A 56046-nucleotide genomic window follows, 5' to 3' on the forward strand; every position below is an offset into this window, starting at 1 on the left:
ATAACTGCACGGGCACCGTGGTGGCCGCTGTGGTCAACAGTGGCAGATCTCGTTGCAGGAGAGTGCCCTTGGTGAGGATCGAGATCGGAGATCCAGCGCCCGCGAGGGCGCCGATGATTCCGGGCATGAGCCGGTAGCGCCCCTCAGCGCGCTGATACGGGTCGGTGTTGGTGCCCAGCGCCACGGCCTCACCGCGCCAGGAGGCGCGCCGCAGTTCCTTCTTGAGCACCGAGACCAGATTCGTCTTGACCACGATCTGGGTGTCGAAGTCTGCCCCGGCGTCGAATTCCAGGTACTCGTGACTCGACCGGGCGAAGCAGTAGGTGCACGCGTGCGTGCACCCCCGATACGGATTGATGGTCCACTCGAAGGGCAGCGCCGCCGACTCGGGTACGCGGTTCAGCGCGCTCTTGCACAGCACTTCATGGAAGGTGATGCCCTCGAATTCCGGCGTGGAGACGGCGCGACCGATCCCCTCCAGCCCGGGTAGAGCCCGAACGCCGGATCCGGCGTCCTCCGTCAACAACTGCCCTTCCCATCGCACCCACCCAGTCGAACACTTTGTTCGATTCGAGTCAAGCATTCGAACGGCGCGTCGTCGTCACCAGGGCGGGCGATTGAGTTCGTCGACCTCGTCGGCGGTGAAGACCAGTTCCTCGTTCCCACCCACCTCGCGGGCGATACCGGCCGCGCGATAGAGGGGCCGGTCGCGGATCGGCACCGAGGTCGCCTGCGCGCGGGACTGTTCGCCGAGCACTCGCCCGATCTCGCGGACGTGCGGATCGGCGTGGCGGCTCAGCGACTCGGACAGTCGGCGGGTGGCCAGCATCGGAAGCTCGCGCCCGCGCACCCGCCCGCGGCCGGCGCTGCCGTACAGCGCGACGGGAACCCGCATCGTGGTGCGGCCCTGACTGATCCGCAGAGACACCTGCGCCAGCCTGGCCACCTCCGCGACCAGGTCCACCTCCTCGGCGGCGATCAGGTTCACCCGCCGCGTCAGCAGTGCTCGCCGCGTGATCACCCGGTGGTCGAGAACGACCCGCCGCCGCATCACCCCGAGGTAGCCGCCGATCCCCGGCGCGGCGCCCGCGACGAGCACCGCTGCGCCCCAGACCGGCGAAACGAGCAACGCCACCAGGACGGCGGCCACCACCGTGATCGCGACACCCGCGAACACCGCGCGGCGGACCTTGGGCAGCACCAGCCGCGGCGGAATCAGGTCGACATCGACCGCGTCCTCCGCGCTCAGCTCCCGCGGGTCACGGGCGCCGGGCTCGACGGGACTCGCCGACACGCGATTACCGCGCGCTCGCGCCGTCGGAGGGGCTCACATCGTTCGCGGAGGCGATCACGTCCGCCACGGTATCGAGCGGTACCGGGCGCTGCTCGCCGTTCGCCAGATCCTTGAGCATCACCACACCGTCGGCGAGCTCGGATTCGCCCAGGATCAGGGCGAATCGGGCACCGGAACGGTCGGCCGCCTTCATCGCGCCCTTCATGGCGCGGTTGCCGTACGCCATGTCCGAGGCCACACCCCGCGCGCGGAGCCGGCCGAGGAGCGGCACCATCGCATCGCGCGCATCCTCACCGAGCGGCACACCGAAGGCCACCACGCGAGGGGCCGACGGGGCGCGCTTGCCCTCGGCGGACAGCGCGAGCAGGGTGCGGTCCACGCCCAGGCCGAAGCCGACACCGGTGACGCCCTCGCGCCCACCCAGCTGCTCGACCAGGCCGTCGTAGCGCCCACCGCCGCCGATCCCGGACTGCGCGCCGAGGCCGTCGTGGACGAACTCGAAACACGTCTTGGTGTAGTAGTCGAGCCCGCGGACCAGGCGCGGGTTCACCACGTACGCAACGCCGAGGGCATCGAGATAGCCGAGCACCTTCTCGAAGTGCTCCTTCGGCTCCGGCGTCAGGTTGTCGATCATGAGCGGGGCGTCGGCGGTCATCGCGCGCACCTCGGGCCGCTTGTCGTCCAGCACGCGCAGCGGGTTGATCTCCGCCCGGCGCCGGGTCTCCTCGTCCAGGTCCAGCGCGAACAGGAACTGCTGCAACTTCTCGCGGTACTGCGGCCGGCAGGTCTCGTCGCCCAGGCTCGAGACCTCGAGCCGGAATCCGTCGAGACCCACACTGCGATAGGCGCGGTCGGCCACGGCGATGACCTCGGCGTCGAGGGCGGGATCGTCGACCCCGATCGCCTCGATGCCCACCTGCTGCAGCTGCCGGTAGCGACCCTCCTGCGGGCGCTCGTACCGGAAGAAGGGGCCCGCGTAGGCGGCCTTCACCGGGAGCTGGCCGCGATCGAGGCCGTGCTGCAGGACCGCGCGCACCACGCCCGCCGTCCCCTCGGGACGCAGCGTCACCGAGCGATCGCCGCGGTCGGCGAAGGTGTACATCTCCTTCGCCACCACATCGGTCGATTCACCGACACCGCGGGCGAACAACGAGGTGTCCTCGAAGATCGGCAGCTCGATGTAGCCGTACCCCGCGTCCGCGGTCGCGCGCAGCAGTGCGGTGCGCACCGCGAGGAAGTCGGCGGAGCTGTTCTTCTCCCCCGACGGCACCGGGATGTAGTCGGGGATGCCCTTGGGTGCCTGGAAACTACCGGCGCTCACAGTCCGTATCGTCCTTTCCGCTCCGCGGGCGTCTGCGTGCCCGTGAGCCCCTGCAGGAACGGGTTCGACGCCCGTTCCGCTCCGATGGTGGTGGCCGGACCGTGGCCCGGGAGCACGACGGTGTCGTCGGGCAGCGGCAGCAGTTTCTCCGCGATCGACTCCAGCAGCTGCTCGTGGCTGCCGCCCGGCAGATCGGTCCGCCCGATCGAGCCCTGGAACAGGACGTCGCCGGAGAAGGCGATGGTGACCGGATCGGCGTCCACGGGATCACCGGCATCGTCGACCTGCGGGACGTCGGTGGTGAAGACGATCGAGCCCCGGGTGTGGCCGGGCGCGAGGTCCACGCCGAAGGTGATCCCCGCGAGCGTGACCGGTTCGCCGTCTTCGAGCTCGATGACCTTCTCCGGCTCTGTGAAGATTTGACCACCGATCATCGCGCCCAGAGCGGGGCCGATCCCCACCGCCGGATCGGCCAGCATGGGACGGTCGTCGGCGTGGATGTACACCGGGATGCCGAACTCGTCGGCGAGCGGCTGCGCCGTCCACGTGTGGTCCAGGTGACCGTGCGTGAGCAGCACCGCAACCGGATTCAGGCGATGCTCGGCGAGCAGCGCCTTCACGGATTCGACAGCGTCCTGGCCTGGGTCGACGATGACGGCGTCCGCCCCTGGACCATCCGCGAGCACGTAGCAGTTGGTCTGGAACACCCCCGCCGGGAATCCGGTGATCAGCATCCGACCATTGTGTCACCAGACCCGGTGGCGGCGTCTATCAGGTTTAACTGGCAGACTTGCCTGGGCGGCGGCGCTGCCGGTGTCACCGCGGAGGTGCCGTCTGTGTCACTGCGGCGGCTGCCCGAATGTCACTGCGTCGTGCCCGCCGGACTATCGGTTACTAGGAGGTCGTCACACCGTGCCGAGCAATGAGGAGCGCCGTCAGGCTGCCCGCGAGAAACTCGCGCGCCAGAACGAGCGGCGTGAGGCCGAGGCCCGCAAGCGCAAGATCACGGCCATCGGCATCAGTGCCGCCGTGGTCGTGGCGCTCGTCGCGGCCGGCTGCTACATCTGGCTTCCCCAGGGCCCCCGCGCCCCGCTCCGGGTTGGCGCGGAGAACCGCTACAAGTCGCTGCACACCCAGTGCGACTACCCGGACCGTCCCGATCAGGTGGCGGCCGCGCGCAAGGGTGTCCAGTCCATGAAGGACAACATCGCGCAGGCGAAGGGACAGCTCGCCACCATGCCGCCGGAGCAGCGCTCGGCGGTGGAGGACCAGATCAAGGACGCCGAGGCGCAGAACGCCGAGACGGAGAAGGGCATCCCCCAGCTCGAGAAGATGGGCGCCAAGAACAACGGCATCCAGAAGCCGAGCGGCAAGGACGTCCCGAACACCGGCATCCTCCCCGGCTCCATCGAGACCAACCAGGGACCGATCGGATTCGAGTTCGACCGTTCGAAGGCACCCTGCAACGTCGAGACCTTCGTGACGCTGATCAACGCGAAGTACTTCGACAACACGATCTGCCACCGGGAGACCGCGAACCAGGGAGCGGACAAGAAGAGCGGCCTGTACGTGCTGCAGTGCGGCGATCCGTCCGGCACCGGACTGGGCGGACCCAACTGGACCTCGCCCGACGAGACGCCCACCTTCCTGCAGGGTGCGGCCGCGCCCACGCAGCCCGGTTCGCCGCCCACCGTGATCTACCCGGCGGGCACGATCGCGGTGGCTAACGCCAACTCGCCGCAGTCCGGCCAGAGCAACACCGGTTCGAGCCAGTTCTTCCTCGTGTACCAGGACACCACCCTGCCCGCGAGCTACTCGGTGATCGGCAACACCACCCCCGAGGGGCTGAAGGTGCTGCAGGCCATCGCCAAGAAGGGCATCAAGGCCAAGCCCGGTTCCCCCGCGCCGAAGCCCGGACAGCCCATCACCGACGGAGCACCGATGGAACCCGTCAACATCAACACCATGACGCTGGCCTCCTAGCCGGCATCACGACGAGGGCCCCGCGGCGATTCGCCGCGGGGCCCCTGTCGTTTCGGGTTCCGGATGCGCCCCCAGCTCGGGTGCGGACGAGACGCTACTGCGCCGAGGTCACCCGGTAGACGTCGTAGACGCCCTCCACATTGCGGACCACGTTCAGCACGTGCCCGAGGTGCTTCGGATCGCCCATCTCGAAGGTGAAGCGCGACACCGCGACCCGGTCCCGCGAGGTGGTCACGGACGCGGAGAGGATGTTCACCTTCTCGTCCGCGAGCACCTTCGTGACATCGGACAACAGCCGGTGCCGATCGAGGGCCTCCACCTGGATGGCGACCAGGAACACCGACGAGGGCGACGGCGCCCACTTCACGTCCAGGAAGCGCTCGGGCTCCTTGCGCAACTCCGCGACGTTGGTGCAGTCCGTGCGGTGCACGCTGACACCGCCGCCGCGGGTCACGAAGCCCACGATCTCGTCGCCGGGCACCGGGGTGCAGCACTTGGCCAGCTTGGCCAGCACGCCGGGCTGGTCCGTGACCAGGACCCCGACATCGGTGGACGCCGTGGACGGGCCGGAGATCGTCGACGGGGTGCTGCGCTCGGCGAGCTCCTCCGTGGCCTCCTCGATACCGCCGAGCTGCTCCAGCATCCGCTGCACCACGGTGTGCGCCGACACCTGGTGCTCACCGACCGCGGTGTAGAGCGCGGAGACGTCGGCGTACCGCAGCTCCTTGGCGATCCCGGCCATCGACTCGGCGTTGGTGAGCCGCTGCAGAGGCAGGCCGGAACGGCGCACCTCCTTGGCGATGGCGTCACGGCCGTTCTCGAGGGCCTCCTCGCGGCGCTCCTTGGCAAACCACTGCCGGATCTTGGCCTTGGCGCGCGGGGACACCACGAAGGACTGCCAATCGCGCGACGGGCCGGCGTTCTCGGCCTTGGAGGTGAAGACCTCCACCACCTCGCCGTTCTCCAGTTTGCGTTCCAGTGCCACGAGACGGCCGTTGACGCGCGCGCCGATGCAGCGGTGCCCCACCTCGGTGTGCACGGCGTAGGCGAAGTCGACCGGGGTGCTGCCCGCGGGCAGATTGATCACATCGCCCTTCGGGGTGAAGACGAAGATCTCCTTGACCGCCAGGTCGTAGCGCAGCGATTCGAGGAACTCCCCCGGGTCCGCGGCTTCCCGCTGCCAGTCGAGCAGTTGCCGCATCCAGGCCATGTCGTCGACCTCGGACAGATCGGAACCGCCCTTGCCGCCCTTGCCCTTGGTCTCCTTGTACCGCCAGTGCGCGGCGATCCCGAACTCGGCGGTGCGATGCATGTCGCGGGTGCGGATCTGCACCTCCAGCGGCTTGCCCTCGGGCCCGATCACGGTGGTGTGCAGCGACTGGTACACGCCGTACCGCGGCTGCGCGATGTAGTCCTTGAACCGGCCGGCCATCGGCTGCCACAGCGAGTGCACCACGCCGACGGCGGCGTAGCAGTCGCGCACCTCGTCGCACAGGATCCGCACGCCCACCAGGTCGTGGATGTCGTCGAAGTCCCGGCCCTTGACGATCATCTTCTGATAGATCGACCAGTAGTGCTTGGGGCGGCCCTGCACGTCCGCCACGATCCGCGAGGCCGTGAGCGCCCCGTTGATCTCGGCGCGCACGCTGGCCAGATAGGTATCGCGCGACGGTGCGCGGTCGGCCACCAGCCGCACGATCTCGTCGTACTTCTTCGGGTGCAGAATCGCGAAGGACAGGTCCTCGAGTTCCCACTTGACCGTGGCCATACCGAGCCGGTGCGCCAGCGGTGCAATGACTTCCAGCGTCTCCTTGGCCTTACGGGCCTGCTTCTCCGGCGGCAGGAAGCGCATCGTCCGCATGTTGTGCAAGCGGTCGGCCACCTTGATCACCAGGACCCGCGGATCGCGGGCCATCGCGATGATCATCTTGCGGATGGTCTCTGCCTCGGCGGCGGTGCCCAGGGCCACCTTGTCGAGCTTGGTGACACCGTCCACCAGGTGCGCCACCTCGGAGCCGAACTCCGCGGTCAGCGCGTCCAGGCTGTACCCGGTGTCCTCGACGGTGTCGTGCAGGAGTGCGGCCACCAGTGTGGTGGTGTCCATGCCCAGCTCGGCGAGGATCGTGGCGACGGCGAGCGGGTGCGTGATGTACGGGTCGCCGGACTTGCGCATCTGGGAGGCGTGCCGCTGCTCCGCGACGTCGTAGGCGCGCTCGATGAGCGCGACATCGGCCTTCGGATACACCTCACGATGCAGCGCGACCAGCGGCTCCAGGACGGGCCGCACGTGGTTGCGGGTGCCCGTCATGCGGCGCGCGAGGCGGGCGCGGACGCGGCGGGTGGTGGACCCCGTCGTCTCCAGGTTCGGCGGCTGCGGGGCGGCCTCGGCCGTGGCGGTGCGCGCGGAGTCGGGTCCCTGTGGTGGCAGCGACATGGTGCCTCCCCGTCCTCGTGTGGTGGCTGGGCTAGGGAATCAGCCTACCGAGATGGCCGACACTTCGACGGGACCACCCGGCATTTCCGCCAGCCGCGAACGCCCGCCCAGGGCCTCCAGCTCGAGCACCACGGACACGCGGTGCACCTCGGCGCCGGCCCGGCGCAGCAGCGCGACGGCGCCGGAGACGGTGCCGCCGGTCGCGAGCACGTCGTCGACCACCAGGATCCGGCGGCCGTGCAGCGCGATGCCCTCGGCGGGGATCTCCAGTGCCGCGGAACCGTACTCGAGGGTGTACTCCTCGCGGAGCACCGGCGGCGGCAGCTTGCCCGACTTGCGGACCGCGAGCACGCCCACGCCGAGCCGCAGGGCCACACCGGAGCCCAGGAGGAAGCCGCGGGCGTCCAGGCCCGCCACCAGATCGACCGCGGCCGCACCGGAGGCGTCCCGGCCCGATTCGGCGAGTCCGTCGATGACGGCGGCGAGGGCGGCACCGTCGGCGAAGACCGGCGTGAGGTCGGCGAAGACCACACCGGGCTCGGGGAAATCGGGAACGTGCCGGGTGTGCGCGGCCACCGCCGCGCGGGCCTCGTCAGCCACGGTGACGGTCGCGCTTGCGCACGGGCGGGCGGGACAGCCGGTGCGCGGTCTGCACCACGGCGGCCTCCGCCTCGACGCCCACCGAGCGGCGCTTGTTGAGCACCTTCTGCGTGTGCGCCTTGTACTCCGGCTTCATCTCCTTGAGCGTCACCAGCAGCGGCGCCGCGAAGAAGACCGAGGAGTACGTGCCCACGACGACGCCGACGAGCTGCACCAGGCCGAGGTCCATCAGCGTGCCGACGCCGAGGATCCACGCGGCCACCACCATGAGCGCGATGATCGGCAGCACCGAGATCACCGTGGTGTTGATCGAGCGCATCAGGGTCTGGTTGACCGCGAGGTTCGCCTGTTCGGCGAAGGTCCGGCGGTTGGTGTGGAGCACGCCGCGCACGTTCTCCTCGACCTTGTCGAAGACGACGACGGTGTCGTACAGGGAGAAGCCGAGGATGGTGAGCAGGCCGATCACCGTGGCGGGGCTGACCTCGAAGCCGGACCAGGCGTACACGCCCGCGGTCACGACCACGTCGAAGAACAGCGAGGCCAGCGCGGCGAGCGCCATCTCCATCTCGCGGAACCGGACCGCGATGTAGATGGTCACCAGCACCAGGAAGACCACGAGCGCGATGAGGGCGCTGCGGGTGATCTGCCCGCCCCAGGTGGAACTCACGGCGGAGAAGCTGATCGTGTTCGCGGACGGCTTGCCGTCCCGGCCGGGCGGCTGGAACTCCTGGAACAGGGCGGCCCGGGCCTTGGTGATCTGGTCGGCGCTCAGCTCCGAGGTGGCGATCTGGTAGGTCTGCGAGGCGCCGGAGCCGGCGGTCTGCACCGCGGACGGTGCCACACCGGTGGCCGACTGCACGACCTCGCGGGCCTTGGCGGTATCGGCCTGCGAGTTCCCGACGGGGAAGGACACCTGGGTGCCGCCCTCGAAGTCGATGCTGAGCTTGAAGCCCGGGATCAGGATGCCGAGGATCGCGACCACCACGATGATGCCGGTGGCGATGTAGTAGCCGGTGCGGCGGCCGATGATGTCGAAGGCGCCCGTGCCGGTGTACAGCTTGGTGAAGAAGCTGGCCTTCTTCTCCTTGTCGGAGACCTGAGTGGTGGTGTCGCTCATGCCTTCGCCTCCTCGGTGTCGGCCCCGGTCGTGGTGGCCCCATCGGTGGTGGTCGCGTCGGTGTTGGCCACGGCACGGCGGCGCTCGCGGCCGATGGCGGCGACCGCCCCGAGACCGTTCATCGACGGCTTGGCGAAGAAATCGGTGCGGGAGGCGAGGACCACCAGCGGGTGCGTCACCAGGAAGACGATGACCACGTCGAGGATGGTCGACAAGCCGAGGGTGAAGGCGAAGCCGCGCACCTCACCGACCGCGAGGACGTACAGCACCACCGCGGACAGCAGCGAGACGGCGTTGCCCGTCCAGATCGTGCGGCGGGCGCTCGCCCAACCGCGGGGAACGGCGGACCGGAAACTTCGGCCCTCACGGATCTCGTCCTTGATGCGTTCGAAGTAGACGACGAACGAGTCCGCGGTCATACCGATACCGATGATGATGCCGGCGATGCCGGACAGGTCGAGCGAGTAGCCGATCCACCGGCCCAGCAGCACCAGCAGGCCGTACAGCATGGCCACGGAGAGCACCAGGGACAGCGCCACCAGGACGCCGAGGGCGCGGTAGTACGCGAGGGCGTAGATCAGCACCAGGACCAGGCCGATCAGACCGGCGATCACGCCGGCGCGCAGCGAGTCGAAGCCGAGCGTGGCGCTCACGGTCTGCGCGGTGCCGGCCTTGAAGGACAGCGGGAGCGAGCCGTACTTGAGGACGTTCGCGAGTTCGGCCGCCGAGCTCTGGTCGAAGTTGCCGGAGATCTGCGTCTGGCCGCCGGTGATCGGCTCGTTGATCTGGGGCGCGGTGATCACCTGCGAGTCGAGCACGAAGGCGGCCTGCTTGCCGCGGTTCTTCGTGGTGAAATCGGCCCACTCCTTGGCGGCGTCACCGGTGAACTCCAGGGTGACCACGTACTGGGCCTGGTTCTGCGGGATGCCCGAGCTGGCGTTCTTGATCGACTGGCCGTCGATGATCGACGGGGCCAGCGTGTAGACCATCCGCGGCTGCGGGTTGTTCGCATCGTTCTCGAGCTTGCCGCAGGTCACCAGGGGCAGCTTGGGGTCGTCGTTGCCGGCGAGCGGATCCGCGGCGTCGCAGTTGATCTGCGACGCGGCCTTCTGCTGGGCCGCGGCGTCGGTCGACTGCCGCACCGCCTTGGCGTCGAGGAGCGCCTTCTTCGCCACATCGGGGTCCGTGAGGTCGGGTGCCGGAGCGCCGGGCTGCGCCTGCGCGGGAACCGAGCTGATCACGGGGCGCACCAGGAGGCGCGCGGTCTGGCCCAGGGTCCGGGCCTGATCGCCGTCCTCGCCGGGCACGGTGATCTCGAGGTTGCTGCCGTTGATCTTCACCTCGGAACCCGAGACGCCGAGCCCGTTCACACGCTGGTTGATGATGTCGCGCGCCTGCTCCAGCTCCGGGGAGTCGGAGCTGGGCCGGGTGCCGTCGGGCTTGGTGGCCTGCAGCGTGACGGACGTGCCGCCCTGCAGGTCGATGCCCAGTTTCGGCTCCGGTTTGCGATCGCCGGTGAAGAAGATCAACCCGAAAACGGTGATGAGTAGAACACCGAAGAACGCGAGTGGCTTCCACGGATTACCGTTTCCGTCACGGCTCGATGAGATCTTGGCCACGGGTAGTTACTACTCCTCGGCGTGGGTGAAGGGCCCGGCGGTCACCGGGCGTCGACGGTCGATGCGGGTCAGCGGTCCTCGGGACGCTTCTCGGTCTCGACCTCGGGGGTGGTGTCGGCCTCGGGGATCGACTCGATGTCGGGGGCGTTCAGCTCCTCCGGGGTCAGCACCTTCGCGACGGCGCGGCGCACCCAGGTGGTGGTGATGCCGGGGGCGATCTCCAGTTCGACGGTGTCCTCGCCGAGGCCCACGACGGTGCCGTAGAGGCCGGTGCTCGTCATGACCTTGGTGCCGACACCCAGGTTCTCCTGCATCTGCAGGGTCTCGTTCATCTGCTTCTTCTGCTTGCGGAAGCTGAAGAACATGAAGCCGAGCATCATCACCAGCAGCAGGGGCAGCACGAGTTCCATCGTCGATCTCCTCAATTCTCGGGGCGCGGGGTCGCTCCGCGGGGGCAGCCGCCCGGGTCACGGGCAGCACTCGACCGTCCAGTCTTCCACAACTCCGTGACGCCGGTCCGTTCCCCCTGGCCGCAGGGGGTGCGGGTCACGCCGGACGGTGCAGGACCAGCGGCAGTACGTAGGCGGCGCCCGCCTCGCGGAGCCGCGCCGCAGCCACCGTGACCGGCCACCCCGTGCTGGTGGTGTCGACCACCAGCAGCACGGAACGGCCGCGGACCGCGGTCGCGACGGTGTCGTCGACGGTGATCGCGTCCAGCCAGTGCGCGGCCTCCTGGGCTCCCGAGGCGTCGCGGCCGGGCGCCGGCCCGCGGGGCACGGGGAGCGACACCCGATCGAGCCTGCCGACCTCGGCGATCCGATCGGCGACCGGCTCGACGGGCTCGGCACGGTCGGTGAGTTGCAGCGATGCGACCACCTCGGGACGGGACGGCCATTGCTGCCGCCACCGGGACAGGGCGGCGATCGACGCCTCCGCGAGGTCGGCGGTCGCCTGGTGGTCGCCGGTCGCGGCGGCGCTGATGGTGCCGGTCCACTCCGGAGCGTCGGCGAAGACGATCACCCGGCCGGGCTCCGCGGCGACATCGGGCGCGATGCGCCCCTTGCGACCGGAGGAGCCGCCGGGCCACATCTTGCGAGGTTCGAGAACCTGGCTCTGTGCCCGGAGTGTGCCGGCGACGGCGCGGGCCGTTTCGGCGGGCGGCGCCTCCCCCAGGCCGTCCGGGACGTGTCCCAGGCACACCGAGCAGCGCCCGCAGGCGGCCGCCTCGGGATCGTCGAGCGATTCGGTGAGTAGCTGCATGAGGCAGCGCTCGCCCCGGGTGTACGCGCGCATGATGTCGGCCTCGCGCCGGCGGGTGGCCACGATGCCGTCGTAGTGGGCTCCGTCGTAGTGCCAGTCCGCCCCGGTCAACCGGTAGCCGCCCTCGACCCGCTCGACCGCGCCGTCGACGGCGAGCTGCTTGAGCATGAGGTCGATCCGGGTGCGCCGCAGCCCCGTGCCCGCCTCGAGGGCGATGGCCGAGAGCCCCTCCCCCGTCTCGTCGTCGCCGAGGGCGGTGAGCACCTTCGTCATCTGCTCGGGATCCGGGATGGTGGCGGTGGCGAAGTAGTCCCACACGCCCGCATCCGATTCCGACGGCAGCAGTGCGACGACGGCGTGATCGATCGCGCGGCCGGCACGACCGACCTGCTGGTAGTAGGACACCGGCGACGGTGGTGAACCGACGTGCACCACGAAGCCGAGGTCGGGTTTGTCGAATCCCATACCGAGGGCGGAGGTGGCGATGAGCGCTTTGATCTCGTTGGCGCGCAGGGCGTCCTCGAGCCGTTCCCGGGTGTCCGGGTCCAGCTTCCCGGTGTACGCGGCCACCGGGTAATCGGCCCCGTGCACCGCTCGTACGCCCTCGACGAGCCGCTCGGCGTCGGCCACCGTGAGCGCGTAGACGATCCCGGAGCCGGGCAGGTCGGGAAGGTGGCGGGCCACCCAGGCGTACCGGGTGATCGGCGCGAGCGCGGGGAGCACGTTGAGCTGGAGGGAGCGCCGCGCCAACGGGCCGCGCAGCACCAGGGTGGCGTCGCCGAGCTGGGCCGCGACATCCGCGGTGACGCGGGCGTTCGCCGTCGCGGTGGTGGCCAGCACGGGGGTCTGCGGGTGCAGGCGGGTGAGCACATCGGAGACGCGGCGGTAGTCGGGGCGGAAATCGTGGCCCCAGTCGGACACCGCGTGCGCCTCGTCGATCACGAGGAGGCCGAGTGATCCCTCCAGGGCGGAGAGCACGCGGCGGCCGAAGGACGGATTGGCCAGGCGCTCCGGCGAGACCAGGAGCACGTCGATCTCCCCGGCGGTGAGCCGCTGCTCGATGGCGCTCCACTCGTCGAAATTCGAGGAGTTGAGCGTGGCGGCGCGCAGACCCGCCCGTTCGGCGGCGGCGACCTGATCGCGCATGAGCGAGAGCAGCGGCGCGACGATCAGCGCCGGGCCCGCGCCCTCGGCTCGCCGCAGTGCGGTGGCCACCCAGTACACCGCCGACTTGCCCCACCCGGTGGCCTGCACCACCAGAACGCGGGCGCCGGGTTCGAGGAGCGCGCCCACCGCCGTCTCCTGGTCGGCGCGCAGTGCGGCACCGGGACCGGCGAGGGCTTCGATCACCCCGCGCGCCCGTTCCGCACGCTCCGCGGTCAGTGCACCGTGGACCTCATCCGTCATCGCGCGTTCCCCTCGTCTCGGTTGCCTCGAGGCTAGGCGCTCCCACCGACAAGCCGGCGGACGGTGGTGCCCGGGATGCGTGTCACGGCATCGTCACGATCTCCGCTCGCTGCGCGACCTCGGCCACCAGGTCGGACACGAGCCGCCATTCGCCGTATCCGGACGCGGGGTTGAGGTGTCCGGCATCGCCCAGGTCCTCCAGGCGACTGCCCCATACTTCGGCGAGCCCGGCCGTGGTCCGGTACCGCGCGAGCGGATCGGTGCGGCTCGCCGCGAGCACGGAGGGAAAGGGCAACCGCCCCCGAGGAATCGGCTCCCACCCCGCCGCCGCCAATTCGGACGGTCGTGGGTGGGGCTCGGGCCAGGCCACCCCGAAATCCGGAGGCGTGGCGAGAACGGCGCCGGCGACCTTCCCCACCGTCGGGTCGGCGGGTTCGCGCGACGCCACCCAGTGCGCCACGGTGAGCACGCCCGCGCTGTGCGCCATCAGGACCACGGGCCCGTCCGCCGCGGCCACGGTCTCTGCGAGCAGACGGGTCCGGACCGCGAGATCGTGCCAGTCGGACCGGTCCGGGAAGGGGACGGTGACCGCCCGCTCCACCCGGGCCGCGTACCGCTCCTGCCAGTGCTCCGGCGTGGGGCCACGCAGGCCGGGCACGATGACGACGGTGGCCGCGGTCATCGCGCACCCGCCGCGTCGAGGGCGCGCAGCCGCGCGACGCCGCGCGGGTGCAGCCGCTTGCCCGCGATCATGACCAGCGCGGCCGGGACGTACACGATCGGCGCCAGGCGCAGCGCGCCCATGAGACCGAGGTGGTCCGCGAGCACGCCGATCAGGATCGGCGCGAGCGCCAGACCGAGGAGGTTGTTGGCGAGAGTCAGTGTTCCCATCGCCGAGGCCTGGACCGAGCTGTGGGTGAGGGATGCGACGGTGGCCGCCGCGACGCCCGACGTCCCCGCCGCGAAGAAGGCCCCGATCCCCAGCAGCGCAAGCTGCCCCGCGCCGATCGGTAGGCGGAAGGCCACCATGAGTGCGGCGAAGGCGATCACGCAGTACGCGATCCCGAGCGTCCACTTGCGGGTCGCGTCGCCCTGGCTGCACCGATCGGCGATGTAGCCGCACACCACCATTCCCGTTCCCACCAGCATGACGAAGGCCGCTGCCATGCCACCGGCACGATCCACTGCCAGGTGGTGTTCCTCCTTGAAGAACGTGGGTAGCCAGGTGAGCAGGACGGCCGCCATGAACATCTGCAGGCCGCTGCCGATGTACGCGCAGAGCACCGGCGGGTTGGTGAAAAGGCTGGTGAGTGGCGCTCGGGTGATGCGCTCCACGGAGCCCGCGCCCGCATCGGCCGCATCGCAGACCCGGTGCTCGCGCACGCGGCGTTCGGTGACCACCGCCTTGAACGCGGCCACCAGCAGCAGCCCCAGTACGGCCATCGCGCCGAGTGACCAGCGCCAGCCGAAGTGCACGGCGATGAGGCCGCCGAGCCCGGTACCGATCATAGTGCCGAACGAGCCGCCGGCCATGAACGAGGCAGACAGTGCGGCGTGCACGCGGGGCGCGAACAGGCTGAGCACCAGTGCGATTCCGACGCTCCCGTACGCGGCTTCACCGACACCGACCACGAATCGCGCTGCCAGGAGTTGCTCGTAGTTCTGCGCGAAGGCACAGGCGAGGGTGGCGATCGACCACAGCACCGCCATCACCACCAGGCTGCGCACGCGCCCCCACCGGTCGGCGAGGATCGACACCGGCAGCGTCAGCACTCCCACCATGAGGGCGACCACGGAGATGAGCGAACCCTGTTGCGCCTTGTCGAGATGCAGTTCCTGCCCGAGCGGGACGAAGACGGCGGCCAGCACCTGCCGGGACATGTAGTCCGACAGCAGTAGTGCGAACGCGAGCGCGAAGACGATCCACGGGTAGATCCGCCGGCGGGACCGCGCGGGTCCCGCCGACGCATCGCCGTCGGCGTCCTCCAGGTCACCCGGACGGGTGGTCATGAGGGCCATGCTCGTCCACCCGTCACGCGTGCTGAGTGAAACCGAGCTGACCGGGCTGCCGGTTGGGCGCGTAGCCCACCTTCGCCAGGGTCTCCTCGACGGACGAGTACTGCTGTCCGATGCGGTAGATATCGCGCGCCTCCTTGCCGGTGGCGACGTCCCTGCCGAGCTCATCGCTGATCCGCACGAGCTGCTTGACCTGGTCGACGGACGTGATCTTCTCGCCCGGGCGGCCCCAGATGGTGTCCTCGTTGCCGCACCGGGTGTGCAGCCCCATCGCGATGGCCATCGTGTTGACGGGAAGTACCGAGCGCATGAGGGTTTCGAGGGTCAAGACGGCACCGTCGGGCACCCGGTTGATGAAGTTCATGATGTTGTACGGGTTGGGGCCGTCGAAGCCGCCGCCGATGCCCACCCAGGTGAGGTTCAGCGGCCCCATGTACGTGCCGCGGCGAATGAGCCGCTCAACGGTCTCCAGCTGCGGGATCGACGACAGCTGGAAGTGCGGCTGGATCCCGTTGGCGGACAGCCTGCGCAGATGCTCCTCGACCCACGCCGGGCCGGCGGGCACCGTCATCTCACGGTAGGTGTCGTAGAGCTCGGGGCGCTCCATGGAGGTGCCCGCGATATCGCCCGCAGTCATCAGTTCCATGATGTTCATCTGGCTGGTGTTGATGGCGATGGTCACCTGGTCGGGCTTCGGATCCAGTTCCGCTAGCATGTGACGGGTATCGTCCGAGAGCCATTTCGCTTCGGCGCCTTCGCCTTCGGGTGCGAAGGAGATGGAGCCGCCCACCTGCAGGATCATGTCCGGCACGGCCTCGCGCAGTCCGACGAGCAGCTCGTTGAACTTCGACAGTCGTTTGCTGCCCTTGCCGTCCAGCTCCCGGACGTGGATGTGCAGCACGGTCGCACCGGCCTCGTAGCAGTCCACGGCCTGCTGGACGTGCTGCTCGATGCTCAGCGGGAGGTCCTCGGGGAAGTCGTCGACCTCCCACTCGGGGCCGTACGGCGCAACGGTGATGACCTGCTTCTCCTGGACCTCGGGAAAAAGGGCGTCGTCGTGGAAGTGCATGGGGTTCTCCTTGAATCGGTGGGGCTGAGGTGATGTCAGTACGGTCGATCGCCGACGATGCCGGCGCGTTCCATGCGGCGGACCGCGGGCCAGTAGTCCTGCACCGCGTAGTGCTGGGTGCAGCGGTTGTCCCAGATGGCGAAGCTGTTCTCGGTCCAGCGCCAGCGCACCTGGAACTCGGGGACGGAGGCCTGCCGGGTGAGGTAGTGCAGCAGTTCCGCTGCGCCGGGGGCGTAGTCGTAGCCGAAGCGCACGTTCTCGGGAGTGTGGAAGTTGGTGAGGTGCGTGGCGAAGGCGTTGACGAACAGGACCTTCTCGCCCGTCTCGGGGTGGGTGCGCACCACCGGGTGCTCGGCGTCGGGGAATCGGGCGTGCAGCGCCGCGCGCTGATCGGCGGGCATCGCGGCGCCGAAACTGGCCTCGATGGAGTGCCGTGCGCGCAGGCCCTCGATCCGCCCTTTGATGTCCATCGGGAGCGCCTCGTACGCGGCCACCATGTCGACCCAGATCGTGTCGCCGCCCACGTCGGGGCCCTCGACGCAGCGCAGCACGGAGCCGAAGGGCGGGTTCTCCCGCCAGGTGGCGTCGCAGTGGAAGGCGTTCTCGTAGTGCTCCGGCGGGCTGTCGAGGTCCTTGTAGATGCGGACGAGGCCGGGGTGTTCGGGATCGCTGCCGACGACGGGATGGTCCTCGAGGTCGCCGAAGCGGCGCGCGAGCGCCACGTGATCGGCGCGGCTGATCGGCTGATCGCGCACGAACAGCACCTTGTGCGCGAGGAGCAACGCCCGCAGTTCGGCGAACAGCGCATCGTCGTGGGCGACCTCGGCGAGATCGACGTCGTGCAGTTCGGCTCCGAGGTGGGCGGTGAGCCGTTCGGCGCGGAGCCGGCCAGTGGCGGGTGCGGTGGTGACAGTCATGGTGATGCCTGCTTCCGGTGCGGTTACGGGATGAGGATCGAGGAGCCGGTGAGGGCCCCGGATTCGAGATCGGCGTGCGCGCGGGCCGCCTCGGCGAGCGGATAGCTCTGCCCGATCGGGATCTCGATCCGGCCGGCGGCGATGTGCCCGAACAGCTCTCCGGCGAGGTCGGCCCGTTCGGCGGGGTCGGCGATGTAGTCGGCGAGCGCCGGGCGGGTGATGAACAGGGAGCCCTTGATCGCCAGTTGCATGGCGTCGATGGGCGGGATCGGACCGGACGAGGTGCCGAAGCACACCAGGAGGCCCCTGCGCGCGAGCGAGTCGATCGAGGTCTGGAAGGTGGCGGCGCCGATGCTGTCGAGGACCACCGGAACCCCGGCTCCGCCGGTGATCTCGCGGACGCGGGCGGCGGTGTCCTCGCTCCGGTAGTGGACGATGTGGTCGACGCCGTGCGCACGGGCCACCTCGGCCTTCTCCGGCGTGGACACGGTGCCGATCACGGTCAGCCCCAGGAGTTTGGCCCACTGGGCGACGATGAGGCCCACGCCCCCGGCGGCGGCGTGCAACAGGATGGTGTCGCCGGGGCGGTAGGGATGAATGCGCCGCATGAGGTAGGCCGCGGTGAGGCCGCGCATCGTGCAGGCGGCGGCGGTGGCGAGGGCGACCCCGTCCGGCACGGGGATGAGATGTCGCGCGGGCAGCACGAACTCGGTGCTGTAGGCGCCGAGCGGGCTGCCGGTGTAGGTGTAGGTGACCCGGTCACCCACGGCGAAGTCCTCGACATCGGGGCCGATGGCGTCGATCGTGCCCGCGGCCTCGACGCCCATGCCGTTCGGGAGCGGCACCGGGTACAGGCCCTTGCGGTAGTAGATGTCGGCGAAGTTCAGGCCGACGGCCTCATGCCGGATCCGCACCTCGCCGGCATCCGGCTCGCGGGTCGGCACGGCCTCGTACCGCAGCACCTCGGGGCCTCCGGTCTCGTGGAAGCGGATTGCGTTCGCCATGGGGTCCTCTCTGGGTCGACACCGAATGTGATGAAGACGACGGTAGGACGCTGGGGACAGCTATTCTGTTCTTGACGGGACGCGAAACTGTTCATGTCGAGACAGTGAGGTGATTGCGATCACACTGACGAGTCCTCGGGTGCCACTCGCCCGCTACGCCTCGCTGGCCAACTACGTGGACCTGACCACGCGGTTGGGCGCCGATCCGCGGACCCTGCTGCGTGATGCCGGCCTCGACCCCGGCGGCGTCGCGGTGCAGGACCGCTGGGTACCTGCCGCTGCCGTGACCGATCTGCTCGAACGGACCGCGGAGATCACCGGGCGTGACGATCTCGGTCTCCGCCTCGCCGAACTGAGACGGTTGTCCCACCTCGGCCCGCTGAGCCTGGTACTCCGCGAGGAACCGGACGTCCGCAGCGCACTGCAGATGCTGATCCGTCACGAGCGGATGTACAACGAGGCCCTGCACACCCGGCTCACCGTCGCCGACGGGATCGCGACCGTGCGCATCGATCTGCACCTCGATCGCCCCGCACCCGACCGGCAGGCGGTCGACCTGGCCGTCGGCGTGATCCACGCGCTCCTGCGGGAACTGTTGGGCGGTACGTGGACTCCCCTGTCGGTGTTCTTCGCCCACCCCGCGCCCCGTCACGACGCCACCGCGCGCCGGATGTTCGGCGGTGCGGTCCGCTACGACGCGGACGGGCACGGCGTCAGCCTCTACGAGAGCGACCTGGACCGCCCCACCGCCACCTCGGATCCGCAGCTGCGCGAGTACACCAGGCGGTTCCTCAGCACGACGGACGGGGACACCCGCAGCGACCATGTCCAGCGCACACGGCAACTGGTCGATCTGCTGCTCCCCACGGGGCGGTGCTCCGCCGAGCAAGTGGCACGCAGCCTCGGCGTCGACCGGCGGACGGTGCATCGGCGCCTGGCCGCGGAGGGCACCACCTTCTCCGAGGTCGTCGACGAGGCCCGATCCACGCTCGCGCGCCACCTGGTGTCCGGGCGGCGCTACTCGTTCACCGAGATCTCGGTGATCCTCGCCTTCTCCAGCCCGTCGAACTTCTCCCGCTGGTTCCGCGGCAGGTTCGGCGTCACGCCGCGGGATTGGCGGAACGCGACGCCCCGGCCGCGGTGAGCCCTGGTCCTGTTCCCAGCGATCCCACAGATCCACCGCAGGGCTACGGCAGCCGAGCGCCCGAGTCTCATCTTCATGACAACCGAGACCGCCCCCGACCGCATGGGCCCGGCCGCCGCCCGATCTCCCGAGGGAGCACCGTCCGGCGCCCCCGTCCTCGACATCGTGGTCCCCGTGTACAACGAGGCTCACTCCCTCGCGCACTGCGTGGAGACCCTGCACGCCTACCTCGCCGACTCACTGCGCATCCCCGCCCGGATCACCATCGCCGATAACGCCAGTACCGATGACACACTGCGGGTGGCGCACGCGCTCGCGGGAGCGATCGACGGCGTGCGCGTGGTGCACTTGGACGCCAAGGGCCGGGGCCGGGCACTGCGCCGGGTGTGGTCGGACTCCGACGCCCAGGTGCTGGTCTACATGGACGTGGATCTGTCCACCGATCTCAACGCGCTGTTCCCGCTCGTCGCTCCGCTGCTGTCCGGACACAGCGACCTCGCCATCGGCACCCGGCTCGGCCGCGGTGCGCGGGTGACGCGGGGGCCCAAGCGGGAGTTCATCTCCCGCGGCTACAACCTGCTCCTGCACACTGCGCTGCGAGTGCGGTTCTCCGATGCGCAGTGCGGGTTCAAGGCGATCCGCACCGACGTCGCGCGACAACTGCTCCCGCTGGTGCAGGACGGCGAGTGGTTCTTCGACACCGAGCTACTGGTGCTCGCCGAGCGGGCCGGGCTACGCATCCACGAGGTCCCCGTGGACTGGACCGACGACCCCGACAGTCGCGTGGACATCGCGGACACCGTGGCCAAGGACCTGCGCGGCATGGCGCGGGTCGGCCGGGCGCTGGCCGCGGGCCGGCTTCCCCTCGACGATGTGCGCCGGGCACTCGGCCGCGACGAACCGGAGATCGCCGGGGTACCGCACGGCATGGTCGGCCAGCTCGCGCGGTTCGCGATGATCGGCGTGGCCAGCACCGTGGCATACGCCCTGCTCTACCTGCTGCTGCACTCCGCGATCGGGGCGCAGGCCGCGAACTTCACCGCCCTGCTGATCACCGCCGTCGGCAACATCGCGGCCAACCGCGCGTTCACGTTCGGCGTCCGCGGCCGCGAGGGAGCCGTGCGGCACCACACCCAGGGGCTCGTCGTCTTCCTGGTCACCTGGGCGCTCACCGCCGGCAGCCTGGCACTGCTCGCGAGCGCCGCTCCCGGCGCCTCCCGCGAGGTACAACTGGCGGTGCTGGTGATCGCCAACCTGGTGGCCACGGTGCTGCGCTTCGTGGGTATGCGCCTGATCTTCCGCACCGCCGGAGCCGCCGCGTGACGCGACTGCAGGAACGCGCGGCCGTCGCCCTCCTCCTGGTGGGGACGGCGGTCGCGTACATCTGGGGCCTCGGTCGGGCGGGCTGGGCCAATGCCTTCTACGCTGCGGCGGTCCAGGCGGGCACCGTGAGCTGGAAGGCCATGTTCTTCGGCAGCTCGGACGGCGCGAACTCGATCACCGTGGACAAGCCGCCCGCCTCGCTGTGGGTGATGGAACTCTCCACCCGCGTCTTCGGCGTGAACTCGTGGGCGATGCTCATCCCCCAGGCGCTGCTCGGAGTGGCCTCGGTGGCACTGCTGTACGCCACCGTGCGCCGCCGGTTCGGCGCCCTGGCGGGCCTGCTCGCCGGGCTGATCCTGGCGGTGACGCCGGTGGCCGCCATGATGTTCCGGTTCAACAATCCGGACGCGCTCCTGGTGCTGGTGATGATCGCCGCCACGTGGGCGATGCTGCGGGCCGTGGAGGACGGCCGGTGGCGGTGGCTGATCGCGTGCGGGGCGTTCGTCGGATTCGGATTCCTCACCAAGCAGCTCGCGGTGATGCTGATCGTGCCCGGGCTGGCGCTCACCTATCTGATCGCCGGGCCCCCGCGCCTACGGACCCGGATCGCCCAGTTGTTCGCCGCGGGCGCCGCGATGGTGGTCGCCGCGGGCTGGTGGTTGCTCACCGTGGAGTTGTGGCCCGCCGCATCCAGGCCGTGGATCGGCGGCTCACAAAGCAATTCGATTCTGGAGCTCACGCTGGGCTACAACGGACTCGGGCGGCTCAACGGCAACGAGAAGGGCAGCGTGGGACCCGGCCGCGGCGGCATGGAGCCGCCCCCGGGGTTCGAGCTGCCCGCCGGGATGGACCTGCCCGGGGGCAGGGGCGGAGGCATGTTCGGCGACGCCGGAATCCTGCGGATGTTCCAGCCCGCCCAGGCCGGGCAGATCGCCTGGCTGCTCCCCGCGGCGCTCATCGCGATCGCGGTGGTGCTGGTACTGCGCCGCCGCGCGCCCCGCACGGACGGCGATCGTGCAGCGGTGATCGCCTGGGGCGGTTGGTTGCTGGTCACGGGCCTCACGTTCAGCTTCATGGCGGGCATCTTCCACGCGTATTACACGGTGGCCCTCGCGCCCGCCATCGCCGCGCTCGTGGCGATCGGGGTGGCGGTGGGCTGGCGGGAACGGCAGGTCCCCTGGGTGCGTGTGGCAGCGGCCCTCGCCGTGGCGTCCACCGGGGCCACCGGCTGGTACATCCTCGACCAGACGCCGAACTGGAATCCCTGGCTGCGGTGGACGATCGCGGCGGCGGCGCTCGTGGGAACGGTGGCCCTGCTGGCCACACTGCTTCCCTCGGCGAGACGATCCCGACGGCTCGCCGGCCTGATCGCGGCGGCGTCCGTGGTCGTGGGCCTCGCAGGGCAGGTGGCGTTCACCGCGGAGACCATCGCAACACCGCGCCAGGGCGCCATCGTCTCGGCGGGGCCCTCGAGCGGCCACGGCTTCGGGCCGGGAGGCGGCAAGGGGCGCGCGGACCGCGCCGCCGCACCACGCGGCCCCGGCGGCCCCGGCGGTCCGGGTGGTCCGGGTGGCCCGGGCGGGCGGAGTGACGGCGCCGAGCGGTCCGGGACGGGCAGCGGACCGTCGTTCCTCATGGGCAGCACGGCCGGTCCCGAGGTGACCGCTCTGCTGTCGCGGGACGCCGACCGGTACACCTGGGTGGCGGCGACGGTGGGCGCGAACGCCGCGGCGGGCTATCAGCTGGCCACCGGGAAGCCGGTGATGCCGATCGGCGGCTTCAACGGCACCGATCCGTCCCCCACGCTGGCGCAGTTCCAGCAGTACGTGGCCGAGGGCAAGATCCACTACTTCTTCACCGAATCCGGTGGGGGTTTCGGAGGATTCGGCGGCACGGGTACGGCCGCGGAGATCCGTTCGTGGGTCGAGAAGACCTACGCGGCGCGCACCGTCGACGGGGTGACGCTCTACGACTTGGCTCCGCAGCGCTAGAACAGGCGCTCGTCGCCGGCATCGAAGTCGCCCCGGACCTCGATGCCGGAGGCGAGCGCACCCGCCGGGGGTTCGAGCCCGAGGTGGTGCCAGGCCGCCATGGTGGCGACGCGGCCGCGGGGCGTGCGGGCGAGCATGCCGGCGCGCACCAGGAAGGGCTCGCACACCTCCTCGACGGTGCCGGGTTCCTCACCGACCGCGACCGCCAGGGTGGAAACGCCCACGGGTCCACCGCCGAAGCTGCGGATCAGGGCGCCGAGCACGGCCCGGTCCAGGCGGTCGAGACCGAGCTCGTCGACGTCGTAGACCTTGAGCGCGCCGCGCGCCACCTCGACGGTGACCACGCCGTCGGCACGGACATCGGCGAAATCGCGGACCCGGCGGAGCAGCCGGTTGGCGATGCGCGGGGTGCCGCGGGAGCGGCTCCCGATCTCCGCCGCGGCCTCCCCCACGATCTCGATGCCCAGGATCCTCGCACTGCGCTCGATCACCCGCACCAGATCGTCGGTGCCGTAGAAGTCCATGTGCGCGGTGAACCCGAAGCGGTCGCGCAGCGGCCCGGTGAGCGCACCGGACCGGGTGGTGGCGCCCACCAGGGTGAACGGCGCCACGTCGAGCGGGATGGAGGTGGCGCCCGGACCCTTCCCCACCACCACGTCGACCCGGAAATCCTCCATCGCGAGGTAGAGCATCTCCTCGGCCGGGCGGGCCATCCGATGGATCTCGTCGATGAACAGGACATCGCCCTCGACCAGGTTGGACAGCATGGCCGCGAGATCGCCCGCGCGTTCCAAGGCTGGCCCCGAGGTCACCCGCAGCGCCGTTCCGAGCTCGGCGGCGATGATCATCGCGAGGCTGGTCTTGCCCAGGCCGGGCGGGCCGGATAGCAGGATGTGGTCGGGGGTTCCGCCGCGCTTGCGGGCGCCGTGCAGCACGAGTTGGAGCTGCTCGCGCACCTTGGGCTGGCCGATGAACTCGTCGAGCGACTTCGGGCGCAGCGAATCGGAATCGTCGCCGGACAAGGGCGCCGGGCCCATCAGTCCCGAGACCTCGTCATCGAACTCGCTGCCGACCTCGTCGTCGTACTCCACGCGCTAGCCCCTCCCCAGGGACTTCAGCGCATCGCGCAGCAGCTCGGACACCGGCTTGTCGGGCCCCGCCTCGATCGCCGCGGTGACGGCGGGCTCGGCCTGCTTCGGCGTGAATCCCAGTCCCTCCAGCGCGTCCAGCAACTGCTGGCCGACTCCGCCCGGAACCGCCGTCGACCCGGCGGCGGTGCCGGTGGACGTGGTGGGCGCGGCTACCTTGTCCTTGAGCTCGACGTGGATCCGCTCGGCGACACGCTTGCCGATACCGGGGATCAGGCACAGGGTCTTGATGTCACCCGAGGCGATCGCGGTCTGCATCTGGGCCGGTTCGAGCACGGCGATGGCGGCCATGGCCAACCGCGGCCCCACCCCCTGCACGGTCTGCAGCAGGTGGAACAGCTCCTGCTGCGGGGAATCGGTGAAGCCGTACAGCGTCATCGAGTCCTCGCGCACCACCATCGAGGTGAGCAGCGAGCCCTCGGCCCCGCGCGTGAGCGCACCCGCGGTGGCGGGCGCCACCAGCACCTTGTAGCCGACACCCGCGCACTCGACCACCACGTGATCGAGACCGATGTGCCGTACCTCGCCGCGCAGCGACGCGATCATCGCACTCCTCCTGTGACACGACCCGCGCGACGCTGCGCAGCGAGCCGCTGTTCGAAGACCTTCTTCTGTTCCGCCGCACGGCGTTCCGCTTCCGCCATCCGCGCGATCATCGGCGCCCGCCAGCTGTGACAGACGGCGAGCGCAAGGGCATCGGCCGCGTCGGCGGGCTCCGGGGCCTTCTGCAGCCCCAGGATCTTGGTGATCATCGCGGTCACCTGCGCCTTGCCCGCGTTGCCGTTGCCGGTGACGGCCGCCTTGACCTCCGACGGGGTGTGGAAGTGCACGGCGATGCCCCGCCGGGCCGCGGCCAGGGCGACCACGCCGCCGGCCTGCGCGGTACCCATCGCGGTGGACACGTTGTGCTGCGCGAACACCCGCTCCACGGCGATCACATCGGGTTCATGGGTATCCATCCAGAACTCCGCCGCGGTCCACACCGCCAAGAGGCGTTCCGGCAGCGGCATGGTGGACGGTGTGCGCACCACGTCCACATCGAGCGCCGTGACCTTGCGGCCCGCGCCCGTGTCGACCACGGAGAGGCCGCAACGGGTGAGACCGGGGTCCACCCCCATCACCCGCATCGCGCACCTCCGTCGAACAGTCAAACCTTTGTTCGAGAGCCTACCCTGCATCCCGCGGAAGCAGGACGCGGACACGCGCGTCTACTCGCAGATGACGGTGGGCACCGGGTCGTACTTCACCGTGCGGGTGTGCCGCGAGATCACGGACCCCGAGCGCGCATCGGTGATGACACGGGTGTTGCTGGTGGTGAACCCGGGCTGTCCCGTGCTGGCGACGCAGTGCGGGCCCTTCGCCAACCGGATGGTCGAGGGCTCGGTGGGCAGCGAGCGCTGCCCCTTGATCGACTCGACCGAGCGCGTCTTGGTGCTCCACATCCGTACCGTGACCGAGGAGGCGCCCGCGCTGGACTCGATGACCACGCCGTACGGGGTGTCGTTCGTGAACTTCAGGTCGATCGCGCCCTCGTACACGGTGGCCTCCCGCGCCTCGGGGTACCGCGAGATGTAGTAGCTGTGCTCGGTGTGGCCCGCGTCCGCGAGACCGGCGAAGTACGCGGCGTTGTAGAGCGTGGTGGCGAACTGCGAGATGCCGCCGCCCACGGCCTTATCGGGCCGGCCGTTGTTGATGATGCCCGACTCCACGTAACCCTGCGCGGTGCCGCGGGGCCCGGTGTAGCCGTTGAGCGAGAAGGTCTCCCCGGGCAGCACGACTGCACCGTTGACCTGCTGCGCCACCCGGCGGATGTTCACGCCGGACGCGTCGCTGAAGCCGCCGGTGGTGAACTCGCTCACCACCTCCTTGACGCCCAGTTCGTTGGCCCGCTTGGTGGTGATCTTCGGTTCCACCGTCTTGAACTGCGCCGTCGCCGCGCGGTCGGCCTCGGCGCGCTGGTTCACCGCGCGAGCCACCGCGTCGATGGTGGGATCCCAGACGACCTCGCTGCCGGGCACCGCGGCCGTCACCGTCGGCGCTCCACCGGACAGCGTGAACGAGGCGTCCTTGGGCTTGGAGACCGCCGATTCGAGCCGGGTGCCGAGCACCTTGCGTGCGGCGTCCCGGTCCACCGTCGCCTTCAGCTGGCCGTCACCATCGGGCTGGTACGACAGGAAGGTCCCGATGTCGTCGCCCGTGAGCCGGCCGACGGTGCTGGCCTCCGTGTTCGGCGCACCGTCCTTGCGGAGCACCACGGCCGACGAGACGGCACGCGTCGCCGCGCCCGACGCGACCGAGCGCACCATCTGCTCGGAGACGGTCGGCCGGACGTTCTCGGTGGGGATGTCCACCTCGGTGGTGTCGGGCCACGCGGCGAGCACGGCGTCGGCCGCCTTGCCCATGTCGATGCGATCGCCGGGCTTGGGCAACACGGGGACCGGCTTGCCGTCCCGGAAGATCACCGCGCCGTCGCCGGCGGCGGAGGTCAGCTTCTCCGTCGAACCGCCCAGCGCCGCGTCGAACTTGGTGCGATCGAGCGTCGACTCGGGGTGCACGTGCCGTTGCCGGACGTAGCCGATCAGGTCGCGCGCGGGATTGCGGTCCCGGATCGCCTGCTCGACGGTGCCCTCGACATCCATCTTCAACCCGAGTTGCTCGGGGGTGAACTGCACGGAACCCTTGTCGGTGCGGAGCGTGACCTTGGCATCGTCGGCCTTATCGGCCGCCGGCGCCAGGCGGGCGATCGCGTCGGTCCGCCCGATCCCGCCGAACTCGACGCCCAGCGCGGTGGCGCCGTGCACGGTCTCCGCCCGCCCGTTCTCCCAGACCGCGGCCCCGCCCGCACCGAGCAGCAGCGCTCCGACCACGGCCAGAGCGGAGGCACGGCGCAGCGAGGTTCGTGTCCGATTCACAATCTGAGAATATCCTGACGCTTCAGTACCGCACAGTAGGGGCGATGCAGAACGGCAATCCTTCCGGGCCGTCAGTCCTCGTCGAGCTCGGCCAGGACCTCGTCCGGGATGTCGATGTTGGTGTACACGTTCTGCACGTCGTCGCTGTCCTCGAGCGCATCGATCAGCTTGAAGACCTTGCGCGCACCGTCGGCGTCCAGCGGCACCTCGACCGACGCGCGGAAGCCGGATTCGGCGGACTCGTAATCGATTCCGGCCTCCTGCAGCGCAGTGCGCACAGCCACCAGATCGGTGGGCTCGGAGACGATCTCGAACTGCTCACCGAGATCGGTGACCTCTTCGGCGCCGGCATCGAGCACGGCCATGAGCACGTCGTCCTCGGACTGACCGTTCTTGTCCAGGGTCACGACGCCCTTGCGCGCGAACAGGTACGACACCGAACCGGGGTCGGCCATGTTGCCGCCGTTGCGGGTCATCGCGACGCGGACCTCGCCCGCAGCGCGGTTGCGGTTGTCGGTGAGGCACTCGATCAGGACCGCCACACCGTTGGGGCCGTAGCCCTCGTACATGATGGTCTGCCAGTCGGCGCCGCCGGCCTCTTCGCCACCACCGCGCTTGCGGGCCCGCTCGATGTTGTCGTTGGGGACCGAGGTCTTCTTCGCCTTCTGAATGGCGTCGTAGAGCGTGGGGTTACCGTCGGGATCGCCACCACCGGTCCGCGCCGCGACCTCGATGTTCTTGATCAGCTTGGCGAACAGCTTGCCGCGCTTGGCGTCGATCGCCGCCTTCTTGTGCTTGGTGGTGGCCCATTTGGAATGGCCGCTCATCGAACCCTCGATTCAGTACTGGTGCGCTGTATCAACCCTTCGAGTTTACGTGAACGCCTTCTCCAGGTCGCTGAGCGCGTCTTCCAGGTGGTGGATGAGGCGCTGCACGTGCGGCACGGACGTGCGGCACGCCACGATGCCGAACTCCAGATTGTCGTAATTGGTGGAGATGGTGATGTTGATCGCGGAACCGTCGAGCACGATCGACGCCGGGTAGATGCCGTCGAGCCGGGACCCGTTCCAGTACATCGGGGCGCGTGGACCGGGCACGTTCGAGATCACCAGATTGAAGGGCGGCCGGGTGCGACCGGAGTAGCCGGGCAGCAAGCCCGGAGCCAGTCCGGCGATGTTGGCGGCGCTCACGGCGAGCACCTGCATCGGCGACAGCTCCCCCATCACCCGGCGAGCGGCCCGCACCGAGTCCCGCGCCATGTGCAGCCGGTCCGCGGCATCGGGGATGTCGGTGCCCAGGGTGGCGATGATGGTGCCCACCGCGTTCGAATCCGTCGAGTCGCCCTCCTTGCGGAGGTTCACCGGCACCATCGCCGTGAGCGACCGGTCGGGCAGTTCGCCGAGCTCGGCCAGGTACGAGCGCAGTGCGCCGCCGCACATCGCCAGGACCACGTCGTTGACGGTGGCTCCCGCCGCGCGCCGGATCGCGTCGATCCGCTCCAGCGAGTACGACTGGGCGACGAAGCGCCGGGCGCCGCCGATCGGGACGTTGAAGATGGTGTGCGGTGCCTGGAACGGCGCCATGTAGTCGTGATCGCGGAAGGCATTGCCCACCACCTTGAGTGAGGCCGGGACCATGCCCAGCACCTCGCCCGTGATGCCCGCGGCCTGCTTCGCCACCCCGAACGGATCGACGCCGAACAGGCCGGTCGGCTTCGCCGGGGCGGGCTCCTGCGGCTTGGCGCGCTTGCCCAGGCCCGGCTGCCAGACGACGCGCCCCTCCATGTCGTTCGGGTCCTCCGACAGCGACAGGGTCATGTACTTCAGCGCCGAGACACCGTCCACCAGCGAGTGGTGCACCTTGCTGTAGATCGCGAACCGGCCGTCCTCGAGGCCCTCGATCACCTGCAGCTCCCACATCGGGCGGTGCCGGTCGAGGAGCGTCTCGTGCCACAGCGAGACCATCTGGAACAGTTCGCGGATGCGGCCCGGCTGCGGCAGCGCGGTGTGCCGCACGTGGTAGTCGACGTCGATCGAATCGACGTCGGTCCACCAGGTGTTGCCGACGATGCCGACCGGATCGGCGGGGCGGCGCCCGAACCGACTGCTGACATCGGTGTGCGCGCGCATCGTCTCCACCACGGAGCGCACGTAATCGGGCCCGGCACCATCAGGCGGCGTGAACAACTGCAAACCGCCCACATGCATGGGATGCTCGCGCGATTCCGCCACGAGGAACATCGAATCGGTCACCGGCATGTAGCTCATGCGCGCACCCCTGTCCGTCTGCGGGGCACCGCACGCGGCCCCCACCACCTCAACACGACCCGGCAGAGGGGTGGGCACGCCCGAGACGGGTCAGCCGCGCCGAACCATGGCCACGAAGTGCTCGTGGATCCGCAGATCCCCGGTCACCTCCGGATGGAAGGATGTGGCAAGCGTCACACCCTGCTGCACTGCGACTACCGTACCCGCCGACTCGCCCGCCTCGGCAGGCACCCTGGCGAGCACGTCGACACCGTCGCCGACCCGCTCCACCCAGGGCGCACGGATGAACACGGCGCGCACCGGCGGACCGTCGATGCCCGCGACGTCGAGGTCGGTCTCGAAGGAATCCACCTGTCGGCCGAAGGCATTCCGCCGGACGGTCATATCGATCGCGGACAGGCAGCGCGCGTCCGGCCGGGTGTCGAGCACCTCCGAGGCGAGCAGGATCATCCCGGCGCACGAGCCGTACGCGGGCAGTCCGTCGGCGAGCGCGGCGCGCAGGGGGTCGTACAGGTCGAAGACGCCGAGCAGCCGGCTCATGGTGGTGGACTCGCCGCCGGGGATCACGATGCCGTCCACGGCCGCGAGATCGGCGACGGTGCGCACCGCGCTGGTGCTCGCGCCGACCTCCTCCAGCGCCCGACGGTGCTCGCGCACGTCACCCTGAAGAGCCAGAACCCCGATCCGCACAGTCACGGGTCACCAGAGTAGGTGCCCTACTTGCGGAAGCGGTGCAGGCCCTCCTGGATCACGACCGCCACGAGTGTGCCGTCGCGGGTGAAGATCCTGCCCGCGGTGAGCGCCCGTCCCCCGCCTGCCGAGGGCGAGGTCTGGTCGTAGAGCAGCCATTCGTCGGCGCGGAAGGGCCGCAGGAACCACATCGCGTGATCGAGCGACGCGACCTGGGTGTCGACGCCGGGATGTCCCACGCGCGCGGAGGTGAGCAGCGTCATGTCGCTCATGTACGCGAGCGCGCTGGTGTGGATGTTCTGATCGTCCGGCAGACGTCCGATGTGCTTGAACCACACCTGCTGATGGACCGCGCGCCCCGGGTACGGCGTGGTCTGGGACTGGTCGACGATCCGGATGTCCCAGTTGTTCCACTCCTGGATCAGCCCGCGGCTCTCCTGCGAGGCGTTGGGATCCTCCCGCGGGCTGGGGACCGTGTCCGGATCGGGTGCGGAGGGCATCTCGTCGGCGTGCTCGATGCCCTCCTGGCCGGGGAGCTGGAACGACGCCGACATGGAGAAGATCGCCTCGCCGTTCTGCACGCCGTTCACGCGGCGGGTGCAGAAGGACCGGCCGTCGCGGATGCGGTCGACGAGGAAGACGGTATCGGCATCGGGGTTGCCCGGGCGCAGGAAGTAGCCGTGCAGCGAGTGCACCTGCATCTCCTCGGGCACCGTGCTGATCGCCGAGCGCAGCGCCTGGCCGGCCACCTGGCCGCCGAAGGTGCGCACCAGGATCGACGGCGCGTGGATACCCCGGAAGATGTCGCGGTCGATCTGCTCCAGGCTCAGCAGCGCTTCGATGTCAGCCACGGAGCGTGACTCTACTCAACTCACCAGTCGTCGCCGACCGGTTCCGTCGTGGCTTCCACGACGATCACGGTGACGTTGTCCCGGCCGCCGGCGTTGAGCGCCGCGGAGACCAACTGCTCGGCGCACTCGTCGATGGGGACCTCGGATTCGAGGATCGACTGGATCTCGTCGTCGGTGAGCTCGCCGTTGAGGCCGTCCGAGCACACCAGCAGCTTCTCCTGCGGCTGCGCGGGCACGATCCAGAAATCGGCGTCGGGCTCCATACCCGCGCCCAGGGCACGGGTGATCACGTTGCGGCGCGGGTCGACCCGAGCCTGCTCGGGGCTCAGGAAGCCGCCGTTGATGAGCTCCTGAACCTGTGAGTGATCCACGGTGAGCTGCTCGAAGTAGCCCTCGGCGAGGCGGTAGGTGCGCGAGTCGCCGATGTTGACCACCAGCCAGTGCGGGACCTCCTCGTAGGTGGTGAGGAGAACGCCGGTCACGGTGGTGCCGGCGCGCTTACCGGTCTCGGAGTCGATGGCCTCGATGGTGGCGTGCGCCTGGCGCAGCCGGTCGACGACCTGCTCCATGACGACCTGCGCATCGGCCGGCTCGGGACCGAAGACCTCGGCCAGGGCCTCCAGTGCGGCGGCCGAGGCCACCTCGCCCGCGTCGTGGCCGCCCATGCCGTCGGCGAGCAGGAACATGCCCGGTCCGGTGAGCGCACCGTCCTCGTTCGTCATCCGCACGCGGCCGGGGTTGCTGATCGCGACCCACTTCATCGAGACGCCCCCCTGGGCGCCGTAGACGATCTCGGACCGCGCCGAACCGTCTCCCATGGCTTCGGCGGTCATCCGCCGAGCACCTTGAAACTGCGCTGCCCCATATGCACGACGCTGCCCTTCTCCACGGCGTACCTGACTCCCTTGGTGAGCTCGGTCCACGAATCCTCGTAGGCGATCGCGGATCCGTTCGTCGACCCTACGTCCTCGACCCACAGCTCACCGCGGGTGAGTCCGAACAACAGGTGGGTCTTGGACACCGATGCGGTGTCGTCGACGAGAACGTACTTGGTGACCTTCGATGCATCCGCACCCGGCGGGATCACCGGCTCGCGGCCGATGATTCCGTCTCCGCGCACGTCCACCGAGTGGCCGTCGTCGAAGCGCAGCACGATCGGCGCGCCACCGGCGGGCCGGGCGCCGGCGGAACCCGCGGTCTGCAGGGGCGACGGTGCGCTCGGGCGCTGCTGCGGCGGCACCTGCGGCGCCGGACCCGCGGGGCGCGGCGGGGCGGCCTGCGGCGGCGGTCCCTGGCGGGGCGGCTGGGGGTTGGCCCTGCGGGGCCTGGCCCTGCGGCGGTCCCCTGCCGCGGCGGCAGAGGCTGCGCGGGACGCGGCGGCACGGGCGGAGCAACGGGCGCCTGCGGGGGGCTGGGCGAATGCGGCGGCGGGCGCCGCGGTCGACTCCTCCCCGTCGGCGAGTGGCGGGCCGAAGCGCGGCGGCACGGGCCGCAGGCCGGGCACATCGTCGGGCAGCGGCGGCAACGACGGGGGCTGCAGCCGCTCGCGCGGCTCGCCGTCCGCATCGTCGGTCAGGGCATCGGTCGGGGCGGCGTCGGCCGGGAGCGGGGTGGGGATCCGCTGCAGCGCCGAATCCTCAGCGGCGTCTCCGGCGACGAGGCCGCCGAGCGGGCCCGACGGGGTCGCCGGCTGCGGGCGGGGCTCCTCGGCCACCACATCGGCACCGTCGACCACAGTGGTCTTGGAGGCCTTCTCGTGGATGCCGCGGCGCCCGCCGTCGGCCAGGATCGACCAGGCCGGGAGGTACACCAGCGGAGCGAGCACGTTGAAGACCACCGAGCGGATCGCGGAGGCGGGGTAGCCGAGGGCGCGGCGGGTGTCGGCGTCGACCACGGTGAGTCCGGCGAGCATCTTGCCGGGGCTGGCACCGAAGGCACCGTGCAGCACGATCGAGATGATGATCGCGACGATCACGCCGCCGCCGAGGAAGTACTGGCCCTTCTCGACGCCCGCGAGGACGTTGATGATCAGTGCGATCGCGACGACCGTGGACGCGAGACAGAGGTCGGCGACGTACGCGAGCACCCGTAGCGCGATCGGCGCGCCATCGGCCCGCTGTCCTCCGGTTGCTTGGTCTGTCATCCTCCGCCTCACCTGCTACATCGACAATCGTGCGTTGCTATTCGGCTCGTCGCCCGCGTGACCGGGAAACGCGCAGCCTCGACGCTAGCGCGATTCCCCCGACACCGGCAGGCGACATGCCGTTACCAGCCGCGTTCCGCCAGGCGATGCGGCTGCGGGATGTCGTCGACGTTGATGCCGACCATCGCCTCGCCCAGCCCGCGCGAGACCTCGGCGAGCTTGCCCGGGTCGTCGTAGAAGGTGGTCGCGGCGACGATCGCCTTGGCGCGCTGCTCCGGGTTGCCCGATTTGAAGATGCCCGAGCCCACGAACACGCCCTCGGCGCCCAGCTGCATCATCATCGCGGCGTCGGCCGGGGTGGCGATGCCACCGGCGGTGAACAGGGTGACGGGCAGCTTGCCGTTCTTGGCGACCTCGACGACGAGGTCGTACGGAGCCTGCAGCTCCTTGGCCGCGACGTACAGCTCATCCTCCGGCAGCGAGGTGAGACGGCGGATCTCGTCGCGGATCTTGCGCATGTGCGTGGTGGCGTTCGAGACGTCGCCGGTGCCGGCCTCGCCCTTGCTGCGGATCATCGCGGCGCCCTCGGTGATGCGGCGCAGCGCCTCACCCAGGTTGGTGGCGCCGCAGACGAAGGGCACCGTGAAGGCGAACTTGTCGATGTGGTTGGCGTAATCGGCCGGGGTCAGCACCTCGGACTCGTCGATGTAGTCGACGCCGAGGGCCTGCAGGATCTGCGCCTCGACGAAGTGGCCGATGCGGGCCTTGGCCATGACCGGGATCGAGACGGCCTCGATGATGCCGTCGATCATGTCGGGGTCGGACATGCGGCTCACGCCGCCCTGGGCGCGGATGTCGGCGGGCACGCGCTCCAGGGCCATGACGGCCACGGCGCCGGCGTCCTCGGCGATCTTGGCCTGCTCGGGGGTGACCACGTCCATGATCACGCCGCCCTTGAGCATCTCGGCCATGCCGCGCTTCACGCGCGCGGTGCCGGTGACGGGTGCGGTCTGGGGATCAGTGGTCACTGACGGGTCTCCTTGAGCGGGGTGGGACGTGTGAAGTCCCAGTATTCCCGATGCCGGTGCACCGATCGCCGGGTGGGTCGCGGCCACCTGCGGCACCTACACTCCAGCCATGGGTGGGTTCATAGGCGTGTACTCGATCGAACCGGCAACCGACAGCCTCGGCCCCGAGTTCGATCCGGCACTGGTCGCCGCGTTCGTCGCCCGGTCGGCGCTCGAGCCGGTCGGTGACGGCGAGTATCTGGCACCGGAGAACGAGTTCGGATACCAGTCGGAGATGTCCGTCGGTACCGATGGATTGTCGATCAGCCGGCCCACCGAGGCCGATGTCGACCGTGCGATCGACTTCATGGTCACCGTCGGCGGGACGCTCGCGGGCTCGATCTCCCCTTTCATCTCCACCGACACCCGCTGGCTGGCGGTGCCGCCGGACGATCAGCGCAGGATCTTCATCGTCTCCGACGCCACCGGCGCACGGAATGCCTTCGATGCCGTCGACTCTCCACCGGGAGTCTGGGACGTCCGGGCGGGGTTCGACGCCGTGCCGATCGTCGTGCCGCGTCCGATGTCCGACTACTCGCCGGAGCTTCGCTGGAACGGCTGGCTCGTGATGTTCCACGCGGACGAGATAGAGGTTCAGGTGGTCCCGGACCACGGGTTCTGGGGCGTGCCGCTGCGGAACGTCGAGGCCAATCGCACCTATCGAGCCAACGGCTGGAACGTCCGCCAGGTCGACGATGCGCTCGTCGTCCAGCGACCCGACCGCACCGTCCGAATCACGGAATCCGCCGGCTCGCCCGTCGTCTCCGAATCGGAGTGACACACAAACCGGCGTTTTCCTCACTCACACGACGAATCACGGCCTGTGAGCGAGGATCGCGCCGGTTTCTGAACTAGTCGATGGCGCGCGGGGCGCCGTCGGGCGGGGTGCCGGCGCCGACGGCTGAGCGGACGTCGGGGATGAGCGTCGGCAGCGCCTGGGGATACACCGGGTCGGCGAGGGCGGCCAGTTCGTCGGGCCGGCACCAGCGCAGCTCGTCGATCGTGCGCACTTCCAGCTCGGTGAGACCGGCGGGGGCGGGCTCGAACCGGTCGACGATCGCGCCGAAGAAGTACTCGTCGGAGTCCATCACATCGCCGTCGAAGGCGAACACGGCCTCGCGCCGGTACAACGGCCCGACCAGCGCTCCCGGTGTCAGCTCCAGCCCGGTCTCCTCGCGCACCTCACGGATCGCCGCGAGATCGAGATCCTCGCCCGGTTCCACGCCGCCGCCGGGCGTGAACCAGAACCGGTCGGCCGCGTTGCGCGGATCGTGCCCGTGCACCACGAGCACGGCGCCGTCGCGGTCGATGAGGATCACCCGCGCCGACACCCGCCGGTCACCGCTCTCCGCGAGCAGTGCCGCCGGCAGCACGCCACCGCGGTCGACGATGTCGAAGTACCGCGGCATCGGTGCGGTGCCGCCGAGGTGCAGCCAGCGCACGAATCGGCGACCACGCAGGGCCCGCGTGTCGCGCACGGCGTCGTTGTGGAACCGGCGGGCCATGGTGACCCGGGTATCGGCGTCGGCGATCTCGGCGACCAGGGACCGCGGCAGCGTCTCCACATCGATCGCCCCGATCGCGCTGGACAATTGGTTCTCGCGCACCTCGCGGTCGTCGCGATCGGCGTTCTCCGCGCGGTCGGCCACCACCCGCAAGGCGCGCCCCTGCTCCGCGGGCAGGGTCGCGGCGACCGCCCGCACGACCACGGCACGGCGGGCCAACGCGGATTCGAGCGCCTGGTAGGACAGATCGGTGCGCACGTGCAACCGGTCCAGACGGTGCGCCGTCTGGTACGCCAGCACGGCGACGATCAGCACCATCGACACGATGAGGCCGATGACGAGCACGGTGGTCGCGGTCAGATTCAGCACGGCTGCCTCAGTCGTCGATGCTCACGACCACGCCGGGCACGGCGACGGTCTCGTACACGCGCAGCACCTGTTCGGCGACCACGGACCAATCGAATCGCCACACCGCATCCGAGGCGCGCGCCACCTGGGCGCGGCGGGCATCGTCGTCGGACAGTAGGCCCGCGACGGCGGCGCCGAGCGCGGCACCGTCCCCCACCGGAACGAGGACGCCGCATTCTCCCCCGGACAGCACCCGTTCGAAGGCGTTGAGGTCGCTCGCGACCACGGCGGCACCGGCTGCCATCGCCTCGACGAGCACGATGCCGAAGCTCTCGCCGCCGAGATTCGGGGCCACGTAGACATCGGCCGAGCGCAGCGCTGCCGCTTTCTCCTCGTCGGTGACCGCGCCCAGCAGGCGCAGGTGTCGGGCGTACTCCCCCGCCTCGCGCAGCAGCTTCTCGTCGTCGCCGCGACCGATCACCAGCACCTCGACATCGGGCTGGGCGGCGACGATCGCCGGCAGCGCCTCCAGGAAGACGGCCATCCCCTTGCGCGGCTCGTCGTACCGGCCGAGGAACAGGACCGTCCGTCCCGGACGCGGGTACCCGGGAAGACGGTCACCGCGCGCGAAGTGCTTGACGTCCACGCCGTTCGGGATCTCGATCGCGTCGGAGCCGAGTGATTCCATCTGCCAGCGGCGCGCCAGCTCGGAGACCGCGATCTTGCCGCGGATCTTCTCGTGCGAGGGCCGCAGCACGCTCTGGAACACCGAGAGCACCAGGGACTTCTCGGTGGACGTGTGGAAGGTCGCGACGATCGGGCCGTCGGCGATGGCCAGCGCAAGCATGCTCAGGCTGGGGGCGTTCGGTTCGTGCACGTGCAGCACGTCGAACTCCCCGTCGCGGATCCACCGGCGCAGCCGGGCGAAGGCCACCGGCCCGAAGCTCAGGCGCGACACCGAGCCGTTGTACGGGATCGCCACGGCCTTACCGGAGGAGACCGCGAACTCGGGCAGCACCGTCTCCTTCGACGACGGCGTGAGCACCGAGACCTCGTGGCCGCGGGCGATGAGCACCCGGGCGAGGTCGACCACGTGGGCCTGCACTCCGCCCGCGACGTCGAACGAGTAGGGGCAGATCATTCCGATCCGCATCAGCGCACCTCGGAGCCCTCGCCCGGAGTTCCCAGGATCCGATCGCGGCGGGACTGCGACCAGTCGGCCTCCCACAGCGGCTGCAGCATGTGCCAATCCTCGGGGTGCGCGGCGATGTTCTCCTCGAAGGCGTGCGCCAACCGCTGCGTGGCGTCCTCGATCCCGCGGGAGACATCGATCGGGGCGCCGGCCTTGAAGCCCCAGTCCTCGCCCTCGAACCAGCAGTGCACCGGGAGCAGCGGGGCGCCGGTATCGATCGCGAGCTTCGCCGGGCCCGCGGGCATCCGGGTGGGCTCACCGAAGAAGGTGACGGGCACACCGTGTTTCGCGAGATCGCGCTCGCCGAGGAGGCAGATCGGGCGGCCCTGCCGCAGCCGCTCGGCGAGGGCCTGCATGGGCGGCTGTTCGCCGCCGGAGGTCGGGAAGATCTCGAAGCCCAGGGACTCGCGGTAGTCGACGAACTGGCGGAACAGCGATTCCGGTTTGAGCCGTTCGGCGACGGTGGCGAACCGGCCGTAGTGCTGCGCGAGCCAGACACCCGCCATGTCCCAGTTGCCGCTGTGCGGCAGGGCGAGGACGGCGCCGGTGCCCGCTTCCATGGCCTCGTGCACGCTGGGCGCGTCGACGAACGGGTCGAGCCGCCTGCCCAGCTCCTCGAGGTCCATGGCGGGCAGCCGGAAGGACTCGCGCCAGTAGCGCGCGTAGGACCGTGCCGACGCCTCGATCAGGCTCTGCGGCACCGCATCCGGGGTGGTGCCGAGCACGCGGGCGAGATTCTTGCGCAGCTGCACGTTCTCGCCGCGCGCGCCGAGCCGCCCACCGAGATCGTCGAACAGGAACTTCGCGGCGAACTCGGGCATCCGCTTGGTGACCGCCCAGCCCGTGCGATAGGCGAGATCGGCGGCCTCTTCGCGCGGATTGATCACGCCTGATCCTCCCCGTGCTGTTCGACCGCCTGCGGCAGCGGCAGCAGATCGGTGGCACCGGGCGAGCGGCGCACGCTGAGCGCGCGCTGGAACACGGTGACGATGCTCGTCACGGCCAACAGCCACATCGCGATGTGGATGGCCCACCACACGCCGAGGCCGGTGAAGCCCGCGCCCACGAGCACGATGATGAGCCGCTCCGGGCGCTCGATCCAGCCACCGTCGCCCTTGAGCCCGGAGGCCTCGGCGCGCGCCTTGGCGTAGCTGATCACCTGCGAGGTGACCAGGCAGATCAGGGTGGCGATCAGCAGGTTGTAGCGGTTGCCCTCGGTGAACACGGCCCACCAGGCGAGGCCGGCGAAGATGGCACCGTCGGCGATCCGGTCGCAGGTGGCGTCGAGCCACGCGCCGAACCGGGTGCCGCCACCGCGGGCGCGGGCCATGGCACCGTCGAGCATGTCGAACATGACGAAGAACCAGATCACCAGGGTTCCCGCGAACAGGTGATCGGTGGGGAAGAGCCACAGCGCCGCGGTCACCGAGCAGACGGTGCCGAACAGCGTGACCGCGTCGGGGGTCAGGCCCGTCTTGATCAGCGTCTTACCGATCGGATGGGTGACCTTGGACACCGCCTCGCGACTGAAGATCGAGGACACTAGACCTCCTCCCAGGCCTTCGCCATGAGCGCCCGGGTCTGTCCCAGAAGCTGCGGCATCACCTTAGTGCCCGAGAGCACCGTGATGTAGTTCGCATCGCCGGGCCAGCGGGGCACGATGTGCTGGTGCAGGTGCTCGGCGATGGAACCGCCGCCCGCGCGCCCCAGATTCAGGCCCACGTTGAAGGCCGCGGGTCGAGAGATCCGCTTGATCACGCGGATCGTCTTCTGGGTGAGCCGCATCATCTCGGAGGCCTCGTCGTCGGTGAGGTCTTCGAGATCGGCCACCTGGCGGTAGGGCACCACCATGCAGTGCCCCGGGTTGTACGGGAACAGGTTGAGCACCACGTAGCAGTGCTCGCCGCGGGCCACGATGAGGCCGTCCTCGTCGGCCAGCTTGGGGATCTCGAGGAAGGCGGTGCTGCCCTCGGGAACGGGAGGGGTGTCGACGAGGTAGCGCATCCGGTACGGCGTCCAGAGCCGTTCGATGCTCTCGTCGCCGTCGCCCACGCCGAAATCGCGGTGTGCGTCGCCGGATTCGTCCACCATCTCGCTCCCCTCCCGTCTCGATCGTTCCGTCAGGGCGTCACGACGGTGCCGAGCAGCTCGGCGGTCGGCGATTCGTTGCGGCGCGCGCGCACCCATTCGACGATGCGCTGCACGGCATCGTCGACGGGCACCTCGTTGACCTGGGTGCCGTCGCGGAACCGGAAGCTGACCGCGCCGGCCTCCTGATCGCGCTCGCCGGCGAGCAGCATGAACGGCACCTTCTGCGTGGTGTGGTTGCGGATCTTCTTCTGCATCCGGTCGTCGCTGTGGTCGACGTGGGCGCGGATGCCCTCGGCGCGCAGCTTGCGGATCACGGACTCCAGGTGGTCGCCGAACTGGTCGGCGACGGGGATGCCCACGACCTGTTCCGGCGCCAGCCAGCCCGGGAAGGCGCCGGCGTAGTGCTCGGTGAGCACACCGAAGAAGCGCTCGATCGAGCCGAACTTCGCCGAGTGGATCATCACCGGCTGCTGCTTGGTGCCATCAGCGGCGGTGTACTCGAGATTGAATCCGGCCGGCTGATTGAAGTCGTACTGGATCGTCGACATCTGCCAGGTCCGGCCGATGGCGTCCTTGGCCTGGACGGACACCTTCGGGCCGTAGAACGCCGCGCCGCCCGGGTCCGGTACGAGCTGCAGGCCGGACTCGAGGCAGACCTCTTCGAGGATGCCGGTCGCGACGGCCCACTGTTCGTCGGACCCGATGAACTTGTCGGAATCGCCGCGCGTGGACAACTCGAGGTAGAAGTCATTGAGGCCGAAGTCCCGCAGCAGGCCCAGGATGAAGTCGAGGAGGTGCTTGATCTCCCCCTTCGCCTGTTCCGGGGTCACGTAGCTGTGCGAATCGTCCTGAGCGAACCCGCGCACACGAGTCAGCCCCTGGATAACGCCGGACTTCTCGTAGCGATAGACGTGGCCGAACTCGAACAGTCGCAGCGGCAGCTCGCGGTACGACCTGCCGCGCGACCGGTAGATCAGGTTGTGCATGGGGCAGTTCATGGCCTTGAGGTAGTAATCCTGCCCCTGCTTGGTGATCTCGCCCTCGGCGTTGCGCTCCTCATCCACGTGGAGCGGGGGGAACATCGTGTCCGCGTAGTACGGCAGATGCCCCGAGGTGTGGAACAGGTTCTCCTTGGAGATGTGCGGGGTGCCGACGTACTCGAAGCCGTGCTCGATGTGCTTGGCGCGGACGTAGTCCTCCATCTCGCGCTTGATGATGCCGCCCTTGGGGTGGAACACCGGCAGGCCGGAGCCCAGCTCGTCGGGGAAGCTGAACAGATCGAGCTCGGCTCCGAGCTTGCGGTGGTCGCGCTTCTCGGCCTCGGCGAGCAGTTCGAGGTACTCGTCCTGCGCCTCGGGCGACTCCCACGCGGTGCCGTAGATGCGCTGCAGGTCGGCATTGTTCTGATCGCCGCGCCAGTACGCGGCCGAGCTGCGGGTGAGTTTCACGGCCGGGATGTACTTGGTGGTGGGCACGTGCGGGCCGCGGCACAGATCGCCCCAGATCCGCTCGCCCGTGCGGGGATTGAGGTTGTCGTAGGCGGTGAGCTCGGCGCCGCCGACCTCCATCACCTCGGCGTCGTCGGCCGCGCCCTTATCGTCGATGAGCTCCAGCTTGTAGGGCTCGCCGGCCAGCTCGGCGCGGGCCTCGTCGTTGCTCTCGTACACGCGGCGGCTGAACTTCTGCCCCGCCTTGATGATCTGCTTCATCTTCTTCTCGAGGTTCTTCAGATCCTCGGGAGTGAAGGGCTCGGCCACATCGAAGTCGTAGTAGAAGCCGTCCTTGATGAACGGCCCGATGCCCAGCTTCGTGCCGGGGAATCCGTCCTGCACAGCCTGCGCCAGCACGTGCGCCGCGGAATGCCGGATCACGTTGCGGCCGTCCTCGGTGTTCGCCGCCACGGCCTCGACCTCGGTGTCGGTCTCCGGGACCCAGCTGAGGTCCTTGAGAGTGCCGTCGGTCGTCTTCACCACCACGATGGCCTCAGGGCCCTTGTTGGGAAGATCCAGCTCGCGCATGGCGGCCCCGGCGGCGATACCGGCGGGGACGACGAAGGTGGTGCTCACGGTGCTCCTATTTCATGCGGGCGGCATACCTGGCCGCACGCGGGTTGTCGGTACACCGATCCTATCGGTCGTCCGCCACCGCTAATCGACCGTGGCGTTCCTCGGGCGTCTGCCGCGGGCAGCTCAGGCATTTCTCGTTTCCGGGGCACAGGTAGAGCAGGCAGCACGAGCCCCGTCGAACCACGGTGCCGCGGCCGGGTGCGGCCTCGAAACGGGCGGGCGGCGCCTCGGGACCGCATTCTGCGAGCACCGCAGCGGCGAGCGCGGCGGGGTCCGGTGCCGCGAGGGACGCCGAGGCCACCGAGTCCGTCCCGATGGCCCATAGCGCCCGCGTGGGCGCCCCCGATGCGGCGGCCACGGCGGGGATGGTCGACCGGAAGTGCCGCCCGAGTGCGGGCAGTGGATCGGGAGTCGAGGGCGCACCGTCGACCTGGGGCCAGCCGCCCGGCCCGACGGTGACCCGGGCGCGGTCGGCATCGCGTCCGTCGATCAGAGCGAGGCGCGCGAGCGCCCCGGACAGGGCGTACCAGTAGAGGACTCCGGCGACGCGGCGCTCGGGTGTGCGCATGGACCGCTGAAGCTCGTCGATGGCGGCGGCCGGGTCCGCCTCCGTCATCAGTCGTCGCCGAAGATGGGGCTCTGCAACCACGACCAGTCGATGCCCACCCAGCCGCCGGCCATGGCGAGTGCGCCGAGCAACCAGAGCGTGAGCAGGACGATGGCGCAGGTGCCTAGCCCGAACAGGCCCTTGACCAGAATGTTCTGCTTGCCCAGCCAGTCCGCGAAGCGGTCGTACCGGGCACGCGCGAAGCGGAGGAGGCGGTGCGCCCACTCGAATTCGGTGGACAGGATGCCGAGGCCCGCGAACACGATGAGCCAGCCGGGCCCGGGGTAGGGAATGGCGATGATGCCCGCGATGAGCACGGCCCCGCCGATCACGCCGACGGCGATCCGCCACGCGAGCCGCCCCTGGCGGTTGGACTTCACGCGTTCGCGCCACGTGTGCAGTCGGCTCAGGGGTGAGCCGCTCTCGGTGTCGTGGTCAGGCATCCTCCCAGCGTACCGATCAGTTCGCGATCTCTTCGAGCAGCGGCAGCGCCACGGCGTCGCCCACCGTGGGCGCTGCGGCCTGCAGCTCGTGGTCGAGGATCTGAACCGCGACTCCGAATGCGCGTTCCACCTCCACATAGTTGTGTGAGGACGGGAAGGTCGCCCGGATGGCGTCGCGCTCCTCGCGCGGGAGGTAGCCGTCGGGTGCGGCGGTCCGCGTGCCGGCGAGCGCCACGAGCGCGTCGCGGAGGAGATCCAGCTGGGCCGCGGCGGCCGGTCCGTCTCCGCGGCGCAGCGCGGCCCGGGTGCGCAGGGCCGCGAGCCAGGTAGGACCGATCAGGTCCACGGTGCCCGCTGTCGGAGCAGCACCGGCGGTGCCGAAGAGCTGTTGGAAGGGCTCGCCGGGCCGAGGCCCGAAGAGTTCGGCGGGAACCACGCCGATCCGGGCGGTGAGCAGGTTCGGCAAGAGGTAGACCACCGCACCGGCGTCGGCGGTGTGGTGCACGGCGCCGAAGTCGCGGTACATCGCGCGCGTCAGGAAGCCCCGGATGTCGTCGATGTTCTTCTCGCTGGAAGCCGCGAAGCGCAGATCGATTCCGGTGACGTCGTCGAGTGCGCCGACCGCGGCGGGGCCCACCACTGCGCCGGCGACGAAGTCGTCCGACTGCTGCGCCGCGGCGATCAGCCGATTGGCGACGTCCTGACGTTCTGCTGCCGTGAACATGATCTTCACGGTAGCGCAACCGGATCGGTGAACGACCAAGCGGTCGGTGCGCGGTTCGACGTCGCCCCGCGGCTGTGATTGGCTGAGTAGAGCACCTCGGTGCTGCGCGCCCCCTGTTCCGTCCGGGGAGCGCCCACAGTCTCCGTCAGGGCGGCCGCGAGGCCGCATGTCGTTCCAATCCCTCACCACGTTCGTCCGTGTCCGCCGACCACTCCTCGGCTTGTGGGTGGTGTTCTTCGTCAACGGCGCGGTACTCGCGAGCTGGGCGCCCCGAATTCCTGAAGTGCAAGGTGCGCTGTCGATGTCGGACAGCACACTTGGTTTGGTTCTCTTCGGCGTGGCGGCCGGATCGGTGCCGGGACTATTGGCCGCTCCGCGATTGGTCGCGGCGTTAGGTAGCCGACGGAGCTGTCTCGGAGCCGCCGTGGCGTTCGCGGCCGGACTTCCGCTCATCGCCGCTGCACAGGGGGCGACATCGCTCGCGTGCGTTCTCGCCGCATTGGGGTCTGCGTCCGGCATTCTCGACGTGGCCATGAACACCGCCGGCGTGGAATTCGAGACCAGGAGTAATAGACGGGTTCTCTCCCGTCTGCACGGCGGCTACAGCCTCGGAGTGCTCTGCGGCGCATCAGGCGGAGCGATCGCCACGAGCGTCGGTGTCCCGCTCCGGGTTCACTTCCTCGCGGTCGGGTTCGGCCTCGCACTCCTCGCCACCGGGGCCGCGCTGCAGCTCGACCGAGCGGGCCATCCCCGCGGATCAGCGATACCCTCCGCCCCTTGGGAGTTGATGACCACGATCGGCGCTCCGATCGCCGCGATCGCCGTCGCTGCATTGCTCGTCGAGGGCATGCTCACCGATTGGTCCGCGCTGCTGATCGGCCGGGAACGCGGAGCCGGTGTCGAGGTGGGCTCCACCGTGGTGGTCGCTTTCAGCGTGGCGATGTTCGTGTCCCGCTCGCTCGGAGACAGGTTGCTGCACCGCGTCGGAGCGCCCCGCCTCCTCGCCACGGCCGCGATCGCGATCGGGACTGGCACGGCGACCGCTTCCCTCTACGACGGATGGGTGGGCGCGTACCTCGGCGTGGTCGCGGTCGGCCTGGCCGTGGGACCGGTGTTTCCGCTCGCGATCGGGCTCGCCGCCGCGCGTTCCCCAAGCGCGGCGCCGGCGGCGACGGCAGCCGTGAGCTGTGTGGGATATCTCGCCTACCTGGGCGGACCACCTGTCATCGGCGCCGGTGCCGATCTGGTTTCACTTCCCGCCGCCATTGCAGGATGTGGGATCACGAGCGCAGCAGTGGTGGCGTTCGGCGCGATGCGTCTCGCGCGCGATCACCGGGCCGGACCGAACATTCAACCAAGTTCGCGATAGAAGTCGCACGAATCTCTATCGTGTCGTAACGTGCGAGAATGACGGTTCACATCGCCGATACCACGCAGGTCACGACAGAAGACGGTGCGCGCCTGCGAGTGCAGACCTTCGGCGCATCCGATGCCCCGACGATCGTGCTCTCCCACGGTTGGGCCTGCAGTATCGAGTACTGGAAGCCCCAGATCGACGCCCTCGCGTCCGCCTACCGGGTGATCGCCTACGACCAGCGCGGCCACGGCCACAGCTCACGAGGGCGCACTCCCCTGACCGCGGCCGTGCTCGCAGACGATTTCGCGGCGGTGATCGATCACGCGGTGGGCGGCGGCCGTGCCGTCACCGTCGGACACAGCATGGGGGGCATCACCCTCATGGCCTGGTGGCACAGGCACCCCGAGCAGGCGGCACGGACCAGCGCAGCCACCGTCCTCGCCAACACCACGACAGGAGGATTGGCGCGCGGCACGCGCATCTTCCCTCTCCTCAACGGCGTGGTCCCGGCGCCGGTCGCTCTCGGAAAACTGGTGCTGGGCACACCGATCCGCATCCCGGGCGGCCCCGTCGTCCGAGAGGCGGTTCGACAGCGCACGATGAACCCGCGGACGGCGACGAGGGCCCAGGCGGCGTTCGTGGCCGATATCGTCCGGCGCTGCGACCCGGTGACCCGCGCCAGCGCCGCGGCTGCCCTCATCGATCTCGATCTGGGCGCGGCCGCGGTTCGGAGCGTCGCCTCGCCGACCACGGTCACCATCGGCCGGGTCGATAAGCTGACGCCGCCGTGGATGGGGCGGGCGATCGCGAAGACGCTCGACGACACCGGCCATTTGGAACACCTCATCGAGCTCGACACCGGTCACGCGGGCAACGTCGAGATGGCATCCGTGTTCAACACGATCGTCTCCAAAGCCGCCGACAAGCACCTGGGTCCGAGCGTCGAACGGGCGAATCACCCGACCTGACCGTCGCACCCTCGGCCAGGTCATACGATCAATTCGTCCGGAACTGTCAGATCGGGATGTCCGTACACCGTGGAAATCTGCGAAAGGTCGTCTCCCGAACACACGGCCGCAACCTGATCGAGAAGAGCATCGTAATCGGGACCAGTGCGTCCGTCATAGGCCTCGGTCATCCGCCCCCACTCGTCCCACGGCAGCATTTCCACCCTGTTGAGCGCGGCGAGGTCTTTCACGAGGTTCCCCCGAATCTCAGCGGGCCCCCAGTTCTCCGTGCCGTAAACACCGAACTCCATCGCATCGACCCTGTTGTTCCGATAGGCGAGCCATGCCTCCGCCCCTGACAGGAACTCTCCGGGGCGAAGATCATCAGGCCGATCAAGCACGGAACCCCCGAGTATTTCGGGATCGATCCGTATCCAACGATCATCGACGAGGTATTCGACGATCCAGTGGTCCACTGCGCGATTCGGTACGAAGTATGTGGCGAATCCGCATCGCACTCGGGCCGGGATCGCGCATCGCCGGAGGATGCTGCATGCGAGGACCGCGAAGTGACGGCACGTGCCGACTACGCGTTTGTCCGGTTCACGTGGCACCGTCAATGGCGCCGGATCCATTTCGCGGAGTCGCGCAACGATCTCGCTTGCTCGTCGGATGTCCTTTTCCGAGAGCCGGTCTAGCGAGATACCGGAGGCGCGCACATCGGAGGGTTGAACAATCAGCGAGGCAACCGGCCGACACAGCTCGACCGGGTCCTGCTCGACGTTCGCGAGCATGGCTCGATGGACCGACCGCAGGTCAGTCAGCTTCGTGGGCGCCGCGTAGTCGATTACCACCTCAGAGCAACCATCGCCGACGGCGGAGTCAGAACTCCGCGACTTCGATGGCGCACCATCAGCCCTTCTTCAATTCCTGCGCCAGCATCACCAGGATGTCGCTGGGGCCGCGCAGGTACGTGAGCTTGTAGACGTCCTCGTACGTCGCGACTCCGCGGAGCGGATGGCATCCGTGCCGCGCGGCGATCGCGAGGGCCTCGTCGATGTCGTCGACTGAGAACGCGATGCGGTGCATGCCGATCTCGTTGGGCAGCGTGGGAGTCGTCTCGATCGCGTCCGGGTGGATGTACTCGAACAGCTCGATCATCCCGTGCCCATCGGGAGTTCGGAGCACGGCGACCTTGGCGTGATTTCCGTCCAGTCCCACGGCGGTGTCTGCCCATTCGCCGCTCACGGTCTGTCTTCCGACCACCGACAGACCCAGATCCGTGAAGAAGGCGATCGTCGCCTCGATGTCTCGCACCGCGATTCCGACGTTCTCGAGTTTGATCATCATGCGGGCTACGCTACGGAGCCCGCGTCGCACTGTCCCGGCCTCCGCGCAGTTGTCAGACGAGCGCCCCCGCCGATCGACGCCCACGTCCATCCACTCGGGCAGAGAGTGCGGACAGTCGCCGTCTTCCAGGCACCTTGGCTCGCGAAGAGACTCGAGGCATGGCGGGCGCACACGTACAGCAATCCGACACCGTCCGTACGACTGACGCGGCAACGGGGAGACGCCTGCCGACGCTCGATGTGCTGCGGGGCATCGCGATTCTGGGCACACTCGCTACGAACATCTGGATCTTCACTGCGCCCGGAAGCGGTGCCGCTGCGGCATCACAGGTTCCGCCAGATCAAGGCGGCGTGGTGGCCTTCCTGTCATGGATTCCCAACGGAAAGTTCCTCGGCCTGCTGACGATCATGTTCGGGATCGGGGTGGTGATCCAACAGCGGTCGGCGCAGCGGCACGGCCGCCAATGGCCGGGCACCTACCCCGTACGGTGCGCACTGCTGTTCCTCGACGGTCTCGTCAACTACATCTTCATGGTCCAGTTCGACGTCTTGCGCGCGTACGCAGTGGTCGCCTTCATCGTCGCGTTCCTCGTGCTGTTCAGTGACCGGATTCAACTCTGGCTGGCGGCGCTCTTCCTCGCCGTCCACATCGGCTATCTCGTCTACCTCACCCTCCAGGACAACGGCGGTATGCCGCCGCCCCCACCCGGCCCGCAGCTCCCCGAGGGCTCGACCGACATCGGCTGGTGGGACCTGACGCTGTACAACCTGCAGAACCTTCCGCAGGCGTTCATGATCAACGCCGAGTTCCCCACCCTCGCCGTGATGGCGGTGGCGTTGTTCCTCCTCGGCGGAGCCGTGTACCGCCACGGCGTCTTCGAGGCCGGCCGCCGGCGACTTCGGTACTGGCTGATGGCCGTGGGATTCGGGGTTGCGCTGCCTGCGGATTTCACAGTGAGCGTGCTGTTCCCCGAGTACAGCTCGTGGGGCCGTTACTTGTTCGCAGCCGGTGTGTCCTTCGGTCTGCTCGCCCTGGTCACCGAGTACGGCGTCCGGCGCGGAGGCTTCGGGCGGACCGGCACCATGATGTCCCTGGTCGGACGCATGGCGCTGACGTGCTACCTCCTGCAGAACATCCTCGGCGTCCTGGGGCAGTACCTTGTGTTCAACCGGGACTTCTTCGCGCGCCTGAACTATCCCGCGGCGGCCGTGGGGGCGTGGCTGGCGATCTCCGCGATTCTGATCGTGTTCTCGTGGTGGCTGTGGCTACGAAAGTTCGATCGCGGGCCGGCGGAGATCCTGTGGCACCGGGCCTACGACCTCACCATCAGTGGCGTGCGACGCGTTCGCTCGCGCTGACCCGAAGACACCCGAAAACGAAGAAAACCGGCTGGTTACCAGGCGGTTTTTCGGTGGTCCTAGCTGGGATCGAACCAGCGACCTTCCCCGTGTGAAGGGGACGCTCTCCCACTGAGCCATAGGACCGAAGCTTCGTTCGGCTTCGTGTTACCGCTCAGCCGAACGAGAGAGAACATTAACACGACGTCTGAATGGAAGGGTAATCGGGGTGCTTACCTGCGGCTATCCTCAGCCACGTAAGCCGACGAGGCAGGACGATGCTTCACCACGTCGCCGACTGCGGCGCGAACATAGAGTGACCAGGCGATTTGGCAAGCGCTCGATGTTCACGTACTGTTCTCTCTCGCACCGGAAAGGCACCGAAAGGGCCGGTCCGGCTGTGATTGCGGATGTAGCGCAGTTGGTAGCGCATCACCTTGCCAAGGTGAGGGTCGCGGGTTCGAATCCCGTCATCCGCTCGAAGTGGGCTTACCGTGGCGGTGTGGCCGAGTGGTGAGGCAACGGCCTGCAAAGCCGTGCACACGGGTTCGATTCCCGTCGCCGCCTCCAACACGCTCAGCCACTCCGCAACGGAGCGGCTGAGCACCACTTCTTGTTACGCGCGATTAGCTCAGTGGGAGAGCGCTTCCCTGACACGGAAGAGGTCACTGGTTCAATCCCAGTATCGCGCACCATGAAGACCCGCTGGAGACAGCGGGTCTTTTTGCATTCGGGGGCATCGGCACCGACCATCGATCGCCGCGCGCTGCCGCGGCCGACACTCCACGGCTGCTCGTCTCCGACTCCCGTGACCAGCGGCGGCGTGCCCAATCCCGCTATCCCCCACCCCCTTCGAAGCGCGATCTCCGGCTCGTGTAAGTTATGACGAGCCTCAACAGCAGGCGGATGTAGCGCAGTGGTAGCGCATCACCTTGCCAAGGTGAGGGTCGCGGGTTCGAATCCCGTCATCCGCTCCAGGAGCCCCGGTCGCGTATGCGGCCGGGGCTTCAGCCATTTCTGTAGCCTGGTCACGTGATCATCGACGTCCTTGCGCGACTGCCCCGCCGGGGACAGTTCTTCGCGCCGTGGATGGCGGTCGTCGCCATGTTCGTCGCCAGCATCACGGTGGCCGACGGTGCCGCGGCACTCGTCGGCATCGCCCTCGCGATCGCTGTCGCAGCGGTCTGCCACGCCGCAGCCGATCGGGACCACCGCGCACCGTCGGGCCCGAAGACCGGACGAGCGCCGGATCACCGGCTCCGCGGCGCATACCGCCGCAGCTTCATGCCGAACGGGGCCGGGCGGCCCCGTCGGCCCCGAGCACCGGGCATCGCCGCTTTCGCGGCGTAGCTCTCACCACACGCCGCACGCGTCCCATCACTCACGCGCGTCGCGGTCACGCGCGCGCTTTCACGCCTGCGAGGTGCTCTCCCATGCTCGATTTCGTCTACTACCCCATTTCCGCCGTCCTCTGGCTGTGGCATAGCGTCTTCGGTGCCGCGCTCGGCGCCGACAACGGTTTCGCCTGGGCTCTGTCCGTGGTCTTCCTCGTCTTCACCGTGCGCGCGCTCCTCCTGTGGCCCGCAATCGTGGCTGCACGCACCGATCGCCGGGTGCAGAAGTTGCGGCCCGAGTTGGAGAAGCTGCGCACCAAGCACGGTAAGGACGCCCGAAAACTGGCCGTCGAGACGCAGCGGCTTCAGCGCGAGAACGGTGTTCGCCCACTCCTCGGCTGCCTACCCGCCCTCGTGCAGGTCCCGGTCTTCTTCGGTCTGTATCACGTGCTCCGGTCGTTCAATCGCACCGGAACCGGACTCGGGCAACTCGGCCTCACGCCCGAGCAGAACGCGACCACCGCCAACTACGTTTTCTCCGCGCACGATGTCCAGTCCTTCCTCAGCGCCAGGCTTTTCGGTGCACCCATCTCCGCCTCCATGTCGAGCTCGGACAGCGTGCTCGCCTCCTTCGCGCAGTTCGGAGGGATGCCCAGCGTCACCACGATCGCGGCGGTGGCGATACCGCTGATGGCGATCGCCTGCATCGTCACCCACATCAACGCGCGATTCTCACTACGGCACCAGACCGTCGACGCCGCCGGCGCACTGCAGGCAGACCTCATGCGGAAGCTGATGCTGTGGGTGATGCCACTGGGCAGTGTCGTCGCCGGGCCCGTCCTGCCGATCGCGATCCTGTTGTATTGGGTCGCGAACAACGCGTGGACCTACGCCCAGCAGCACCTCGTCCACTTCTTGCTGGAGCGAGAGAAGGTACGGACGGCGGTCACGGCAGCCGGTCGATGACCGAGGGCGGTTCCGCCGCGTGGCAGGATGCGCACCATGTCCGACGGTGCACCCGACCTGATCGTCCGAGCGGCGGCCGCCACCGACCTCGGAGCGGTCGCGGCCCTCGGCGTCGAGGTCCAGGATCTGCACTTCACCGCGCGCCCCGATCTGTTCGTAGCTCCGGCCCCAGACCAGATCGAGGCCTTCATGGCTGCCGCGATCGACCAGCCGCAGCACCACCTGCTTGTAGCGGTCCGTGCAAGCGAGGTGCTCGGCTTCATCCTCTGCGAGCAACAACGGAGAATCGCCACACCGTTCCGCCGCGCAATGACGAACATCTACATCCACCAGCTGGCGGTCGCAACGCACGCCCGGCGGTCCGGTGTGGCGTCCGCTCTGCTCGCAGGCTGCGAGTCGCTCGCCAGCGCATCGGGAGCCTCGTGGCTCCGACTCGATTCGTGGGCCTTCAATGCGACTGCGCAGGACTACTTCACCCGTCGCGGATTCGCAGCGATGAACACGGTCTTCGAGCGCATGGTGCCGTAGCCTGGAGCTGGATCGCGACTGGCGCGCAAGGTGGAGCACCACCGGGGACCGATCCGCGACCGCTACGCCGTGCGCCTGGGCACACCGACCCAGGAGGCACCGTGTCCGCATCCCCCGTAGTCATGCGTGGCGATCTGCTCGCCCGAACCACCAACGCCGACACCGCGCGCCGCGCACAGGAGCTGTTCACCGCCAACGGTGTCCGTCCTACGCTCGCAACCGTGCTCGTGGGCGACGACCCAGCCTCGGCGACCTACGTCCGGATGAAAGAACGACGGAGCGCCCAACTCGGCCTGGACACCCGACACGTCGAGCTCGCTCGCGAGACGACCACCGCCGAACTGGTCGATGTGCTCAACGCCCTCTCCGGCGATCCGGAGGTGCACGGCATCCTGCTCCAGCACCCCGTCGGCCAACACATCGACGAACGGGCGGCGTTCGACGCCATCACGCCGACGAAGGACGTCGACGGGGTCACCTCGGCATCCTTCTCCGCCATGGCGTTCGGAGAGGCCGGATTCGAATCCTGCACGCCCGCGGGCATCCTTCGCCTGCTGGACCACTACGAGGTGAACCCCTCTGGTTCACACGCGGTGGTCGTCGGACGCAGCCCCATCCTCGGCAAACCGATGGCCGCGCTCCTGTTGCAGCGCGATGCCACCGTCACCGTGTGCCATTCGAAAACGCGTGATCTCGCACGGCACGTCGCAGCTGCCGACATCGTGATCGCCGCCGTCGGGCGGCCCGAGTTGATCCGCGGCGAGTGGATCGCGCACGGCGCCGTGGTGATCGACGCCGGTTACAACCCGGGCAACGTCGGTGACGTGGATTTCGTGGGGGCGTCCCGCCACGCGGCGACGATCACCCCAGTTCCCGGCGGCGTCGGCCCGATGACCATAGCGGTGCTCCTGGCGCAGACCGTCGACGCTGCGGAACGGGCAACGCACCCGCGCTAGTGTCGCGGCATGACGCGTGGCCCTCTCCCTGTCGACGGCCACGTCCACAGTGAGTGGTCGTGGGACACGGGCGGCCCGTCGTCCGGCGCGGCCGGGCGAATGGCCGCGACCTGTGTGCGGGCACTCGAAATCGGGCTTCCCGGCATGGTGTTCACGGAGCACCTCGACCTCGACATCAATTGGCGGTCCACCACCGACGATCTCCTGGAGCATCAGCGCAGGCTGCTCACTGACGAGGGCTATGTCGCAGTGCCAGAGTTCGATGTGGACGGCTATTCGGCCGCGATCAAACGCTGCCGCGCCGAGTTCCCGACGGTCCGGATCCTGACGGGCGTCGAGGTCGGACAACCTCACGTGCATCCGGACCGCATTCGGGCCCTCACATCACGATTCGACCGGATCAACGGATCACTGCACACGCTGCCCGTCGGAGGCGACAGGTTCGAACCCAACACGCTGTATTCGATGTGGCCGGCGGACGAGGTGATCCTCGCGTACCTCGACGAGGCACACCGGATGCTAGAGGCCGCGGACCTGTTCGAGGTCTTCTGTCACCTCGACTATGCAGTACGGACCTGGCCCACGCGACGGGCGGGCGAGTTCCAACCGAGCAGGTTCGAGAACCACTTCCGCCAGACCCTCCGCGCGATCGCGCAAACCGACCTCGTGCTGGAGATCAACACCGGAATCATGCGTCCGTGGCTCACGCAGTGGTGGGCGGAGGAGGGCGGGCAACAGGTGACGTTCGGCAGCGACGCCCACGAACCGAGGCATCTCGCTGCTCACTTTGTGGAAGCGGTGGATCTCGCTCGAGACTCAGGGTACGTCCCCGGCGAAACACCCGACCTTCCGTGGCGACGGAACGGCTCCGGCTAACGGTCCTCGCCATCGGGTGACGATGGGTACGACTCGGAGAACCGACGCCCCCACGCCGTCATAGACTCAAGGACGGGCAGCGCCCCTCGGCCCGCGTCGGTGAGGCGGTACTCGACGCGAGGCGGTACCTCCGGATACACCTCTCGGTCAACGAGGCCGTCCTGTTCCAGCTCGCGGAGCTGCCGAGCCAGGACCCGCGGTGTGGGGCTCGGAAGAATTCGTGCCAACTCGTTGAAGCGGAGTACCCCGCGCCGATCCAGTTCGGACAGAATTGTCGGCTTCCATGCCCCGCCGAGCACGGCCACGGTGATCTCGGCCGCGCACACCGGATGGGAGTTCTCCACCAGTTTGCGGGTACGCGCACGGCCGCTACTCGGTGCTTCCACGACTGTGACTATGCCACCGCACAGGCGTGCATGGTTCGACCTGCGCGCTATCCCCTTTGTCACCGAGTGACTCCGTTGTGCGTTCTTGTTTCCCGCGAATTGCTCCTGCACCCTCGAAACGTGAACTGTCCGACTGCTACCCCCAGCAAGACTCGGCCCGATTGGCGAATCCTGGTACCACTACTGACTGGGATCCTGACGACGAGCCTCGCGGTGGGCATGATCAATACCGCCCTCCCGCGCCTCGCGGACGACCTCGCCCTATCGGCAACCTTGCGGACCTGGATCGCCGATATCTATCCGCTGTGCCTGGCGATCGGCATCGTGAGTGCGGCGCGGGCCGGCGACGCCCTCGGTCGCCGGCGCCTGCTGGTTGCGGGCTTGGTGTTGTTCGGCGCTGCCAGCGCAGCCGCGGCGACGGCATCGACGGGTGCGGTGCTCCTCCTCAGTCGCAGCGCTCTGGGGGTCGCTGGGGCGATGGTCGTGGCGGGCGTCGTCTCAACGATCGGCGCCGTGTTCGACGGGAACGCGCGCACCGTGGCCAACGGGTGGTGGGTGGCAGTGTTCGGCGCGGCCGCGGCGATCGGTCCTATCGTGGGCGGCACTGCGACGGAGATTGCGGGATGGCGCTCGGTGTTCTGGATATCGGTCCCATGTGCGGCGGTCGGGCTTCTGCTGACCCTGGCGATGGTGCCCGAGACCCGCTCGGCCGGACCGGTGACGTGGGATCCAGCGAGCATCGTCACGTCGGCGGGCGGTCTCGGGCTCGCGGTCTACTCGGTCCACCATCTCGCCGCCGCACCCATTGCGGGTAGCGCAACGGCAATAGCCGCGTCGGCGTTGCTGATCTGGTTCGTTCGGCGGCAACGCCGCCTGACGGACCCCATGATCGACGTGTCGATGTTCGCACGACGCCGCTTCTCCGTTGCGACGGTTTCGATGCTGATCTCGTCGGGGGCGGGTGCCGCCGCCGTCTACCTCCTGAGCATCTACTTGCAGGCGGGCGGCCGAGGGCCGCTCGCGACCGGGATCGTCCTGCTTCCCCAGGCTGTGGCAACGACCGCGGGAGGACTATGCGCCCCCGCTGTCGCACACCGGCTCCCGCCTTCGACAGCGCTGCGCGCCGCGTTGATTCTCCAAGCCGTGGGCCTGCTGACCGTGGCCTTCCTCCCGGGCACGATGATCGCCGGGCTGGCGCTCGTCGGCCTCGGCTTCGGTATCGTCGGCACGCTCGGCACCTCGGCGCTCTTCGATTCGGCGAATCCCGACCAGGTGGCTCAGGTCGGTGCTGTGCAGGAGGTGGCATTCGCCCTCGGAGCCGGCGGCGGCATTGCCGTGTTCGGTACGGTCGCGTCGCTGTCACAGCATCGTGGCTTCCCGTTGGCAATGGCTGCCGCCGCGACGGCGTGCCTCATCGCTGCAGGCCTCCGGAATCGTCCTAGTCCCGCTCTTGGATAGACAGTTCGTGCCCAAGTGTCCACCCAATCGGACGGGCTGCTAGCTTCCGATCGTGACCGAGAACACGCAGGCACCGTCGACCACGAGCCCCGAGGAGTCGCTCAACAGCCGGGTACGGGAGGCCTACCGGGCTGTCACCGACGAGGCGCGCGCCGACAAGGTGGCCAAGCAGCACGCGCGAGGCAAGATGACCGCCCGCGAGCGGGTGGCGCTGCTCGCCAACGGCGGGTTCAACGAGTTCGGTGCGCTCGCCGGACCGGGCCCCGCACAGCAGGGCGCGGCTCCCCTCGTCGCTCCTGGCGACGGGGTGGTGACGGGCATCGGCTACATCGACGGCCGCCCAGCGGCGATCGCGGCCTTCGACTTCACGGTGCTCGGCGGCAGCAACGGCGCCACCGGAATGGCCAAGCTGGATCGGTGCGCCGAACGCGCCCTGCTCGACGAGATCCCGCTGATCATGCTCATGGACGGCGGCGGACACCGGATGCAGGAGGCCCTTGATTCCCGCCTCGCCGCACCGGGCTCGCGGCTGCTGTTGCGCCTGGCCGATCTGTCCGGACACGTGCCGCTCGTCGCCGCCATGATGGGTCCGGGTTTCGGTGCGCCGGCGAACATCTCGGCGTGCTGCGATTTCGTCACCATCGTCCGCGGGATGGGCACCATCGGCATCTCGTCGGCGCCCCTGGTGCAGGCGGCCACCGGCGAGAACCTCACCAACGACGAGATCGGCGGCGCCGATCTGCAGGCGCAGCGCGGCGTGGTGGACGTGGTCACCGACACCGAACAGGAGTCGGTCGACGCGATCCGCGCCTTCCTCAGCTACCTGCCGGCCTCCGCGACCGCCGAGCCGGTGCTCTCCGCCGGCCCGCACGAACCCGGCGACACCGCCGAGGCGATCGATACGCTCGTCCCGTCGTCGATGCGGCAGGCCTACGACGTGGTCGACGTGATCGAGGCGATCGCCGACGTGGACACCGTCTTCGAACTCAAGCGCCTGCACGCCCCCAATATCGTGACCGCCTTCGCCCGGATCGACGGCCGCCCCGTGGGTGTGGTCGCGAATCAGCCGCGTTTCCACGCCGGCGCGCTCGACGCGAACGCGTGCGAGAAGGCCGCACACTTCATCGCGGTGTGCGACACCTTCGGTCTGCCACTGCTGATCCTCATCGACCTGCCCGGCTTCCTGGTGGGAGCGGGTGCCGAGGAGACGAATCTCGTCCGGCGCAGTGCACGCCTCGGCTACGAACTCGCGGCGGCCACCGTGCCGCGATTCGTGATCGTGACGCGAAAGGCCTACGGCGCGGCCTACATCGCGATGGGCGGCGGTCGCAGCATCGAGGCCGACCTCTCGCTGGCCTGGCCCACCGCGGAGATCTGCGCGATCCCCATCGAGAGCGCGGTCGACCTCGCCTTCCGCACGCAGTACGAGTCCGCACCCGACCCGGCGAAGGCCCGCAACGACCTCATCACCCTGTTCCAGGCGAACGTCGACCCGCTGCTCGCCGCGGACGGCTTCGGCATCGACGACGTGGTGCTCCCGTCCGCGACGCGCCCGATGCTCGCGGAGGCGCTGGGCCGGGTGCGGCGACGGCAGCCGCGGGTTCCGCAGAAGCGACGGTCCATCTCCCCCATCTAGGAACGCCGGTGCCGCCGAACGGCATCGGTGTTGGCGCACCGCGACGAGCAGTACGACTGCCGCCCGCCACGGCTGGTATCGGCGAACACCTTCGCGCATCCCTCGCGGGCACAGGCACCCAGCCGCGCTCCCTCAGCCTCCGTGGTGAAGATCGCGAGCCCACCCGCGGTGACCGCCCGAACCCGCCCGAGGAGCGATTCGGTCTCGGGGGTGAAATGCAGATGGGGGCGCAGCCCGTCGTGCGCGGTGAGGTAGATACCCACCGTCCCCGTCGTCAGCAACTGGTTCACCGCATCGCAGCGATCCTCCACCGCGGCGGTGAGGAACGGGGCCCGCAGCTGATCGGTCCACGCGCCCAGATC

At 69.2% G+C, this 56046-nt stretch carries 54 protein-coding genes, 5 tRNA genes and 1 riboswitch (2 of these 60 cut by a window edge); of the genes, 19 read left to right on the forward strand and 40 right to left on the reverse strand.

The window, feature by feature from the left end; translation table 11 throughout:
- The 4 genes in view from TTY48_RS17970 to TTY48_RS17985 are tightly spaced (at most 57 nt apart) and all read right to left on the reverse strand, a layout consistent with a single transcriptional unit that may run on beyond the window.
- Positions 1–544, reverse strand: the 5' portion of a protein-coding gene (locus TTY48_RS17970; protein WP_255585809.1) for an Rv2578c family radical SAM protein. The gene continues 491 nt to the left of window position 1, outside the view; the window shows 544 of its 1035 coding nt (coding positions 1–544); the start codon lies at positions 542–544; its stop codon lies off the left edge, out of view.
- A gap of 57 nt (positions 545–601) precedes the next feature.
- A complete protein-coding gene (locus TTY48_RS17975; RefSeq protein WP_220659017.1) occupies positions 602–1294 on the reverse strand; it encodes a hypothetical protein in 693 nt (230 codons plus the stop codon).
- 4 nt (positions 1295–1298) lie between these two features.
- Entirely contained in the window at positions 1299–2615 is a 1317-nt protein-coding gene (hisS, locus tag TTY48_RS17980) for a histidine--tRNA ligase (RefSeq protein WP_220659018.1), read from the reverse strand.
- Positions 2612–3349 (reverse strand): MBL fold metallo-hydrolase, encoded by a 738-nt coding sequence (locus tag TTY48_RS17985; RefSeq protein ID WP_220659019.1) that lies wholly within the window; start codon positions 3347–3349, stop codon positions 2612–2614. Before TTY48_RS17985 ends, hisS begins: the two co-directional genes overlap by 4 nt.
- 178 nt (positions 3350–3527) lie before the next feature.
- Here TTY48_RS17985 and TTY48_RS17990 point away from each other — a divergent pair, with 178 nt between their 5' ends.
- On the forward strand, positions 3528–4598 hold the full coding sequence (locus TTY48_RS17990; protein WP_220659020.1) for a peptidylprolyl isomerase: 1071 nt from the start codon (positions 3528–3530) through the stop codon (positions 4596–4598).
- A 94-nt stretch (positions 4599–4692) separates the two neighbouring features.
- Here TTY48_RS17990 and TTY48_RS17995 read toward each other — a convergent pair whose 3' ends face one another.
- The 11 genes from TTY48_RS17995 to TTY48_RS18045 form a co-directional block, all read right to left on the reverse strand.
- Positions 4693–7032, reverse strand: a complete 2340-nt coding sequence (locus tag TTY48_RS17995; RefSeq protein WP_220659021.1) for a bifunctional (p)ppGpp synthetase/guanosine-3',5'-bis(diphosphate) 3'-pyrophosphohydrolase — start codon at positions 7030–7032, stop codon at positions 4693–4695.
- Positions 7033–7071: 39 nt separating this feature from the next.
- On the reverse strand, positions 7072–7632 hold the full coding sequence (locus tag TTY48_RS18000) for an adenine phosphoribosyltransferase (RefSeq protein ID WP_220659022.1): 561 nt from the start codon (positions 7630–7632) through the stop codon (positions 7072–7074).
- Entirely contained in the window at positions 7625–8749 is a 1125-nt protein-coding gene (secF, locus tag TTY48_RS18005) for a protein translocase subunit SecF (RefSeq protein ID WP_220659023.1), read from the reverse strand. Before secF ends, TTY48_RS18000 begins: the two co-directional genes overlap by 8 nt.
- On the reverse strand, positions 8746–10368 hold the full coding sequence (gene secD / locus TTY48_RS18010; RefSeq protein ID WP_220659024.1) for a protein translocase subunit SecD: 1623 nt from the start codon (positions 10366–10368) through the stop codon (positions 8746–8748). The genes secF and secD overlap by 4 nt, the downstream gene beginning before the upstream one ends.
- Before the next feature lie 68 nt (positions 10369–10436).
- Positions 10437–10778 (reverse strand): preprotein translocase subunit YajC, encoded by a 342-nt coding sequence (yajC, locus tag TTY48_RS18015; RefSeq protein WP_220659025.1) that lies wholly within the window; start codon positions 10776–10778, stop codon positions 10437–10439.
- 136 nt (positions 10779–10914) lie between these two features.
- Positions 10915–13035 (reverse strand): ATP-dependent DNA helicase RecQ, encoded by a 2121-nt coding sequence (locus tag TTY48_RS18020; RefSeq protein WP_220659026.1) that lies wholly within the window; start codon positions 13033–13035, stop codon positions 10915–10917.
- Positions 13036–13117: 82 nt separating this feature from the next.
- The gene (locus TTY48_RS18025; RefSeq protein WP_220659027.1) at positions 13118–13717 is read right to left on the reverse strand and encodes an alpha/beta hydrolase; all 600 of its coding nucleotides are present in this window, start codon (positions 13715–13717) and stop codon (positions 13118–13120) included.
- Positions 13714–15054, reverse strand: a complete 1341-nt coding sequence (locus tag TTY48_RS18030; RefSeq protein WP_220659028.1) for an MFS transporter — start codon at positions 15052–15054, stop codon at positions 13714–13716. Before TTY48_RS18030 ends, TTY48_RS18025 begins: the two co-directional genes overlap by 4 nt.
- A gap of 13 nt (positions 15055–15067) precedes the next feature.
- Positions 15068–16120: a 3-keto-5-aminohexanoate cleavage protein gene (locus tag TTY48_RS18035; RefSeq protein ID WP_220659029.1), complete on the reverse strand. Its 1053-nt coding sequence runs from the start codon at positions 16118–16120 to the stop codon at positions 15068–15070.
- 35 nt (positions 16121–16155) lie between these two features.
- Positions 16156–17037: a TauD/TfdA family dioxygenase gene (locus TTY48_RS18040; protein WP_220659030.1), complete on the reverse strand. Its 882-nt coding sequence runs from the start codon at positions 17035–17037 to the stop codon at positions 16156–16158.
- Between the two features lie 23 nt (positions 17038–17060).
- The gene (locus tag TTY48_RS18045; protein WP_220659031.1) at positions 17061–18041 is read right to left on the reverse strand and encodes a quinone oxidoreductase; all 981 of its coding nucleotides are present in this window, start codon (positions 18039–18041) and stop codon (positions 17061–17063) included.
- A 139-nt stretch (positions 18042–18180) separates the two neighbouring features.
- Between TTY48_RS18045 and TTY48_RS18050 the strand changes: the two genes are divergently transcribed.
- The 3 genes from TTY48_RS18050 to TTY48_RS18060 all read left to right on the forward strand — a co-directional run bounded on the left by TTY48_RS18050 (position 18181) and on the right by TTY48_RS18060 (position 22499).
- Positions 18181–19185 carry an AraC family transcriptional regulator gene (locus TTY48_RS18050; protein ID WP_220659032.1) on the forward strand — a complete coding sequence of 335 codons (1005 nt, stop codon included), beginning with the start codon at positions 18181–18183 and terminating at the stop codon, positions 19183–19185.
- 75 nt (positions 19186–19260) lie between these two features.
- On the forward strand, positions 19261–20508 hold the full coding sequence (locus TTY48_RS18055; RefSeq protein ID WP_220659033.1) for a glycosyltransferase: 1248 nt from the start codon (positions 19261–19263) through the stop codon (positions 20506–20508).
- On the forward strand, positions 20505–22499 hold the full coding sequence (locus tag TTY48_RS18060) for a glycosyltransferase family 39 protein (RefSeq protein ID WP_220659034.1): 1995 nt from the start codon (positions 20505–20507) through the stop codon (positions 22497–22499). Before TTY48_RS18055 ends, TTY48_RS18060 begins: the two co-directional genes overlap by 4 nt.
- Here TTY48_RS18060 and ruvB read toward each other — a convergent pair.
- From ruvB to pdxS, 11 genes are all read right to left on the reverse strand, one after another.
- On the reverse strand, positions 22496–23536 hold the full coding sequence (gene ruvB / locus TTY48_RS18065) for a Holliday junction branch migration DNA helicase RuvB (protein WP_255585884.1): 1041 nt from the start codon (positions 23534–23536) through the stop codon (positions 22496–22498). The two genes, TTY48_RS18060 and ruvB, sit on opposite strands and share 4 nt — an antisense overlap.
- A 57-nt stretch (positions 23537–23593) precedes the next feature.
- Positions 23594–24193 (reverse strand): Holliday junction branch migration protein RuvA, encoded by a 600-nt coding sequence (gene ruvA / locus TTY48_RS18070; protein ID WP_220659036.1) that lies wholly within the window; start codon positions 24191–24193, stop codon positions 23594–23596.
- Positions 24190–24774: a crossover junction endodeoxyribonuclease RuvC gene (gene ruvC, locus TTY48_RS18075; protein WP_220659037.1), complete on the reverse strand. Its 585-nt coding sequence runs from the start codon at positions 24772–24774 to the stop codon at positions 24190–24192. The genes ruvA and ruvC overlap by 4 nt, the downstream gene beginning before the upstream one ends.
- An 81-nt stretch (positions 24775–24855) precedes the next feature.
- Positions 24856–26559, reverse strand: coding sequence for a VanW family protein (locus TTY48_RS18080; protein WP_255585811.1), 1704 nt, complete (start codon positions 26557–26559; stop codon positions 24856–24858).
- A gap of 71 nt (positions 26560–26630) precedes the next feature.
- Positions 26631–27386: a YebC/PmpR family DNA-binding transcriptional regulator gene (locus TTY48_RS18085; protein ID WP_220659038.1), complete on the reverse strand. Its 756-nt coding sequence runs from the start codon at positions 27384–27386 to the stop codon at positions 26631–26633.
- A 45-nt stretch (positions 27387–27431) separates the two neighbouring features.
- Positions 27432–28826, reverse strand: a complete 1395-nt coding sequence (locus TTY48_RS18090) for a wax ester/triacylglycerol synthase family O-acyltransferase (RefSeq protein WP_220659039.1) — start codon at positions 28824–28826, stop codon at positions 27432–27434.
- Between the two features lie 90 nt (positions 28827–28916).
- Positions 28917–29522, reverse strand: a complete 606-nt coding sequence (gene pdxT / locus TTY48_RS18095) for a pyridoxal 5'-phosphate synthase glutaminase subunit PdxT (protein ID WP_220659040.1) — start codon at positions 29520–29522, stop codon at positions 28917–28919.
- A gap of 20 nt (positions 29523–29542) precedes the next feature.
- Complete coding sequence (locus TTY48_RS18100; protein ID WP_220659041.1) at positions 29543–30367, reverse strand: acyl-CoA thioesterase II; 825 nt, start codon at positions 30365–30367, stop codon at positions 29543–29545.
- Positions 30368–30387: 20 nt separating this feature from the next.
- Positions 30388–31200 carry a PP2C family serine/threonine-protein phosphatase gene (locus tag TTY48_RS18105; RefSeq protein ID WP_220659042.1) on the reverse strand — a complete coding sequence of 271 codons (813 nt, stop codon included), beginning with the start codon at positions 31198–31200 and terminating at the stop codon, positions 30388–30390.
- Positions 31197–32510, reverse strand: coding sequence for an RDD family protein (locus TTY48_RS18110; RefSeq protein ID WP_220659043.1), 1314 nt, complete (start codon positions 32508–32510; stop codon positions 31197–31199). Before TTY48_RS18110 ends, TTY48_RS18105 begins: the two co-directional genes overlap by 4 nt.
- A gap of 122 nt (positions 32511–32632) precedes the next feature.
- A complete protein-coding gene (gene pdxS / locus TTY48_RS18115; RefSeq protein ID WP_220659044.1) occupies positions 32633–33538 on the reverse strand; it encodes a pyridoxal 5'-phosphate synthase lyase subunit PdxS in 906 nt (301 codons plus the stop codon).
- Between the two features lie 109 nt (positions 33539–33647).
- Here pdxS and TTY48_RS18120 point away from each other — a divergent pair, with 109 nt between their 5' ends.
- On the forward strand, positions 33648–34355 hold the full coding sequence (locus TTY48_RS18120; protein ID WP_220659045.1) for a hypothetical protein: 708 nt from the start codon (positions 33648–33650) through the stop codon (positions 34353–34355).
- Between the two features lie 73 nt (positions 34356–34428).
- Here TTY48_RS18120 and TTY48_RS18125 read toward each other — a convergent pair whose 3' ends face one another.
- From TTY48_RS18125 to TTY48_RS18165, 9 genes are all read right to left on the reverse strand, one after another.
- Positions 34429–35448, reverse strand: a complete 1020-nt coding sequence (locus tag TTY48_RS18125) for an NUDIX domain-containing protein (protein ID WP_220659613.1) — start codon at positions 35446–35448, stop codon at positions 34429–34431.
- Between the two features lie 10 nt (positions 35449–35458).
- Complete coding sequence (locus TTY48_RS18130) at positions 35459–36583, reverse strand: glycosyltransferase family 4 protein (RefSeq protein ID WP_220659046.1); 1125 nt, start codon at positions 36581–36583, stop codon at positions 35459–35461.
- Positions 36583–37506: a phosphatidylinositol mannoside acyltransferase gene (locus TTY48_RS18135; protein WP_220659614.1), complete on the reverse strand. Its 924-nt coding sequence runs from the start codon at positions 37504–37506 to the stop codon at positions 36583–36585. The genes TTY48_RS18130 and TTY48_RS18135 overlap by 1 nt, the downstream gene beginning before the upstream one ends.
- The gene (pgsA, locus tag TTY48_RS18140; RefSeq protein WP_220659047.1) at positions 37506–38165 is read right to left on the reverse strand and encodes a phosphatidylinositol phosphate synthase; all 660 of its coding nucleotides are present in this window, start codon (positions 38163–38165) and stop codon (positions 37506–37508) included. The genes TTY48_RS18135 and pgsA overlap by 1 nt, the downstream gene beginning before the upstream one ends.
- Positions 38165–38713 (reverse strand): HIT domain-containing protein, encoded by a 549-nt coding sequence (locus tag TTY48_RS18145; RefSeq protein WP_220659048.1) that lies wholly within the window; start codon positions 38711–38713, stop codon positions 38165–38167. The genes pgsA and TTY48_RS18145 overlap by 1 nt, the downstream gene beginning before the upstream one ends.
- 29 nt (positions 38714–38742) lie before the next feature.
- The gene (gene thrS, locus TTY48_RS18150; protein ID WP_220659615.1) at positions 38743–40731 is read right to left on the reverse strand and encodes a threonine--tRNA ligase; all 1989 of its coding nucleotides are present in this window, start codon (positions 40729–40731) and stop codon (positions 38743–38745) included.
- 109 nt (positions 40732–40840) lie between these two features.
- Positions 40841–41395, reverse strand: a complete 555-nt coding sequence (locus TTY48_RS18155; protein WP_220659049.1) for a (2Fe-2S)-binding protein — start codon at positions 41393–41395, stop codon at positions 40841–40843.
- On the reverse strand, positions 41395–41829 hold the full coding sequence (locus TTY48_RS18160; RefSeq protein WP_220659050.1) for a TIGR02611 family protein: 435 nt from the start codon (positions 41827–41829) through the stop codon (positions 41395–41397). The genes TTY48_RS18155 and TTY48_RS18160 overlap by 1 nt, the downstream gene beginning before the upstream one ends.
- 16 nt (positions 41830–41845) lie before the next feature.
- On the reverse strand, positions 41846–42553 hold the full coding sequence (locus TTY48_RS18165; protein WP_220659051.1) for a hypothetical protein: 708 nt from the start codon (positions 42551–42553) through the stop codon (positions 41846–41848).
- A gap of 166 nt (positions 42554–42719) precedes the next feature.
- Here TTY48_RS18165 and TTY48_RS18170 point away from each other — a divergent pair, with 166 nt between their 5' ends.
- Positions 42720–43922: an MFS transporter gene (locus tag TTY48_RS18170; RefSeq protein WP_374758723.1), complete on the forward strand. Its 1203-nt coding sequence runs from the start codon at positions 42720–42722 to the stop codon at positions 43920–43922.
- Positions 43923–43960: 38 nt separating this feature from the next.
- Positions 43961–44878, forward strand: a complete 918-nt coding sequence (locus TTY48_RS18175; RefSeq protein WP_220659053.1) for an alpha/beta fold hydrolase — start codon at positions 43961–43963, stop codon at positions 44876–44878.
- A gap of 20 nt (positions 44879–44898) precedes the next feature.
- Here the strand turns inward: TTY48_RS18175 and TTY48_RS18180 are convergent, their stop codons facing one another.
- Positions 44899–45651, reverse strand: coding sequence for a transglutaminase-like domain-containing protein (locus TTY48_RS18180; protein WP_220659054.1), 753 nt, complete (start codon positions 45649–45651; stop codon positions 44899–44901).
- A 118-nt stretch (positions 45652–45769) separates the two neighbouring features.
- Positions 45770–46207, reverse strand: a complete 438-nt coding sequence (locus tag TTY48_RS18185) for a VOC family protein (protein ID WP_220659055.1) — start codon at positions 46205–46207, stop codon at positions 45770–45772.
- Between the two features lie 353 nt (positions 46208–46560).
- On the opposite strand from TTY48_RS18185, the gene TTY48_RS18190 reads away from it, so the two are divergent.
- On the forward strand, positions 46561–47565 hold the full coding sequence (locus TTY48_RS18190; RefSeq protein ID WP_220659056.1) for a DUF418 domain-containing protein: 1005 nt from the start codon (positions 46561–46563) through the stop codon (positions 47563–47565).
- A 54-nt stretch (positions 47566–47619) separates the two neighbouring features.
- Here the strand turns inward: TTY48_RS18190 and TTY48_RS18195 are convergent.
- Positions 47620–47691, reverse strand: a tRNA-Val gene (locus TTY48_RS18195).
- Between the two features lie 259 nt (positions 47692–47950).
- On the opposite strand from TTY48_RS18195, the gene TTY48_RS18200 reads away from it, so the two are divergent.
- The 9 genes from TTY48_RS18200 to TTY48_RS18240 all read left to right on the forward strand — a co-directional run bounded on the left by TTY48_RS18200 (position 47951) and on the right by TTY48_RS18240 (position 52204).
- Positions 47951–48023: transfer RNA gene (locus tag TTY48_RS18200), tRNA-Gly, on the forward strand.
- 17 nt (positions 48024–48040) lie between these two features.
- A tRNA-Cys gene (locus TTY48_RS18205) sits at positions 48041–48114 on the forward strand.
- A gap of 50 nt (positions 48115–48164) precedes the next feature.
- Positions 48165–48239, forward strand: a tRNA-Val gene (locus tag TTY48_RS18210).
- Positions 48240–48446: 207 nt separating this feature from the next.
- Positions 48447–48521 (forward strand) — tRNA-Gly (locus TTY48_RS18215).
- Positions 48522–48576: 55 nt separating this feature from the next.
- Positions 48577–48894: a hypothetical protein gene (locus tag TTY48_RS18220; RefSeq protein ID WP_220659057.1), complete on the forward strand. Its 318-nt coding sequence runs from the start codon at positions 48577–48579 to the stop codon at positions 48892–48894.
- 83 nt (positions 48895–48977) lie between these two features.
- Positions 48978–49844, forward strand: a complete 867-nt coding sequence (gene yidC / locus TTY48_RS18225) for a membrane protein insertase YidC (protein WP_220659058.1) — start codon at positions 48978–48980, stop codon at positions 49842–49844.
- Between the two features lie 36 nt (positions 49845–49880).
- Positions 49881–50372, forward strand: coding sequence for a GNAT family N-acetyltransferase (locus TTY48_RS18230; RefSeq protein WP_220659059.1), 492 nt, complete (start codon positions 49881–49883; stop codon positions 50370–50372).
- Positions 50373–50376: 4 nt separating this feature from the next.
- Positions 50377–50460, forward strand: a riboswitch (ZMP/ZTP riboswitch).
- Positions 50461–50494: 34 nt separating this feature from the next.
- Complete coding sequence (locus TTY48_RS18235; protein ID WP_220659616.1) at positions 50495–51328, forward strand: tetrahydrofolate dehydrogenase/cyclohydrolase catalytic domain-containing protein; 834 nt, start codon at positions 50495–50497, stop codon at positions 51326–51328.
- A gap of 9 nt (positions 51329–51337) precedes the next feature.
- Complete coding sequence (locus TTY48_RS18240; protein ID WP_220659060.1) at positions 51338–52204, forward strand: PHP domain-containing protein; 867 nt, start codon at positions 51338–51340, stop codon at positions 52202–52204.
- On the opposite strand, the gene TTY48_RS21500 is transcribed toward TTY48_RS18240, so the two are convergent.
- Positions 52201–52701, reverse strand: a complete 501-nt coding sequence (locus TTY48_RS21500; protein ID WP_308443064.1) for a helix-turn-helix domain-containing protein — start codon at positions 52699–52701, stop codon at positions 52201–52203. The genes TTY48_RS18240 and TTY48_RS21500 overlap by 4 nt on opposite strands.
- On the opposite strand from TTY48_RS21500, the gene TTY48_RS18250 reads away from it, so the two are divergent.
- Entirely contained in the window at positions 52621–54048 is a 1428-nt protein-coding gene (locus tag TTY48_RS18250; RefSeq protein WP_255585813.1) for an MFS transporter, read from the forward strand. The two genes, TTY48_RS21500 and TTY48_RS18250, sit on opposite strands and share 81 nt — an antisense overlap.
- A 52-nt stretch (positions 54049–54100) precedes the next feature.
- A complete protein-coding gene (locus TTY48_RS18255) occupies positions 54101–55684 on the forward strand; it encodes an acyl-CoA carboxylase subunit beta (protein ID WP_220659062.1) in 1584 nt (527 codons plus the stop codon).
- Here the strand turns inward: TTY48_RS18255 and TTY48_RS18260 are convergent.
- A protein-coding gene (locus TTY48_RS18260) for a CGNR zinc finger domain-containing protein (RefSeq protein ID WP_220659063.1) crosses the window boundary here: on the reverse strand, positions 55681–56046 show its 3' portion. The gene runs 153 nt beyond the window's last position; 366 of the gene's 519 nt are visible here — the last part of the coding sequence; its start codon lies off the right edge, out of view; it ends in the stop codon at positions 55681–55683. The two genes, TTY48_RS18255 and TTY48_RS18260, sit on opposite strands and share 4 nt — an antisense overlap.

It is taken from the genome of Tsukamurella sp. TY48, from assembly GCF_019656655.1.
GTDB classification, from domain to species: domain Bacteria; phylum Actinomycetota; class Actinomycetes; order Mycobacteriales; family Mycobacteriaceae; genus Tsukamurella; species Tsukamurella strandjordii.

Bases quoted from the DNA above. Each gene is read 5' to 3' on its own strand.
- TTY48_RS17985 (WP_220659019.1), bottom strand. From the start codon at position 3,349: ATGCTGATCACCGGATTCCCGGCGGGGGTGTTCCAGACCAACTGCTAC.
- TTY48_RS17995 (WP_220659021.1), bottom strand. From the start codon at position 7,032: ATGTCGCTGCCACCACAGGGACCCGACTCCGCGCGCACCGCCACGGCC.
- secF (WP_220659023.1), bottom strand. From the start codon at position 8,749: ATGAGCGACACCACCACTCAGGTCTCCGACAAGGAGAAGAAGGCCAGC.
- yajC (WP_220659025.1), bottom strand. From the start codon at position 10,778: ATGGAACTCGTGCTGCCCCTGCTGCTGGTGATGATGCTCGGCTTCATG.
- TTY48_RS18020 (WP_220659026.1), bottom strand. From the start codon at position 13,035: ATGACGGATGAGGTCCACGGTGCACTGACCGCGGAGCGTGCGGAACGG.
- TTY48_RS18025 (WP_220659027.1), bottom strand. From the start codon at position 13,717: ATGACCGCGGCCACCGTCGTCATCGTGCCCGGCCTGCGTGGCCCCACG.
- TTY48_RS18030 (WP_220659028.1), bottom strand. From the start codon at position 15,054: ATGGCCCTCATGACCACCCGTCCGGGTGACCTGGAGGACGCCGACGGC.
- TTY48_RS18035 (WP_220659029.1), bottom strand. From the start codon at position 16,120: ATGCACTTCCACGACGACGCCCTTTTTCCCGAGGTCCAGGAGAAGCAG.
- TTY48_RS18040 (WP_220659030.1), bottom strand. From the start codon at position 17,037: ATGACTGTCACCACCGCACCCGCCACTGGCCGGCTCCGCGCCGAACGG.
- TTY48_RS18045 (WP_220659031.1), bottom strand. From the start codon at position 18,041: ATGGCGAACGCAATCCGCTTCCACGAGACCGGAGGCCCCGAGGTGCTG.
- TTY48_RS18055 (WP_220659033.1), top strand. From the start codon at position 19,261: ATGACAACCGAGACCGCCCCCGACCGCATGGGCCCGGCCGCCGCCCGA.
- ruvB (WP_255585884.1), bottom strand. From the start codon at position 23,536: ATGGGCCCGGCGCCCTTGTCCGGCGACGATTCCGATTCGCTGCGCCCG.
- ruvA (WP_220659036.1), bottom strand. From the start codon at position 24,193: ATGATCGCGTCGCTGCGCGGCGAGGTACGGCACATCGGTCTCGATCAC.
- ruvC (WP_220659037.1), bottom strand. From the start codon at position 24,774: ATGCGGGTGATGGGGGTGGACCCCGGTCTCACCCGTTGCGGCCTCTCC.
- TTY48_RS18085 (WP_220659038.1), bottom strand. From the start codon at position 27,386: ATGAGCGGCCATTCCAAATGGGCCACCACCAAGCACAAGAAGGCGGCG.
- TTY48_RS18090 (WP_220659039.1), bottom strand. From the start codon at position 28,826: ATGAGCTACATGCCGGTGACCGATTCGATGTTCCTCGTGGCGGAATCG.
- TTY48_RS18105 (WP_220659042.1), bottom strand. From the start codon at position 31,200: ATGACCGCCGAAGCCATGGGAGACGGTTCGGCGCGGTCCGAGATCGTC.
- TTY48_RS18110 (WP_220659043.1), bottom strand. From the start codon at position 32,510: ATGACAGACCAAGCAACCGGAGGACAGCGGGCCGATGGCGCGCCGATC.
- TTY48_RS18120 (WP_220659045.1), top strand. From the start codon at position 33,648: ATGGGTGGGTTCATAGGCGTGTACTCGATCGAACCGGCAACCGACAGC.
- TTY48_RS18130 (WP_220659046.1), bottom strand. From the start codon at position 36,583: ATGCGGATCGGAATGATCTGCCCCTACTCGTTCGACGTCGCGGGCGGA.
- TTY48_RS18145 (WP_220659048.1), bottom strand. From the start codon at position 38,713: ATGGTGGACGAATCCGGCGACGCACACCGCGATTTCGGCGTGGGCGAC.
- thrS (WP_220659615.1), bottom strand. From the start codon at position 40,731: ATGCGCGAGCTGGATCTTCCCAACAAGGGCCCTGAGGCCATCGTGGTG.
- TTY48_RS18155 (WP_220659049.1), bottom strand. From the start codon at position 41,395: ATGACGGAGGCGGACCCGGCCGCCGCCATCGACGAGCTTCAGCGGTCC.
- TTY48_RS18160 (WP_220659050.1), bottom strand. From the start codon at position 41,829: ATGCCTGACCACGACACCGAGAGCGGCTCACCCCTGAGCCGACTGCAC.
- TTY48_RS18165 (WP_220659051.1), bottom strand. From the start codon at position 42,553: ATGTTCACGGCAGCAGAACGTCAGGACGTCGCCAATCGGCTGATCGCC.
- TTY48_RS18170 (WP_374758723.1), top strand. From the start codon at position 42,720: ATGTCGTTCCAATCCCTCACCACGTTCGTCCGTGTCCGCCGACCACTC.
- TTY48_RS18175 (WP_220659053.1), top strand. From the start codon at position 43,961: ATGACGGTTCACATCGCCGATACCACGCAGGTCACGACAGAAGACGGT.
- TTY48_RS18180 (WP_220659054.1), bottom strand. From the start codon at position 45,651: ATGCTCGCGAACGTCGAGCAGGACCCGGTCGAGCTGTGTCGGCCGGTT.
- TTY48_RS18185 (WP_220659055.1), bottom strand. From the start codon at position 46,207: ATGATGATCAAACTCGAGAACGTCGGAATCGCGGTGCGAGACATCGAG.
- yidC (WP_220659058.1), top strand. From the start codon at position 48,978: ATGCTCGATTTCGTCTACTACCCCATTTCCGCCGTCCTCTGGCTGTGG.
- TTY48_RS18230 (WP_220659059.1), top strand. From the start codon at position 49,881: ATGTCCGACGGTGCACCCGACCTGATCGTCCGAGCGGCGGCCGCCACC.
- TTY48_RS18235 (WP_220659616.1), top strand. From the start codon at position 50,495: ATGCGTGGCGATCTGCTCGCCCGAACCACCAACGCCGACACCGCGCGC.
- TTY48_RS18240 (WP_220659060.1), top strand. From the start codon at position 51,338: ATGACGCGTGGCCCTCTCCCTGTCGACGGCCACGTCCACAGTGAGTGG.
- TTY48_RS18250 (WP_255585813.1), top strand. From the start codon at position 52,621: ATGGTTCGACCTGCGCGCTATCCCCTTTGTCACCGAGTGACTCCGTTG.